This is a genomic window from Psychroserpens sp., from assembly GCF_045105015.1.
Classification (GTDB): domain Bacteria; phylum Bacteroidota; class Bacteroidia; order Flavobacteriales; family Flavobacteriaceae; genus Psychroserpens.
This window is the reverse complement of the sequence record NZ_JBGCCX010000048.1, coordinates 1-57,671: the sequence shown is the minus strand read 5'-3', so window position 1 is coordinate 57,671 and position 57,671 is coordinate 1. Positions and strand designations below refer to the sequence as shown.

Here is a 57,671-nt window from a genome sequence, read left to right as displayed (position 1 = left end):
TAACAATTAAATAATTTATTCCTCTTTAAATATGTGATTAACAATGTTACTTTAATTTAAGAAAACTAATTTTCTATGAAATTATTTATAACAGCTATCGTTTCGTTGCTTTTATTTGGATGCAATTCTAACGAAACTCAACTAAATAACACAATAATAAACGGAGAGACAGGACATTATTTAGATAGTATATTAACACCTTATGTTCAAGAGCTTCGAAAACTTACTGATAACTCTGCTGGATTAGCAATTGGAATAACTAAAGGAGAAGAAATTATTTATGCAAGAACTTTTGGTTATGCTGACATTGATCAAGGTCTAAAAGTTAATTTAAACTCACAATTTCATTTAGCATCTGTTTCTAAACCATTTAGTGCATTGGCAGTTGCCAAACTCATTCAGGAAAACAAAATAAATTTAGATGATTTATTAATTGATTACATACCTGAATTTAAAATGAAAGGAGAAGGATATAACAATATAACTATAAAACATATTCTCACTCATACATCTGGAATTCCACGCAATATAAAAACAGATGATTGGATTGATTCATCATACGGGAATAGTGCTTTAGATGAAAATATTAAGATTGTACAGAAGCTTGAATTAGATTTTGAACCAGGTACAAAATTTAGTTATAGTAATTCAGCTTTCGATATATTAGGAATTGTAATTAGTCGTGTAAGTGGCATGCCGTTTCATAAGTATTTAGAAAAAGTTATTTTTAAACCTGTTGGCATGCAACATACCTCAATGAAGAAACCAATAGATTCCTTGCCTTTAGATTGGGTTAATGCACATTCACATGGATTAGAAACCCAAACTATATCTCCTTATCCATATAATGAAAGAGTTTTTCCTAGTTCAGGAATTGTTACTAGTATACTTGATATGTGCAAATGGGGACAATTGCATATAAACCAAGGCAATATTGATGGTAAAACAATAATTGATGAAAAATATTTTAACATGGTAGTATCTCCAAAACAAAAAACACCTTGGGGAGATAATATTGGACTAGGCTGGTTTTTACAATCTTATTTGAATCGCCCAATAATAATGCATACTGGAAGTGATACAGGTTTTGAGGCAATGTCATATATATTTCCTGAAGATGAAATTTCAATATCTATTTTATCAAATAGAGATTTTTCAAGAACTGGAAGAATCGTAAATGCGGCATCTGAAGCTATATTTGGAGAACCACTGAAGAAGTATGAAGTTTCGGCTAAATATCAATTTACTGATGTTTATAAAAAACAAGGAATAGAAAAAGCTAAAGAATTTTGGAATGTTTTAAAAACAGATACTACTGATGTTTATTTTACAAACTCAGATGACATCTTAACAACTGGTGCGATAATTAATAACTCTAAACCATTTCAATCAAAAGAAATTTTAGAATTTTATAACACATTAAATCCGAAATCCACTTATTCCTGGAGATTACTAGGAAATGCAAACTTAAATCTTGGAGATACAATTACAGCTAAATTATGCTATTATAAATGTTTAGAAATCAACCCTGAATATGAAAAAGCTAAAATTGCACTATTGAACATCGAAAAATAAACTAAGGCTAACAACGTGTACAATTAATTGCTTCGCAAGTGCATAAGTAACCGAGTTAAACTCGTTTTTTGTATATTTAGTTCATCGGAAAATTGGCAAGTAAAAGCCTTGCTCCTTTTCCTCCAACGGATTTTTCGCCAGATAAAAACTGGCCCATCCTTGCTCGAAAGTGAGCTACGGCTGAAATCCCAAAAAAACCATACACGAACACGTTACACAACATTACAAAAAAAATCGAAAATGATAAGAGATTATTGGAATGAAGAATGGAAAGAGATTGAATTTGATACTAAAATTTCTGAAAACGAAAAATTTAAAATATCGAATTACGGGAGAATTATAAATTGCAAAACAAATAAAGAATTTCTTGTTAAAAAATATTACATAAACGGTTATCAAAATTTACCTCTCATACAAAAAGAAAACGGAAAACATACAAGTAGATATGTGCATAAACTTATTGCTGAACATTTTCTTGAAAAAAAAGATGGGATATGTGTAATACATTTGAATTATGACAAAACAGATAATCGTATTGAAAATTTAAAGTGGGCTACAAAAAGAGAGAAAGAAATTCACCAATTTAACAACCCAAATTGGGAAGGAATTGTAAAAAGAAGAAATAAAAATATCGGAAAATTAGACGAAGGAAAAGTAAAAATCATCAAAAGACAATTAAAGAATAATAGAACCAGAATTAAAATGATTGCAAAACGGTTTGGTGTATCTGATATGCAAATTCATAGAATAAAAACAGGTGAAAATTGGAGCTCTGTAACGGAATAAAAAACGTTGGGTAACAACCTGTATAATTCATACTAGCGCATGAACTTCAATTTAAATTACTAACTTTAAACAAACTAATGGTTCTATCGGAAAATTGGCAAGTCAAAGCCTTGTTATTTTCCTCCAACGGATTTTTCGCCATACAAAAACTGGCTCATCCTTGCTCAAAAGTGAGCTTCGACTGAAATCCCACAAACCATACAAAAACACGTCGTGCTTCATTATCAGAAACCGCTAACCAATGATAAAATTCTTTAGAAAAATTAGACAAAACTTGCTTTCAGAAGGTAAAACTGGAAAATATTTTAAATATGCAATCGGAGAAATTATTCTTGTAGTCATTGGAATTTTAATTGCTTTGAGTATCAATAATTGGAAAAATTATCAGGACGACAGAACTGAAGAACAAATACTACTTCAAAATCTACAACAAGAATTTACCAAAAATCTGAACGAATTAAATTCAGATCATAAAATAAATATTGAAATGCTAAATGCAACATATCATTTCCTAGAAACTGATATGCATAAAAAAAGCCCTAAACAAATTGACAGTTTAATGGGGAAATTAAGCACATTTGCAACCTTCGATCCGAGTATTGGATATATCAGTCAAGCCACAAGTTCAGGCAAACTGGATTTAATCCAAAGTGATTCACTTAAAATCCATCTTAGTCAGTGGTCAGGAGAGCTAAATGATTTAAAAGAAGATGTTGTCATAAGACGAGAGCATTGGTTGAATCACCTTCTACCCATTATTAGAAAACATATTCCTATTAGAAACTCAGATGCCACTCAGCATAGACCAGATTATCTAAGACAAAAGCAAATAACTCCTATGAGTGTTCCTGAGGAAAACTATAAGGAATTCATAACTTCACTTGAAGTAGATGGAGTTATTTTTGACCATTATATGAACCAATATTATGTTTTTATAAATGAAGAAAATATTAAATTATATATTCAACGTGTTTTGGATTTAATTGAAAAGGAATTAAAATAAAATAACGAAAGCACAACAACGTGCATAGTTCATTGCTTCATAATTTCTAACACATACGGAATTAAATAATTATTATAACTTTAAAGAAACTTCCAACCAATGATAAAATTCTTTCGTAAAATACGCTTTAACCTTATGAGCGAGAATAAAACAGGTAAATACCTCAAATATGCTTTTGGAGAAATTATTCTTGTAGTCATTGGTATTTTAATTGCTCTACAGATTAATAATTGGAATGAAAACAGAAAAAACAAGATTACTGAAGCAGATTATTACTGTAGAATTTTAGATGACTTTAAACTCAATGAGAAGTTAATTGATGACAATTATGAGCTGACAACAAACAGAATAAAACTAACCAAAGAGCTCATAAAAGATTTAAACAACATACCAAATGATAAGAGTATAATTCTGAACAAATTTACTGCTGCTTTAAGACACGATGTTTCTGTACCCAGTAACATAACTTTTGAAGATTTAACATCTTCGGGACAATTAAAACTGTTAACAGATATTAAATTAAAGAACAGACTTATTGAGTACAGTACGTTTTTGAACAATACTTTAAATCTACTAAAAGAAAATCGGAATGAAATTGTTAAAAGATATACGAATTTTGAACTAATAACTGAATTAGGGTATCAAGATATTGAATATGTGAAAAAAGAGCTTGATAAGGACCATATTGCTTTATTACCAAATATTAAGTGGTCCAACGACCCAAATCACCCATATTTCATAAAATTTCAAGACAATCTTGTTTTTATTTTAGGAATGCAAATTAGGCAGAGACAACATTTTTTTAATTTAAGACACGAATTACAAAAACCCATAGAACTATTAAAAGATAAAAAGTGTAAATAACTAAAGTACAACAACATTTATAATTAATACTAACCTAGTACTTCAATTAAAATTACTAACTTTAATCAAACTAATGGTTTTATATGGAAATTGGCAAGTCCGAGCCTCGCAACTTTTCCTCCATCAGATTTTTCGCCAGACAAAAAACTGGCTCATCCTTGTTTAAAAGTGAGCGTTGACTGAAATCCGCACAAACCATACATGAATACGCTGTAAGCAATTAAAACAAACTCTTGAAAAACAGAATACTTCTCTTATTAATTTTTTATTTGATAGCTAATTCTTGTGGAATATATAAAACGCATCATAAGAATAAACTGATAGATTTTAAAAACAATCAGATTCCGAAAAACACTTTGAAGTTAAATGGTTACTATTTTGCAGAATTAGAACGTGATGTAATTAAAGGTTTTGATAAGTTTGATGGAACAAAAATAAAATATTTAACAGCATTTTTTATTTACGAAGACGGGTTTATGGTTAATATTCGTGGAATTGAAGGAATCACAACCTATTCTTGTGCCGAAAAAGAATCTTACGAAAACACTTATGAAAGTGCACATAAAACAATTGAATCAATGCTCGACTTTCAAAATTCTGAAATTAAGAGAACTAAACGAATGTGTGGATTCAAACCAAATAACATTGAAAATAAAGGTTTGGTGAAAGTCAATGATAATAATATTAAAATTCAATTTTACAGTATTGAAATGCAAAACCCAAACAAGGATTCTTTCAATTCAGCTTATTTATATGAATTAAATGGGACAATAAAATCTGACACAAGTTTTGTAATTGCAAGTGAAACCCAATTTAGAACTAATAAGACAACAATTGAAAATACTCTATTTCAATTTAAACAAACTAAACAGAAACCAAATATTGAAAATTACTTTAATAAGAATGAAAATCGATTTAAATAACTGCTTCCAACAATGGGTATCGTAAATGCTATCACGCGAACTCCAATTAAAATTACTAACTTTATACAAACAAATGGTTTTGTTGGAAAATTGACAAGTCAGAGCCTCGCTCCTTTTCCTCCAACAGATTTTTAGCTATTAAAAAACTGGCTCATCCTTACTCAAAAATGAGGGTCGACTCAAATCCTTACAAAACACAAACGAAAACATTAGCAATGAGCTAAAATCAAAGAAAATGAAAATATTAATAATTGGAGGAAATGGAACAATTGGAAAAACTGTAGTTTCCTATTTCTCAGATAAAAACGAAGTTCTAATAGCGGGACGAACAAATGGAGATGTGACTGTTGATATTTCTGATATCGAATCTATAAAATCAATGTTTGAGAAAGTAGGAACATTAGATGCCATAATCTGTATTGCTGGAGAAGCCAAATGGGATGATTTTAACAAACTTTCAGAAGACGATTATTACATTGGACTAAGAAGTAAATTAATGGGACAAGTCAATCTCGTTCGAATTGGACAGAACTTTTTGAATTCTAATGGTTCAATAACTCTAACAACAGGAATCTTAGCAGATGATCCAGTTGTTAAAACAACAAGTGCTTCTATGGTGAATGGAGGCATACACAGTTTTGTGAAAGCTGTAGCCCTAGAAATTGAAAACGGAATTAGAGTCAATGTTGTTTCTTCTGGAATGGTAGAAGATGCCTATGAAAAATATAAAGATTACTTTCCTGGACACAATCCAATTCCTATGGAAAAAGTTATTAATGGTTATGTAAGAAGTGTAAAAGGAAAAGGAAATGGTGAAATAATTAGAATATACGACTAAAAAAAGCCAGTTAGAATCTGGCTCATTTTAGCTTAATATTGAGCTGCGGTAGAATTCTGCAGAAAAACACACATGTACATATTAATCACCATTTGAATGAAATATCAAAAAACCTTATTAGTTGCTAGTTTTATTATATTTTCAAGCTTTATTGTTAATGAATATGTTGCTACAAATGAAACTAATTATTACTCTGATGTAAGAGACGGCAATAGATACAAAATTGTTAAATTAAATAACCTTTTTTGGTTTCAGGAAAATTTAAGATATCGCACTAATTCTAAAAAGGACACATTAATTTCTGAAAATAATTGTGGTGTTTTCTATTTATATGAAGATATAAAAAAAGCTTGTCCAAATGGTTGGAGATTACCTACAGAAAAAGAAGTTAAAGATTTGATTAAAGCTGAAAAAAAAGGAAAAATCAATATTTTAGATACTTTAAATGTTCAACTTTGCGGAAGAATAGATTACGAGAAGCATTCAAAGATTGGAATTCAAAATACTTTTTGGCTAAATGAAGATTTAATTGATAACCATGTTAAGCATTGGCATGCATTCTCAACTGAGAATAAAACCCACTCACACAATGTCATTAATGCCAGAAGAAAGTTTCCAATTAGATGTGTTTGTGAGAAAAAATAAACGATAAATAAAAACTTGTATAATTCATTGCTGCGCAAGTTTATTAGTGGACGAATTGAAAGTAATTTAGTATATTTACTTCACAGAAATATAACATATCTGGCCTCGTAATTTTCCTCCAACGGGTTTTTCGTCAGTCAAAAACTGGCTCATCCTTGCTCAAAAGTGAGCTTCGACTGAAACACCTATAACTCATACACGAACACGTTGTATAGAAGCTAAAAATACGAGGCTCTAAAAACTTAAAATATGATTAAGAAGATTCAAATGTTAGTTGTTTTTACATGCTTTTTTCAAATAGGCTTGGGTCAAACAATATCAGAATCAATTTCAGTCCAGCTTAGCGCAACCATACAAACTGTCCCAACACCGCAAATAGTAATAAATTGGTTAAATGACGGCTCTGGATCATCTTACATACTTTTTAGAAGACAAAACATAACAGAAACTTGGATGTCTTTAGCTGTTCTAGAAGGTACAGAAACTACTTATGCTGATACTGATATTAATTTAGGGGTTTCCTACGAATATAAAGTAGTAAAAACTGGTGACACCGCTGCTTATGGATACATTAATACTGCAATTGAACTTCCTGAAGTTATAAATAAAGGGGTTTTAATTCTAGTTGTTGAAGACACCTATCTTGGAAACACAGGCTTTGATAATGCTATAAACCAAACAAAAAAAGATATTGAAAATGATGGCTGGATTGTAGAACAAATTAATGTAAATAGAAATGACTCAGTAACTTCTGTGAAATCTTCAATATTAGCTATCTACAATCAAAATCCAAGTGAAACTAAAGCCATTTATATTATTGGTCATGTTCCAGTTCCATATTCTGGCTTATTAAATCCTGATGGACATGCTAATCACTTAGGTGCTTGGCCAACAGACGTGTTTTATTCTGATGTAGATGGGATTTGGAATGATTCAAGTATTAATAATACAACAGCATCTCAATCAAGAAACCATAATGTTCCAGGAGATGGAAAATATGATGTATCTTATGTTTCATCTACTGAACTACAAATTGGAAGAGTTGATTTTGAAAGTTTACCAGCTTTTTCTCAAAGTGAAGAGCAACTTTTAATTTCATATTTAAACAAAGCTCACTCATACAAAAGCAAAGAATTTGAAGCCTTAGACAGAGGGTTAATTGATGATAATTTCACTTCTTTTTCTGAAGGTTTTGCTTCAAATGGATATCGTAATTTTTCAACAATGTTCACGCCTTCAAATATTAATAACACACTTGACCTAAGAACAGCAACTACAGCAGAAAGCTACATGTGGACTTATGGATGTGGAGGAGGTTCATACACAAGTTGCAATGGAATTGGTACAACTACAAATTTTGCATCAGACTCACTTAAAACAATATTTATGGCAATTTTTGGAAGCTATTTTGGTGATTGGGATAGTAATAACAATCTTTTAAGAGCTTCTATCGCTCAAGGTGAAACTCTTAATTCCTTTTGGGCAGGCAGACCACATTGGCAAGTACATCATATGGCGCTAGGAAATAACATTGGGTTTAGCAGTTTATTAACTCAAAATAACTCTTTTAATTATTCATATACTTCTAATAGTTCTGCAAGAGGTGTTCATATAGCATTGATGGGAGATCCGACAATGCGTATGCACTATATTTCTCCACCAAGTAATTTATTAATTAACGATACTAATGATAATATAGAATTATCTTGGATTGCAAGTACGGAAGATGTTCTTGGGTATAATATTTATAGATTAGATGAAAGTGCAAGCAGTTATTTGAAATTAAATTCAACTATTGTTACTAACACAAACTTTATTGACAATACTTTAATTACAAATGGTACATATAAATATATAGTTAAGGCTGTAAAATTAAAAACTACTGCTAGCGGCTCATATTTTAATCAAAGTTTAGGTATTGACAATTCAATCACTATTACTAATCTAAATGTTAGTGATTTTAGTTTGCCTGAATTATTAATTTATCCTAACCCAACTAATGGTCTTGTTTATGTCAAATTATCTGAAGTCACAAATAATCTAAAAGCCACATTAATTAATAGTTTAGGACAAACTTTATTTGAAAAGAATATAAAACAATCTCATCAATTTAATATTAATATAAATGCACCAATTGGAATTTATTTTTTAAAAATAGAATCATTTAACCATCAAACTATATTTAAAAAAATTGTCAAGAAATGATATTAAAACATAATTATGGAATTGAAGGTCTATAAACAACAATGTGTATAGTAAATGATGCTAACATAGCAACTTCAATTAAAATTCTTAACTTTAAACAAATAAATAGTTTTACAAGATTTTTCGTTAGATAAAAACTGATTATCCTAGCTAAAATGAGCTTAGGCTAAAATCGCATAAACCATACTCAAACACATTGGGTAACACTTAAAAAATAACCTTATGAAAATACTTAAATTAATATTAGCAATGTCATTGATTAGTGGAGTTCTTACTAGTTGTTCCTCTACAAAACAAACTACAAGTTTTAAAAAAGATTATCAATTTGATAAAGTCGTATTTGATATAAAAGACAATAATGTAAAACTATTATTAGAAAATCAAATAAATAAAACTAAGTTTAGAAAAGGTCAATCTTTAAATACGTCCACATTTATTAAAGAAAGAAAAAGAATTGTTAAATTAATTCGGAAAAATCATAATCCAGATTTCTCAGAAGATAAAATCAGCTTTGTAATTGACACAACTTTATCAAAAAATAGATTCTCTGTAACTACCATAGTCAAAAAATAATCAAACTATTTAGACATTAAAATTAAAACCTTGCGATACATTCGCCTCTAATAAGAATTTGAAGGTGTAATACGAAATAAAAAATATGTCCCAGATTTTGTAAAAAAATTACGGTCATAAAAAAAACTGTCCCTACAGACAGTTTTTTTTATATATCTTCTTTTTAAATACTGATGCTTGTTAATTGATTGGCTCCCATATAAAATCGAGATTTACAAACCCATCATCAAAAAGTAATTGTAAGTCATTACCATTAGCATCAATACTCCAAATATCACCACCTCTTTCAATAGCAATTCGATTCCCATTATCATAATAACCTAAATTATGTGCAGAACTACTTGTGTCTGCACCATCAGTAAATATTAAAAAAGGACTTCCTCCAGCGCGTTGAACTCTATATATACCTTCTGTAAATGAACTACTATTATTAGTGTATGCATCAATATAAAAAATAATATTATCTGAATCTGGTGACCAATCATATCCTCCTAATCGAAAGTTATCCCAATCAATTTCGAATAATAATTGTGCTGGACCTCCCTCACTTGGCATAATTGCCAAATGTGTTATTGAGCCAATAAAAGTACCATTAGTATTAAATTGAGGTTCGGCTTGTTCAAAAGCAATCCAATTACCATCTGGAGATACTTTTGGCGCTCCAGAAAACACACGTGTATCAGTAATAAAATCTTCTTGTCCAGTTTGCAAATCATATCTAACAATCTCTTTTGCACGTGGATCTTCTATTTGTTCAGGATAGTCAATCGTTTTACTGTAATACACATAAACTCCTTCTGGACCAAATGTTGGTAATTCAGTTTGCCCTCCATTAACAAGTAATGTACTTCCAACAGATGGATCACAGGATTCTAAATAAATTTCAATATTAGTAAAGTCATCGAGATTTTGTCTTAAATAAAGAGACCCATTAGGTGACATATCTGTAAAAGCGCTTACCGTTGTTGAGTTTATTACATTAGTTTCACCTGATTCAGTTCCAAACACAAAAACTCTAGTCCAATTCCCATCTCTTAAAAAAAGAACAGGTTCATTAAAACATCTTGCAACATCAATTGGCTCAACTATTTCGAATGATAAGCTGTCCTCTGCAAGTACTTCTCCTGAATCGGTATTAACAACTTCAACTTTTATAGTTTCTAACCCTGGATTATCTCCACGAACCTGAATAGAACTATCTAATGTTTGAATAGCATTTTCTACAATTTGACCATTTATTAAAAGTGTTCCTCTAAAAGTTTCCAAATACCATAAATAAGCTAAATTTTGACTTTCATCTATACCGTCAATAGTCGCATTGAAATTTGCAGTAGAATTTAAAGCCATGGTATTATCTATCGATAAATTAGATGATGATAATAAAACTACATCATTACTCATAGTATTATCATCATTAGATTCACAACCCATTGCAAAACATGTAATAACAATGATTAAAACCCATTTAAACTTTAATGGAATGATCTTTTTTTTCATAATATTTTAGAATTTGATTAATACAATTAAGAATCGTAAAAAAAATAAAATGTCATCAAAAAATTCACAAAATTCAAAAAGCTTACATTAATCAAAACATAAAAAAGGCTTTAAAAACTCCACCACAACAACACTAATAATCATTTCTAATTTGTATATACTCGGAAAATCTTACCGATTTTACTTTAATTCATTTTCTTTTTCTAACTTGGTACTAGCCTACTTAACAAACAATACACATTCACGTTGCTAAACATTAAAACTCACTCAAAACCATAAAACCTAAATGAATATCATTAAATATTATTTAATTGTAATTTTATTATTTTTCTTCACGAATTTAAGTGCTCAAAACGATTTTAAAATTGGAATTAATATTGGACTAAATTATCCAGATATTAGAGGAAATGAATTTGCTAAATTCAATAATTTTAAGGTTGGATATTTATTTGGGATTTCTTTAGATTATTATTTAAGAGAAAATCTATCTATAAAAGCAAATGTCAATTATGAAAGAAAAATCAAGAAAATAGAATTAACATTTTTTGATAATCAAGCTCTAGAAACTGGAACTGAAAATTATGATGAGGTATTTGAGTACATAAATATTCCCATTCTAATAAAATATGAATTCGGAAATTCGAAATTTTTTATAAATGGAGGTCCGTTTTTTAATTATTTACTGAATAATAAAATCGATGAAGATTACCCAAATAACGATAGTGGACTCGCTACAAAACAGAAAAAAATTGACTTTGGATTTTCGGCTGGAATTGGAACTAACATATCACTCAACCAAAAGAATGACTTAATAATTGAGATAAGAAATGATTTAGGAGTAATCGATACTGGTGGAGTTCCAAATCAAGTAAATGGAACAGTTAAAACAAATGCCATAAAATTAATATTAGGCTGGAATATAGGCATATAACATTCGCTAAAAATGTTTATATTCAATCAATGTTGGTTAAAGCAAGAGAATTTCATACTTTTAATTATATTTAAAACAAACACGGAAAAATTATAACTGTATAGCAGTTGCTCTTTTTTCACCTAGTGGGATTTTCAGCGTAAATTGCTCTTACAAGCACAAAAATATTCGGCTGAATTTTGTACAAAGCATATCTTACCCTTTATTAAAAGCTACTCAAATGAAAAACATACTTTTAATCATTGTAATCTTTGGATTTGTTTCATGTCAACAAAAAAAAGAATACACCAAAACAATCTCTGAAAAACCACTAATAGACAATATCGAACTTATTGAAATTTATAAAAATGATCAAGCCGATAGAAACGTAGATAATATCGATTGGAGCATTGTTTCAAAAAGAGATAGCCTTAGAGAAGTAAGAATTTATCAACTCTTAGATTCTAACAAAGTAAAAACTTCAAAAGACTATCATAATGCTGCTATGATTTTTCAACATGGTGGAGATTCTGTTGCTTATGGAATGGCAGTTAAATTAATGCGTAAATCTATTGAATTAGATTCTTCGGCCAGCAAATGGCTTCTTGCTGCTGCGATCGACCGATATTTATTAAGCAAAGATGAACCTCAAATTTATGGAACTCAATATCAAAAATATGGAAAAGACGAACCTTGGCAAATCGGAAAAATGGACACAACAAAGATTTCTGATGCCGAACGAATTGAATATGGAGTAGAGACTTTAGCTGAACAAAAAGTAAAAGTTAAGCGAATGAATCAAAAAAAATTATCTGAACTTTTAGATTTAGGAAAATCTACAGATGAAATTATAAAAATCATTAAATCTGAAAATAAAAATGATCCTGAATATGATATTTCAGAAAATGGAATTAATAGTTTTGGCTATAATTTAATGAGACAAGATAAAAACGAAGAGGCGTTAAAAATTTTTAAACTCAATACAGAATTATATCGCAATGGTTTTAATACTTGGGATAGTTTAGGTGAATGCCTTTTAGTTCTTGGAAAGAAAGAAGAAGGAATTATAGCATACAAAAAATCATTAGAACTAAATCCAGAAAATAAAAACGCTGAAACAATAATTGCGGAAAATAAATAAATAAATAAATAATCAGATTAACCATAATACAATGCATATTAAAAGATCATTTAGAACAATAATTTTAACTCTGACTTTATGCTTAATTACAACTTTTGGCCTATCTCAATCCAAAGAAATTAAAATTGAATTTTTGGGAAATTGCGGATTGTATTTAACTGATGGAAAAACTAACATATATACAGATTTTCCATATAAATCTGGAGCACATGGTTATATGGAATTCGACCAATCTGAATTAGAAAACATTAAAGAGAATTCAATTTTTATTTTTACTCACAAACACTCTGATCACTATTCTGATAAAAACATCAAAAAAGTCATTAATGAAAAAGGTGGCAAAAAATACGGTTCATGGAATATTGAAAAATTAAAAAATCTTGAAAAGATAATTCCAGATTTTAGTATTCAAGTATTTAAAACAAAACATAAATGGTCTTCTAAACACTATTCATATTTAATAACGTGGCACAATAAAAAAATCTATTTATCTGGAGATACAGAAAGTGCGAAAACTATCGGAACTATCAAAAATATTGATTGGGCTTTTGTTCCTTATTGGATTTTCTTAGATGCAAAAGAAAATGAAATAAAAATTGATACTAAAATGTTTGGTCTATATCATCTGGCGACTGTTCAAATTCCAAGTGCAAAAAAGAATTACGATGATATAGAAAATATCAAACCAATGGTAGTACAAGGAGAAAAAATCACTATTAAATTATAAACCAAATAAAAAAAAATAAATGAAAAAAAGCTCGCTAATGCTATTGTTTTTAACAAGTTTAATCACTAATATTTATTCTCAAAATAAGGATTGTAGCTGTGAAACTGACTTAATATTTTTAGACAGTAAAATAAAAAAAACACCAGCTTATAAGAGTAATAAAAAGGCTTATAATTCTTCATATTCAAAAAGCTTAAAAAAAGTAACTTCTATTACTACTATTTTCGAATGTCAATTATTACTAAATGAACTGTTAATTTCTTTAAACGATAATCATAGTAAAGTTTATGGCGTTAACATGGGAGCTACAGAGGAAATCATTTCAAATCCTGAAATGTTGAATCAGTTTAAAAAATCTCAACTTTATAACACCTATCCTAAACCAAATATTGACTTAGATAGTCTAAAAGCAATATTGAACACTAAAAACAAAATAGATATCGAAGGTATTTATAAAAGAGAAAATCATATGACAATAGGCGTCTACAGAAGTAAAGATAAAAGTCGATACAAAGCCATTATTCTCGATTCCGAATCTCCTGTTTGGCAAGTTGGAGAAATCATGTATAACTTAATACCATTTGGTAATGATTACCTATTAAATATTGGAGGAAGCATAGCATCTAAAAGGTTAATAGCATACACTGAAAGGGTGAAAAATGGATTCTTCTATTATATGGGCTTTCAAAAAGATATTACTCAAACAAATTATTCTACAAAAACATTATCAGAAGACACCTATTATCGTGAGGAACTTTCAGATAAAATCACATACCTAAGAATAGGAAGTTTTAATTCTTGGAATCCAACATTATCTGAAGCTGAAAAATTTTATAAATCTCTTGAAGGAAATTTAAATACCAGTAAGTTAATTATTGACCTAAGAAATAATGGTGGTGGTGGTGACCGAAACTCTAATATTCTATTTAAAATATTAAAAGACTATGCTAAAAAAAACAAGATTTATGTTTTAATTAATCATAGAACTGTAAGTAACGCAGAGCAGTTTACTTATAAACTGAGTAAGTTAGAAAACTGTAAAATATTTGGTTCTAAAACTAATGGAATGCTTGCCTATGAAATAAAGAATAGTAATTATACTTTTCCTTGTGGCAATTTTAAAGCCGTTCTTACTTCAAAAAAGCATTCAAGTTACCTTAAATTTGAATCCCAAGGAATTGAACCAGATGTAACTCTTAGTTTTGACAGTGATTGGATAATGCAATTAGATAATTACATATCAAAAAACAACTAGAATTAATAATTTGTAATTAACCAAATTCAAACACATCAGACTTTTTTAGATTAACCGATGATAAAATTATTCACAAAAATTTAGACAATATGAAACGAATTATTACTATTTTTATTATTGCAGGAATTTTGATGTCTTGTAATTCTTCAGACAAAACAAAAGATCATAATAAAAACTTCGCCACCACAGAAACTGTAACGGATAGTTCATCAAAAGTTGCTAACGAGCAATTAGTTGCTATTCAAACAAATGAAGCCTTAATTGCAACAGCGTTGATGGCTGCTCCTGAAGAAAGTAGAGCAAAATGTAAAGTTATAGGCTATAATATTGATGGTGAATTTGTGACACTCAGAGAAGGAGACAATGAATTCATTGTTCTAGCTGATGATCTAAATAAACCTGGATTTAGTGCAGCATGCTATCACAAGGACCTAGAGCCTTTTATGGCTAGAGGACGAGAGCTTAAAGCCGAAGGAAAAACTTCAAGAGAAATCTTTGATATCCGAGAAGTTGAGGTGAAATCAGGCAAGCTGCAAATGGGAAAACCTGGATCTACACTTCACATCTATTATGGAGCTGGTGAATTGTATAGCCCTAATACTTTTAATGTTGCTGGAGCACAATACCGTTACGTAGTCTATTTACCATTTGCAACTTCTCAATCTACTGGGCTTCCCGAGAAACCAATTGCTGTAAATCATCCATGGATTATGAATCCTGGAACACATAGGGCTCACATAATGATTTCACCACTGCCAGAAGATAGAGAATAATCTAATTGAGAAAATCATAAGCACAACAATAAGTATATTTCTAGCATTCATTTAAACTTAATTTAAAATTCATAACTTTAAACTAACAAAAAGTTTTGTCGGATTTTTTATCTATTGTAAACTGGCTCATAATTCCTCAAAAGTGAGCTTCGGCTTAAAATTAGTATGAACTATCCTCGAATAATTTAAGTGAAATTAAAAAACACAGAAACTAAGAATTGTCAAATTTTTATATCTTTAGCTTAAGCGCTAGACAAGTTCAAACATAAAATCCTTATTGGAATAACTTCAATTAAATAATATAGACTAAATCCTAAAACATGAATATTAAAGTAAAAGATCTGATGGTAAAATCTGTCATAACAACAATGCCTCATAAAACAATTGGACATGCGCAATCTATTATGACAAAAAACAAAATAAAATCAGTTCCAGTAATTGATAATGATATGGAAATTAAAGGTATTATTACTGCGACAGATTTATTAGATGATTTTTCTGAAGCCACACCAATTAGTAAAGTAATGACAACCAAAGTATATACTATTCCTGCCTATTCAAATGTAAATATTGCTGCTCGTATGATGCGTAATCACAATATTAATCACCTTGTAGTATCTGACGAACAAAAAATTGTTGGTGTACTGAGTGCTCATGATCTTTTAAAATTAGTTGAAGACCATCGTTTTGTTATGAAAAACCCACCAACACCCTCAAAAAAGGACAACACTAGGGATTAAATACAATACAAACTACATGTAACAACGTGCACACAACATTAGTCAATTTCTAAGTATATGGAAAATTCCAACTGATTTCCTTGTAACTAGTTTCTTTGTCTAGATTAGTTTTAAGTAAATAATAAGTGTATACGAACACAAAAAAGATGATAAAACACCTCTTATTACTTCTATTAGTAATTTCAATTACATCATGTAATACAGAAAACAAAGAACCAACTAATTTCAAAGTTGAATATAGTGGTGCATTAAAAAACATAATGCACAAAGGAGATATTTCTTCAAAAGTGGAATTAAAAAAATTTGAAACTATTGAACACTTTTATGCCCTTGGAGCGATTCAAAATTTAAAAGGTGAAATTCAAATTTTTGATAGTAAACCTTACAATACAATGATTGTTGACAGTTCAGTGACTTTTGATAATTCTTTTGACAAAAACGCAACGCTTTTAGTTTATGCTTCTATTAGTAAATGGAAAACATTTAAAATTCCTGAAAATATTATCACATATAAAGAATTAGAACTCTACATATATAAAACAGCTATAAATAATCAAATGAAAGTTGATGAACCGTTTCCTTTTTTACTCGAAGGAAAACCAAAGCATATAGATTGGCACGTAATCAATTGGAAAGATGGAGACACAGAACATTCTCATGAAAAACACATCAATTCAGGACTTAACGGAAGGCTAAAAAATAGGCAGGTTGAAATGTTAGGATTCTATTCTGATTCTCATCATGCAATCTTCACTCATCACACAACCAATATGCACATACACTTAAAAACAGTTGATAACCAATTAGCTGGACATGTTGATGGCTTAAAGCTTGAAAAAGGGATGATTCTAAAATTACCTAACATCCAAAAATAATGATTACCTGTTTATTACTTGCTTAACACAGGTTAAAAACAATAGAAAAAAACTATAGATTCCGTTCTGTCAGAGCTGACTTTTGTTGCTAGATACTCCACACTTAAACTCTAAAAAAAAATGTCTTTTTCGGAATTATATTCCTTTCGAATCTGACACTATATTTCTCCATTTCATGACTTCATAAATGATATTAAGGATGTATTCAAAAATTAATTAATAATCTCCTAAAACTGATGAGCGTCATTTTATAAAAGTGGATATACATTTACTTTTGTTTGTAAGAAAATAACACACACAAACACCATGTGTAATGAAAAATTCACTCGTATCTAAATTTCTATTTGAACTATTATTGACATTATGTATGCTAATAATCTCTCCCCTAGACTCTAATGCACAAATTTAAAAAAAACTAAAAAAGAAAGCTGAAACTAAAATTGAACGTGAAGTCAATGATGCAATTAATAATAAAACAAAACCTTTAAATCAACATATTATGAAAAAAAATCTATTTTATTTAGCGCTATTAAGTACCATGACTTTTTATTCACAAACTCAAATAGGTATTGATATTGATAGTGAAGCTGCAAGTGATTATTTCGGATACAGTGTAAGTTTTTCTGCGAATGGGAACGCGCTAGCCGTTGGAGCGCCTTTAAATGATGATAACGGTAATAATTCAGGTCACATCCGTATATATGGTAAAATGTATGGTGTTTGGACGCAAATAGGTGTAGACATAGATGGTGAAGTAGCAGATGATCGTTCAGGGCAAAGTGTAAGTTTATCAGCCGACGGAAGTACTGTAGCCATTGGAGCGCCTTTAAATGATGGTAATGGCATGAATTCAGGCCATGTACGCGTATACCAAAACATCTCAAGCGTTTGGACGCAAATAGGTAGTGATATTGACGGAGAAGCAGCAGATGATCGTTTTGGATCAAGTGTTAGCATTTCATCTGATGGCATCATCGTAGCTATTTGCGCACCATTAAATGACGAAAATGGCAGTAATTCTGGTCATGTTAGAGTTTATCAAAACATCTCTGGTGTATGGACACAAATAGGTACTGATATCAATGGTGAAGCGGCTAATGATAATTCAGGAAGTGTTGGAGAAGTGAGTTTATCATCAGATGGAAATGTTGTCGCAATTGGCGCACGTTTAAATCAAGGAAATGGCAGCCATTCAGGTCATGTTCGCGTTTATGAAAACATATCAGGTGTTTGGACACAAATAGGCGCTGATATTAATGGTGAAGCAGTAGGAGATTTATCAGGTTTTTCTGTAAGCTTATCCGCTGATGGAAATTTTGTAGCTATTGGAGCTGTTGAAAATAATGGCAATGGCAATAATTCTGGTCAAGTACGTATTTACGAAAATATCTCAGGTGTATGGACTCAAATAGGTGCAGATATTGATGGCGAATCAGCTTACGATCGTTTCGGATGGAGTGTCAGTATTTCTTCTGATGGAAGCGTTGTCGCTATAGGTTCTTATGAGAATGATGGAAATGGTACTGATTCTGGTCATGTGCGTGTCTTTGAAAATATTTCAGGTGTTTGGACTCAAATGGGAATTGATATAGATGGTGAAGCAGCTGGTGATGGGTTTGGATTAAGTGTGAGCTTATCTGCTGATGGAAGTTCGGTAGCTGTTGGTGCGCCTTATAATGGAGGAAATGGTACTGTTTCAGGACATGTACGTGTTTTTGATTTGTCTGCTTTATTAAGTTTAGAAGCTAACGAAATAAGCAAAAACTTTACCGCATATCCGAATCCAGTAAACAACCAGTTACAATTAGAATTGTCACCTTATTTAGAATTTAAAAAAGCAAATATTTATAATTATAGTGGGCAATTAGTACTACAAAGCAAAAAACCATATATAAACGTAAGTAGCTTGTCCTCAGGTATCTATTTTTTAGAAGTCGAAACCAATAAAGGAAAAGGTGTCAAAAAAATTATAAAAAATTAAAAAACAGAAACTTAACAACGACTTATTGATAAAGCATTAAATTTTAAGGTTTATCAGCCAAACTAAGTCCAGTGAATTTTGGATAACATTAAATGCCTTAACTAGTAAATTAATCTGATTTACTAACAACAAGTTTAATGTAACGCTATTTAAACAAATGTAATGGGCAATTAAAACGTGATAAAAGAAATGACGTTTTAGTTGCCCATTTTTATTTAGCTTATCGTTTTTTTTAATTCATTTGTTAGCTTAATTATCACTAAATTTAAAATCAGTAATAAAAAAATCAAACCTATTCTTGCCTCATGAATTATTTTAATGGGTTGTAGCAAGAATACTGAAACTGAAAATGATAATTCGATAAAATATTTAGTTGGTTTTTATATATTTAATCCAACAATTACAGATATACTAAATGGTAATTGTAAACAATAATATTTGGTAATATCAAATGAATCCTAATTCAAAACAACACATAATTAAACTTAGTAAGTCTAAAATATTTCTTTTGACACTTGGATCAATTGTATTTGTTTTTCTAGGAATTTGGATTGGAAAATCTGTTGGTTTTAAGATAACGTTTCATACAATTTTAGCACAAGTTATTAGTTTAATCACTATCGCTTTTTTTGGAATGACTGGTATCTTTGGTATAACTAAACTATTTGATTTCAAACCTGGATTAACAATTAATTCGATAGGGATTCTAGACAATTCAAGTGCTGTAAGTGGCCAACTAATTAAATGGAAAGATATCAAAGGATTTGATATTATTCAGGTGAATAGCACAAAATTCCTTTTAATCCATGTAAGAAATCCTAAAGATTATATCAATAGAGCAAATAGTTTTAAACGATTTTGGATGAAAATGAATGAGAAAAAATTCAAAACACCCTTAAGTATATCATCAAATTCATTGGAGTGCAATTTTGATGAATTAATTAAAGTTATTGAAATTAAATTAAATGAAAATGTCAACAATAATTAAAACTATCTTTTAAAAAGATGAATATAAATCAACATAATTTACGCATATCGTTATATGCAATATTTACTTTTATTGCACTTGTAATCTTAGTTGATTTTACTGTTCCGGGAAGAGTAATAAATGATGAAATCATCACTATAAAAAAGGAGCGTCAGGATTATTACAATGCTGCAAATAACTACCATTATTCATATAAAGTAATCACTAGTGAACATGAATTTTTAGTAACAGAAGATTTTGCAAATTTAGAACCAGTAAATAAAAACATTGAATACTCCATTTCACTAATATTTAAGGAAATTAACTGGTATAGATTACTTTCCTCTGAAAATAAATCTTTTTATTCATTGAGAATAGTATCAGGACTCATTCTTCCTTTACTAGCTATTATTTTGATTTTTGTGGCTTTTCGATATAAAAAGGAAATAGACATATTAGTTTTTATAATTCAGGTGCTGTTGATAGCAGATCTAATATTTTTAATAATATAAATTAAAACAGGTCTCTCCAGCCTGTGCAAACAATTACTTCTGAATTTTCTATAACATTATCTGCAAGTCAAAAAAGATATTGAATCAAAATTGTGATTTTTTGGACTAAAAGCATAATTGATTGATTATGAACTGTTTTAGTTTTGAAGTATTAATCATTAAAACCGTTTATTATGAAAACTCTCAAATTAGCTTTAGTTCTAATTGTCTTTACTTTCAATTTTTCACAAGCACAACAAAAAGAAAATCAACCAACAATTAAAAACAATGAACCTATGAAAACTTATGTAATTGAAAGAGTTATTCCAGGAGCTGGAGACTTAACATCAGAACAACTTAAAGGAATTTCACAAACGTCATGCTCAGTCCTTAAAGAAATGGGTTCAGTAATTGAATGGCAACATAGCTATGTTACTGGTGATAAAGTTTATTGTGTTTATAAAGCAAATAACAAACAACTAATCGAAGAACATGCTCAAAAAGGAAACTTCCCCGCAAATTCAATTAGTGAAGTCACAACTACTATTAGTCCTGCTACTGCAGAACAATAGAAAGTTAGTTGTATCTTAAATTATTATCTTACAAAAAAATAGATTATGCCAATATATATGGATTTTCATGATTTGCCTGATGGAGTAACAGCAGCACATGTTGCTGAAATGCATCAGGCAGATTTAAAAATTGAACATAAATACAATTGTCGTGGATTAACTTATTGGTGTGATGAAAGAAGACAAACAGCATTTTGCTTAATAGAAGCTCCCAACAAACAAGCAATTATAGATTTACATGAAAAAGCACACGGCGCTGTTCCTCAACGAATAATTGAAGTTAACGATACAATAGTAGAATCCTTTTTAGGCAGAATTGTAGACCCAGAAAAATCACAAAACACTAAACTTAATATTATTAATGATCCTGCTTTTAAGACTTTAATGGTTTTTAACATCAAAAAGAAAAGCTTAAGAAAAGATGGCTATGAAACTTTAAGTGCAGCTGTTCGAGGCTATAATAAATCAATTACTAATATAATTAGCAAACAAAAAGGACGCATTGTCAAAGAAAAATCAAACACCTACTTAATGTCCTTTGATTCAGTTACAAATGCAATAAAAAGTGCTATTGAAATTAAAGAAATACATAATTGTGTAATTACTCCAGATTTACAATTTCAAATTGGCATTAGCGCTGGTATACCTGTAACCAACAAAAAAAATATTTTCGAAGATACCATAAAAAATGCAAGTTATTTATCTCATATATCTAATGGAAAAGTTACTATAACAAAGGAAGTTAAAGACTTATATGAAAGTGAAAATCGTCAAATCGAAATAGATTCTAGCAATCAGTTTAATGTATTTAATTCTCAAGAGCAAGAATTTGTAATGCAATTAATAGAGTATACTGAAAAAGTATGGTCACATTCAAATATTAACGTTACTGATTTTTATAAAAATCTTGGATATAGTAAATCAAAACTATACAGAACTATGATGTCATTAATTGGTATGTCTCCAAATAGTTTTTTAAAAAATTATAGGCTAAACAAAGCAATTGAATTATTAGACAAACAAGAATCAAACATCTCTGAAATTGCATATCAAACTGGGTTTAGTAGTCCAACTTATTTTTCTAAATGCTTTCAAAATACTTATGGAATTTTACCGTCAAATTATATTAAATTGAAATTGGTATAACTTAAAATTATCAAAATTCAGAATTGTTGATTCATACAACTTGAATGAATAATACTCTTATCTTATAAATACATATTTGATAAACTGATTTCTTTTCACACTTTTAGCTCAAAGTTACAGAGTTTAAGAATGGTGAAGTTAGAAATGGTGGAGAAGAAAACGAAAAATTTGAACGAGGTGTTTTTTGTTCTGTTACAGAAGTATTAAAATTTGGAGAAGATTTAGCTATTATCAATGAACAAATGTCATCACCAATTTCTAAAAACAAAAAGTGGATGGAGAATTGTTCATGGACACCATTCTACTTTAAATAAAGCAGCTGTATAAAACCTATTACAAATCACATAAGTTATTACGCATCTTTTGTCACTATTAATTTCAAAATCAAACAAAAATTAAAGTAAATATTATATTTTTAACAAAACTATAAAAACAAAAGAATGGGGCTGTTTGACCAATTTATTAAAAAAACTAAAGACATCATTTATAAACCGCAATCAGATTTAGAAGCTTGGATTGGAATATTATATTCATGCATGTCATCTGATGGCAGAGTCAGCGATGTCGAAATTGATTCGCTTTCAAGAATGATTGTACATAAACAAAAATTTTCGGGAATAGACATCTCTCCTCTCTATGATTCAGTTTCGGAAGCGAAATTAAAAATTGGTGGTATTGGTTTGGTTGAAGCTTGTACTGAATTTGTTAACAAAGGGGATAAAGACACCTTATTTTCAATGGCAATTGAAATCGTATTAGCAGATGGTATTCTTGAAAAAGATGAAGAAAAAGTCATAGAATTAATAGCCGACAGAATGAGAATCGACAGCGAATTAGCTGAAAAAATAACACAGGTAATGCTAATTAGAAACAGAGGAAATGTGGTAATAGTTGATTAAAAAATCTAACTGCCAACTTAAACAAACATTTAAAACAATCAATATGAAAAAAAGTATCGTTCTACTAATCACCATATTCTCAATAAACATTGGTTTAGCTCAAAAAGACGTTGAAATTATTTATTCTCATGAAAAAGAAGTGTTTTTAAATGAGCAAAAACTTGATAAGGATACAAATTTAGAAACCATAAAATCAATCTTAGGAGAACCTGTTATCTATAAAGAACATGTCACTGGAAAAGTAAATTATCACTATCCAGATCTAGGGATATCCATACATTTTGTCAACAATAATCTATTGTTTATTGGCGCTAATTTTAATTGGGATGGCGATAAAAATTTTCCAGAAACAACATTTACAGGGAAATTCGAAATCGATAATGTAAAATTTGATAAAGACTCAAAAAACGCTATATTATCAGACATTAAAATAGTTGATATTAAATGTATTATGCCTGAAATTTGCATGACCAATCCTAAAAAAGAAAAAGACATCATTATTGTTGGATTTAAAGATGGGAATCTAACTCAAGTTGGCATCGAATTTCATTAAATAAAATGAAAACTAGATTTTTTAAATTAATAACCACTATTCTAGTTTTACTTTTAGGTATAGCACTCGCTATTTTTATTGCAAAAAATCAAAAATCCTGGTCTTTATTTAAAATACAAGATAGCAATTCTCAATGGAGTAAAGAATTTGAAATTGCAGAAATTAAATCAAGTAAAGATAATAGTATTCAGAAATCCTATGTCTATAAATCAAATTCAATTGAGAGAAAACCACTAGTTGTAAGTTTACATACTTGGAGTGGAGATTATAAACAGAAAGACGATCTAGCAGAACTTTGTAAATTGAAAGATCTAAATTATATCCATCCAAATTTTCGAGGTGCTAATAACACTGTAAATGCTTGTAGTAGCGAATTAGCTTTAACAGACATTGATGATGCAATTACATATGCGATTAACAACTTCAATGTGGACACAAACAATATATATGTTATTGGGAAAAGTGGTGGTGGTTATGCAACACTAAGCGCTTTTATGAAATCCAAGCATAACATAAAAAAATATTCCGCTTGGGCATCAATGACCGACTTAATTGCTTGGTATGAAGAAAATAAATTAAAAGATAATAAATACGCCAAAAACATACTTGATTGTCTAGGTTCTGAAACCACATTAGACATTGAAAAAGCAAAGCTGAAATCACCATTATACTGGCATACTCCAATAGAAAAATTAGAACATTCTAAACTAACAATTTATGCAGGTGTATATGATGGAATTCAAGGCAGTGTTCCCATTACACATTCAATAAATTTTTACAATAAGTTATTGAGAGATATGTCTTTAACAGATAGTTTAAAATATGTGTCAAATTCCGAAAAATCAAAACTTCTAGAAAAACGAGAGCCACTTGGAGAATACGGAAACATTGCAGGTAGAAAAATTTATTTAAAAAAGCAATTCAGAAATTTAAGCCTAATTATATTTGAAGGCAATCACGAAATGCTCACAGAATTTGCATTAGACAAACTACTTGAAGAATAAACTTCAATTAAAAATCTTACCTTTAAAAAAAACAAAAGGTGATGATAAGAATACATGCTTCTTTCCACAAATGTCTTACTATGTATTTCTTTAGAACAGCTAATACTGCACTAAATACATTATCCTTTTCAAGAAAAAAACAATACGAACATTTTGAGAGTATACAAGGGTTATTTTACAATACGATGAACCAATATTATCTTTGTTCAATTAATAATTTCGCACCAAATATTGAAAAAATAAATGGCGATTTCCGCTTGAGTAGATTTATTAGAGATCCTCGTGATCTTATTGTATCTGGCTATTTTTATCATAAAAGAGGTGCCGAACCTTGGTTTCGATTTAAAGATCCAACAGAACAATACTGGTCAGCAATTAATGGTCATGTGCCAACAAATATTCCTTCTGGAGATTCTTTTGCTGATTATTTAAATAAATTAAATGAATCAGATGGATTATTGATGGAAATGGAGTTCAGAAAATACCATTTAGAAAGTATGAGGCAATGGACAGATGATCCTCGAATAAAAACATTTAAATATGAAGATATCATTTCTAACCAAACTCATGCCTTTTTAGAGATTGTTGACCACCTGAAAATTGAAGGTCTTGAAAAAAGAAAACTCATGTATTTTGCTAAAAGAAATTCGTTACAGAACAAAACAAATGACAAACACATAAGAAACCCTAAAGCAAATCAATGGAGAACATATTTCACTCCAGAAATGAATAAAGAATTTATTAAAAAATATGGAGACATCCTTGATATGTATGGCTATCCGAAAGAATAAAACTCTAAAACTTATCGAATATTAACCACAAAATATAACTCAAAATGAAAATATCTGGAAAATCTATGCGACCATTTATTGGGTCAAAAGATTATACTATGTCACGCAATTTTTATTCAAGTTTAGGATTTAAAGAAATTATTATATCCAAAAAACTATCTTACTTTTTCATAGGAGAATTCGGATTCTATTTACAAGATGCTTACGTAAAAGACTGGATAGACAATACTATGATTTTCTTTGAAGTTGAACATCTAGAAGGTACTTTAAAACACATACAACAACTCAAACTGACTGAAAAATATGATAATGTACGATTATCAGAAATCGTATTTAATGAATGGGGTAATCAATTTTTCCTTCATGATCCTTGCGGAATATTATGGCATTTTGGAAGCTTTAAAGAAAGATGATTTTATGACGATTCTGAAAAACAAATTTTTGTTTGTCAATAAAACATTTATTAAATCAACAATGTTTGCTGTTTTAGTTAGATTCAACTAATTTCACATTAAATATCTCAATTTTGAAAACAATAATACATACGACAAAAGCTCCAGCTCCTATTGGTCCATACAATCAAGCTGTGTTATCAGGAAACACTTTATATACTTCAGGGCAAATTGCCTTAGATGCAGAAACTGGCGCGCTTATTATGGATACTATTCAAGCTGAAACAAAACAAGTTATGGAGAATTTAAAGGCTGTTTTAAATGCAGCAGAAATGACATTTGAAAATGTCATTAAAACATCGATATTTATAAGCGATATGCATAATTTTTCTCAAATAAATGATGTCTATTCACAATACTTTGAAGCTAGCTCTGCTCCTGCTCGTGAAACTGTTGAAGTTGCTAATCTTCCAAAGTTTGTAAATGTTGAAATTAGCATGATTGCCGTAAAGTAACTCGAATGCATTTTGACTAAACCCATAAAACTAAAAAAGAAAGAACTTAAAGAATTTTTAGATTCAAAAGTTGAACAATACAATCATCCACGATTTATTGAAAGCGATCCCATACAAATACCTCATCAATTTTCTAAAAAAGAAGACATTGAAATTGCTGGTTTTTTAACAGCAACAATTGCTTGGGGAAATCGTAAAAGCATCATTAACAATGCTCATAAAATGATGCATCTTTTAGACCAATCACCTTATGAGTTTATCTTAAACCATCAAGAATCAGATTTAGAAAAATTAAGCACTTTTGTTCATCGAACGTTTAATGGTTATGATTTTATTCAGTTTATCAAAAGTTTAAACCATATATACAGAAACCACAATGGTCTAGAAGCCGTATTTTTATCATCTATAAAAGAACAGTCGCTTCAGCATTCAATCCATCACTTTAAAAAACTGTTTTTTGAAATCGAACACCTTCCAAGAACGCAAAAGCACGTAAGTGATCCGTTAAAAAATTCAGCAGCAAAACGCATCAATATGTATTTACGTTGGATGGTTAGACAAGATCAAAATGGTGTTGATTTTGGAATATGGAAGCAAATTTCTCCCGCACTTCTTTCTTGTCCGCTAGATGTACATTCTGGGAATGTAGCTCGTAAACTGGGATTACTCAAACGAAAACAAAATGATGGGAAAGCTCTATCAGAACTTGACAAATCCCTTCGTCAACTAGATGTAAAAGACCCTGTCAAATATGATTTTGCTTTGTTTGGTTTAGGAGTTTTTGAGGGTTTCTAAATAAAAAAAACTGCTCAAAAATTCAAACAGCTTTTTTAATATATATATGTACTTAATTATGATTCACTTCGTGAATTTAACCAAGTTTTTCTCAAATTAATTTGAGCTGCAGATGCATTTTCATCTTCAGCAATTTCTGTCGTTGTTGTATAAGGTTGTGTTAATTTAGTTTCTAGAATAATTTCTTTACCATCACGCTCTAGAGTGATCGATATATTGTCATCAACTTTCCAACCATACATTTGTCCGATAACAGCCCTTGCATTTTGCATAGAAATAACTGTTCCATTAACAGACTTTATGATATCATTAGCTTGAACTCCATTGTCTGCCCAAAATGTATTATCGCTAACTGCTTCCGAAAAAAACAGTATTTCTTTTTCAGGATCTGCACCAAAAACCACACCTGAACCAGATTGTATAAAATTGGTTTCAACTTGAATATCTTTAATAATTAGTCCGACTTTTTCTAAAAACAAACCATAATCAATTGCCGTTTTACCAACCACATGAGTATTTAAAAATTCACCAATTGAAGGATATGTCATTTGAACAATTTCTTCAAAAAGCGATTCATCATCAAAAGGTTTATTAATTCCGTAGGTATTAGATAATTCTTTCATCAAACTCAACATACTTCTATTTCCGTTGCTTTCTTCTCTGAGTAAAATATCCATACACATTCCTATTAATGCGCCTTTTTGATAAACATTGGAATAATTTTCTTTGTATGGTGTTTCTAAAACATTTTCACTCATTTCAGTAAAACTCATAAGGTCATCGTAGTAGCGTTGAGAAATACGGATTTGCTTATTAATCTCTTTATAATAATCTTCTGCTGTAACTAATCCTTCATAAGCTTGAAAGTGTTGAGCAAAATACTCTGTAACTCCTTCATACATCCATAAATGCTTAGAAAACGTTGGCTCATTATAATCAAAATAATGCACATCTTCAGAATGTACTGTAAGAGGAGTTACAATATGAAAAAATTCATGAGCAATCACATCTGTAACAGATTTAGCTAATCGCTCTTTGCTACTGTTTTCAGATAAAACGGCAACAGTAGAAGTATGATGTTCTAAGGCTCCTAAACCTTTAGGCTGTCCTTCTCCTCTTGTAGTTAAATATAAATAAATATCATAACGTGAAGTTGTATTGATATCACCTAGATAAGATTTTTGTGCTTCCATCATTTTGAAAACAGTCTCTTTAAGAGTCGAAGCTTTGTGCTTGTTGTTGGGCGAATATACACTCAAAACAATTTTGATATCACCAACCATAAACTCTTCAACATCAAGCTTACCATACATCATTGGGTTATCTGTGATATCAAAATAACGAGGCGCAAAATAACTGGTTGTGATTTTAGTACCATCTGGACTCGATTTCATATTCGTGTTTTGTAATGCTGAAGAACGAATAAAATTTGCTGGAGCAGTCACATCCAATGTGTATTGAGCATTTTTAAGTGAATCAAAATAGCCGATAAAACCATGCAAATTTAAAACATAATTTTCTGAAGAAATATTCGTTCCTCCTGGAGAAAATGGAACTTCTTCTCCAATACCTCCTTGTTTTTCTAATTCAAAAGTATCATTAACATAATACTCCAACTTATCTAATTGCTTAGCATTATTAATTTGCCAAGTATTATCATCAATTTTTACAGTAGGTAAAAGATTACCATCATAATCATAAGCTTTTAAAGCATCTATGTACTTTCCAAAATCATTAACGGCATAACTACCTTGAATTATTCTTGGTAACCTGTAAATCGCTTGATCAATAGTAAAGCGACCAGGATTTATAATTACTGGAGCTTTATCATCTTTAACTTGAGTTAAATCAATCGCAGTAACGATAGGGTTTGCAGATGCTAAATCGTTAGTTTCATTTTTAGATGCTCCACATGCAAAAAGCAAAATACTTATTGCTGCAGCTGAAATAATATGTTTCATAATGAACTTTTCTTTTTAAAGTCGCACAAAATTACAATAGGTTACATGTAATTTAGTAAAGGTTTTGTTAAAATAGATGTTGTATTTTTACACCATGTCTAAAGCTTTGGTTAGCATTCTTACACCCTTTAAAAACACATCTGATTTTTTAGCAGAGTGTTTAGATTCTATTATTCAACAGACGCATAAAGATTGGGAATTATTAATCATAGATGATCATTCTTCTGACCATAGTTACACTATTGTCAACGACTATGCCCAAAAAGATACTCGGATTAAATTATTTAAAAATTCAGGTATTGGAATTATTAATGCTTTACGCTTGGCTTTTGAAAAAAGCTCAGGCAATTATATTACCAGAATGGATAGTGATGATATTATGCATCCTAATAAAATAGAATATATGCTGAAGGACTTACAGAAGTTCGGACCAAAACACATTGCGCTCGGACAAGTAAAATATTTCAGTGAAACTGGTATTGGTGATGGTTATGCAAAATATGAAGCGTGGTTAAACAAACTTACTTCTGAAGGCAAAAACTATTCTGAAATTTATAAAGAGTGTGTCATCCCCTCACCTTGTTGGATGTTACATCGAGACGATTTAATTGCTTCAGATGCATTTCAACCAAATCGATATCCAGAAGATTATGACTTAACATTTCGATTTTATAAGAATAATATCAAATGTATTCCTGGTAATCAGCTGTTGCATTATTGGAGAGATTATAGTTCAAGAGCATCGAGAACTGATAGCAATTATGCCGAAAATCATTTTCTAGACATTAAGCTGCATTATTTTTTAGATCTCAATTACGAACCTTCTAGACAACTTGTAGTTTGGGGAGCAGGAAGAAAAGGAAAAACCATAGCAAAACTATTACAAACAAAAGGAGTTGATTTTATCTGGATTTGCGACAATCCAAAAAAGATTGGCAAACATATTTACGATGTTGAGCTATTTAACTTTGAACATTTAGAAACACTTCAAAACCCACAAAGTATTATTACTGTTGCAAATTCGATTGAACAAAGCAACATTAAATCATATTTTGAATCAATCCATATGAAAGTTATGAAAGATTACTTCTTTTTTTGTTAATTAAAAGTAAGCTAATCATAATATAAAATCATAGAATTATTACTTAATTTGCATCCCACTTGAAAGCAATGAGATTTAATATTCTAATTCTTACAATTTTATATATTTTTTTGCCAATCAATCATATTGATGCAACAAATAATATAAAAACATATTGTCCTGCACCTATTGTTACTAATTTCACTCCCTCAACAGGACCAGAAAACACCTTAATAACAATTTCTGGATCAAATTTTTTAGATGTTGCTTTGGTACAAATGCAAGGTGAAGATTTAAGCTTCAATATCATAAGTGATACTGAACTAACCGTTTTCGCTCCTGATGGCTTGATAGGATCATCTACTCAAATAGCTCTAATTAGTTCTGGAGGTTGTTTTGGGATTTCTACACAAATGTTCACTCTAATAGAACCAGATTGTGATGCTTTTGGTAATAATGAAATCTACATTTCAGAGGTTTACGATTCTGACGGTGGAAGTTACGGTGTGTTTGAACTTTACAACCCTACCAATGTAATCGTAGATTTAAGTACTGTTTATGAAATTGAGCGCTATGGAAACATTGGAGATGCGACACCAAGTAATACAATTCCCTTGGCAGGTTTTATTGATCCATTTGACACATTTATAATAGAAATGGGTAGCACAGGAAATACGTGTAGTGGTTTACTCCCAAATATAACTCTAGCTGCTGGAATTAATGAAAATGACGAAATTAGACTACTTAAAAACGCAGTTGTTATTGATGTAATATACACAGATGATGAAATAGGATATACATTTATTAGAAATTCTGATGCTGTAGCACCTTCAACCACATTTGATATTAATGAATGGACACTCTTCGAAATTGAAGATTGTTCTGATTTAAGAATGCATACTGAAGACACAATTACTCCAAATATCACACAACCTGTTTCGCAAACGATTTGTGAAAATGGCAGTACTAGTTTTAATGTCTCTGTAGACACAGGAACATACACTTATCAATGGAAAACACTAGATGGAGCTGGGAATTGGATTAATATTTCAAACGATGCAAACTATTCAGGTGCTACAACTACGACTTTAACGATAAACAATGCACCTTTAAATTTTAACAACAATCAGTATTACTGTGAAATAACAGCTACAGGTTGTGATTTACTAAGTATTGCAATTCAATTACAGGTACTTTCTGCCGAAGTGGATACTATTACTAACCAAAACGTTTGCACAGATTTCACTTTACCTCCTTTAACAAATGGAAACTATTTCTCTGCCTCTGGCGGAAACGGAGCTTCGTTTAGTGCAGGTGATGTCATTTCAACAACACAGACCATATTTATTTATAATGAATTAGGGACTCCGCCTAATATCTGTTCTAGTGAAACAAGTTTTTTAATTACTGTTTCTGGAACACCCTTGGTCGATACGATTACTGATCAAGATGTATGTACTGATTTCACTTTGCCTACATTAACTAATGGAAGCTACTTCTCTGCTTCTGGAGGTAACGGATCCATGTTTAATGCTGGTGATGTCATTTCAACAACACAGACCATTTTTATATACAATGTAGTAGGAACTGCACCTGATACTTGTTCCAACGAAACTAGTTTTACTATCACTGTTTCTGGAACACCATTGGTAGATACCATTGCAGATCAAAATGTATGTACTGATTTCACTTTGCCTGCATTAACTAATGGAAGCTACTTCGCTGCTACTGGTGGTAACGGAACCATGTTTAATGTTGGCGATGTCATTTCTACAACACAAACCATTTTTATTTACAATGAAGTAGGAACTTCACCTGATATCTGTTCTAATGAATCCAGTTTTACAATAACAATTGTAGGAACACCTTTAGTCGATACCATTGCAGATCAAAATGTATGTACTGATTTCACTTTGCCTGCATTAACTAATGGAAGCTACTTCGCTGCTACTGGTGGTAACGGAACAACTTTTAGCGCTGGTGAGGTCATTACTTCTACTCAAACCATTTTCATCTACAATGAAGTAGGAATTGCTCCTAATAATTGTTCAAACGAATCTAGTTTTACAATTACTGTTTCTGGAGCTCCTTTAGTTGATACTATTCCTGATGAAAGTGTCTGCTCAGACTTCACATTACCGACTTTAACTAATGGAAGCTATTTTTCTAATTCTGGTGGTACTGGAACAACTTTTAATGCTGGTGATGTTATCACTTCAACTCAGACTATTTTTATATTTAATGAAATTGGGACTGCGCCTGATACCTGTTCTAATGAATCCAGTTTTACTATTACAGTTTCAACAACACCCTTAGTCGATACCGTCACAGATCAAAATGTGTGTGGAGATTTCACTTTACCTGCATTAACTAACGGGAACTATTTCTCTGCCTCTGGTGGAAACGGAACATCTTTTAATGCTGGTGATGTGATTTCAACAACGCAAACCATCTTTATCTATAATGAAGTTGGAACTGCGCCTGATACCTGTTCTAATGAAACAAGTTTTACAGTAACCGTTACAGGATTACCTCTAGTTGACACTATTTCTGACCAAAGTGTTTGTTCCGATTTCACTTTACCTGCATTGACTAATGGGAACTACTTTTCTGCCTCTGGTGGTAACGGAACGACATTTAATGCTGGTGATGTAATTTCTTCAACGCAAACAATTTTCATTTATAATGAAGTGGGATCTGCACCTAACAATTGTTCTAATGAAACAAGTTTTATCATTACGATTTCTACAATACCCTCAGTTGATATGATTGCTGATCAAAATGTGTGCAATGATTTTACTTTACCTACATTAACAAATGGAAGCTATTTTTCTGCTTCTGGAGGAAACGGAACTTCGTTTAATGCTGGTGATATCATTACAACTACACAAACTATTTTTATCTATAATGAAATAGGAACTGCTCCTGATATCTGCACTAATGAGTCTAGTTTTTCAATCATGATTTCAGGAACACCTTTAGTTGACACGATTGTTGATCAAACTGTATGCAATGAATTTATTCTCCCTACATTAACTAATGGAAATTACTTCTCTGCCTCTGGAGGAAATGGAACGACTTTTAATGCTGGAGATGTTATTTCTACAACACAAACGATCTTTATTTATAATGAGATTGCTCCAGATACGTGTTCAAATGAAACTAGCTTTACAATTTCAATTGGTACTTCAACAGATTTCTCCCTTTCAGAGTCAAATATCGACATCTTAAATGGAACACTTACAGTTAATATGACTGAAATACTAAATTTTGAATACGCACTAACCAATTTGAACTTTCAAACAAGTAATGTATTTTCTAATTTACCTGTAGGCTCATATATTTTGTATGTTAGAGAAATTGGAGGATGTATTACCAAACAAATCTCCTTTGTAATCAATGTAGATTTATTTATTCCACAGTATTTCACTCCAAATGGTGACACCTTCAAAGACACTTGGAAAATCATTGACAAAAATAATATTGTCAAAGACATCTTCATTTTTGACAGATATGGTAAACTACTTAAACATATCATTGGTAATTCCGTTTTTTGGGATGGAACATTTAATGGAAAAGCTCTTGGATCTAATGACTTTTGGTACCTGATTAACTTAAAAACTGGTAAACAACTGAAAGGTCATTTTACATTAAAACGATAGTTCTTTTTGCACCTAAGTTTTGTGTAACTTTGTAAAATGCGTTTCAAAGTACAATCCGAATTCAACCCAACAGGTGATCAACCTAGAGCCATTCAACAGCTTGTAGATGGCTTAAATACCAATGAAAAATATCAAACCTTACTTGGTGTTACAGGTTCTGGTAAAACATTTACTGTAGCAAATGTAATTCAAGAAGTGCAAAAGCCAACTTTGGTTTTAGCGCATAACAAAACTTTAGCGGCACAACTCTACTCAGAATTTAAACAGTTTTTTCCTGAAAATGCTGTCGAATATTTTGTATCCTATTATGATTACTACCAACCAGAAGCTTACATTCCTGTATCTGGTGTTTATATAGAAAAAGATTTATCTATTAATGAAGAGATTGAAAAGATGCGCTTGAGTACTACTTCATCTCTTTTATCTGGTCGACGTGATGTTATTGTTGTTGCATCAGTATCCTGTTTATATGGTATTGGAAATCCAGTGGAGTTTCAAAAGAATGTAATTTCATTAGAAGTTGATCAGGAAATTTCAAGAACAGATTTATTACACAGACTGGTCCAAAGTTTATATTCTAGAACTGAAGCCGATTTTAATCATGGAAACTTTAGAATAAAAGGAGATACTGTAGATGTATTTCCAAGTTACGCTGATGATGCCTTTCGAATTCACTTTTTTGGTGATGAAATAGAAGATATTGAGCAATTCAATATTCAAACCAATGAAGTTATAGAACATTACGACAGGCTGAATATTTATCCTGCAAATATGTTTGTAACTTCTCCAGACACACTCCAAGGAGCTATCCGAGAAATTCAAGATGATTTGGTTAAACAGCATGATTATTTTAAGGAAATTGGAAAACATCTAGAAGCCAAACGCTTAAAAGAACGCACTGAATTTGACTTAGAAATGATTCGTGAATTGGGATATTGTTCTGGTATTGAAAATTACTCAAGATACCTAGATGGCAGACAACCTGGAACACGACCTTTCTGTTTGTTAGATTATTTTCCAGAGGACTTTTTAATGGTTGTTGATGAAAGTCATGTCACAATTTCTCAAGTTCATGCCATGTATGGTGGTGACCGAAGTAGAAAGGAAAATCTGGTGGAATATGGTTTCAGGTTACCAGCTGCTATGGATAACAGGCCTTTAAAATTTGAAGAATTTGAAGCACTACAGAATCAGGTAATTTATGTAAGTGCAACTCCTGCAGATTACGAACTTCAAAAAACTGATGGTATTTATGTTGAGCAAGTAATTAGACCAACTGGACTTTTAGATCCTATTATTGAAGTTAGACCCAGCTTAAACCAAATCGATGATTTAATTGAAGAAATTCAACAGCGTGTTGAAAAAGACGAACGGACTCTGGTCACCACATTAACCAAAAGAATGGCCGAAGAGTTAACAAAATATCTCGATCGTATACAAATAAGATGTCGCTATATACATAGTGATGTTGACACACTCGAACGCGTAGAAATCATGCAAGATTTACGTAAAGGTTTATTTGATGTTTTGGTAGGAGTCAATCTATTACGTGAAGGTTTAGATTTACCTGAAGTGTCTTTAGTTGCTATAATTGATGCAGATAAAGAAGGGTTTCTGCGTTCAACGCGATCACTTACTCAAACAGTTGGTAGAGCTGCGCGAAACCTCAACGGAAGAGCAATTATGTATGCTGATAAAATCACAAAAAGCATGCAAAAAACAATTGATGAAACTGAATACAGACGCGAAAAGCAAATTGCATATAACACAAAACATAAAATTACTCCAAAAGCACTGAATAAAAGCTTGGATAATGCCCTGTCAAAAAACTCTGTTAGTACTTATAGCTATGAACTAGAAGCAGCTAAAGCTGCAGAACCTGAAAGCGAATATTTAACAAAAGCAGAATTAGAAAAGAAAATTAAAGAAAAACGTAAACTTATGGAACAAGCTGCTAAAGCTTTAGATTTTATTATCGCTGCGCAACTTCGTGATGAAATTAAAGGGTATCAGCAAAAATTAGAAAAAGTAAAAATGTCATAAATGAAAATCAGTGAACCACCAATTATAGTCGAGCAAAAATTTGATTTATCAATTGACGTTATTTGGAAATCCATTACTGATGTTCACGAAATGAAACAATGTATCTTTGATAACATCCCAGATTTTAAAGCCAAGGTTGTCTTGATGGTTGGAATTATTTTATAAAATTTAGCTTAGTTAATTATTTACAACAAAGTATATAAATACTACTTCAGTCTTTTTTAATTATACTGAACTTTAAAAATATCAATTAAGAAATCTGGTGGAACTACTTTATTAGGAAAGCTATCCATTAAATCAAGAACTCTATTAATAGATTCATGACTTAAACCCATCCTTAAACCAAAATTATGCAGCTTCACTAATTCCTTTGAAGAAATTTCGTGATCTAAATTCATTAATAAGACTAATCTATGAAACTGAACGATACGTTCACTATGAGATTTAAGATTAACATAAGTTACTGGATGCTCTATTAAGTAGTTAAAATCTTCTTTAGAAATGTCCAACTGTTTGGCGACACCAAAAAGGAATTTATATTCAATAGATTTTATATTTTCATCTTTTTGTGCGAAGGCAATCATTTCTGAAAGCAAGCTCAATTTTTCAACGCGATTTATCATGACGAGGGATTATGATTTTTAGTTTTTTAAAGTTAATAAGTTTATTTTGCTGTAAACCTTGTTATCATGTAGCTTATCGAAAAATAATCTGCTTTTCATCGGTTTTTTCCTACTTTCATATAATCTAAAATTGTAAACGCCTGTTTTTAAGCAACTTAAAACAATCATGCATTTCATCGATTTTTCATTTGTCAAAAATAATTATCGATGAAATACACATAGAGAATTCATGAAATTTTATGTACATTCGTTTTTAACTGATTTGAATTCAAAAAATGACCAATAACGATATATTTAAAAAATTAAGAGTCGCCCATAAACTACGCGATGATGATATTGTAAAAATTTTAGCTTTAGTAGATTTTAGAATAACCAAAAGTGAATTAAATGCTTTTTTTAGAAGGGAGGACCACCCAAATTATATGGAGTGTGGTGATCAAATTTTAAGAAACTTTCTTAATGGATTAATCATTCACTTGCGTGGTCCAATGCCAAAACCTCAAAAAAAGAAGTCTTAATTTATCATTCTCTCAAAAATTAAAGCCTTAACATTATCTTTAGATATAAGGCAGTAACTTGCATATTGATTAAAACATCAATATGTTAAATACGCGAAATATTATTAAGACCATTCCTAATATTTCTGAAGAAGAAATACAACTACTCAACAAGAAGTACAAACCGCTTTCAGCAAGAGAACGCATTAAACAATTATATATAGATTTTAATGTTTCTGATGTAATGCTGACCAGTTCATTTGCCGCTACCTCAGCGTTTTTACTAAAACTGTTTTCTGATACCAATCAAAAACAAGAAGTTTTCTTTATTGATACAGGTTATCACTTTGAAAGCACCATAAAATACAAAGAGCAACTAACTAAAAAATACGGACTTAAAGTGACTTCTATAAGTGCTTTAAAAGAAGAGCACGAGTTTACAACTAAAGATAAAACTTGGACTAAGAATCCTGATTTTTGTTGTAGTATTAATAAAGTAAACCCACTAAATAGCATTAAAAATAATTATAAAATTTGGGTGTCTGGATTAATGAAATGGCAAAGTGATCATCGCTCTTCGTTAGATATTTTTGAGTTACGTGGAGATATATTAAAATTCTATCCATTACTAGATATTACGAAAGCACAACGAGATGCATTTATAAAAGAACATGACTTACCATTCCATCCTTTGGTGTCAAAAGGTTACAATTCTATTGGTTGTAAACATTGTACTATTCCTGGAGGAGATGACCGAAGTGGTCGTTGGAATAACAATCCTAAAACAGAATGCGGACTACATTTATAAATAAAAAAGGCTCTCAATTTGAGAGCCTTTTTTATTATATAATGAATCGTATTAAGATAATACTTGCTGTACTTTATCAGCAGCTTCCTGAAATTCAGTAGCACTCATAACATCTAGTCCAGAATTATCAATTAATTCTTTTGCGATATCGGCATTAGTTCCTTGAAGACGAACTATAATTGGAACTTCAATATTACCCATGTTTTTGTAGGCATCAATAACTCCTTGAGCTACACGATCACAACGAACAATACCTCCAAAAATGTTAATCAATATTGCCTTAACAGCTGGATCTTTTAAAATAATTTGAAAAGCTGCTTCTACACGAGCTGCATCAGCAGTACCTCCAACGTCTAAGAAATTAGCTGGCTCTCCTCCTGCTTGTTTTATTAAATCCATCGTTGCCATTGCCAATCCTGCTCCATTAACCATACAACCAACATTCCCATCAAGATCAACATAATTTAATCCTAATTCTCCAGCTTCAACTTCAATAGGGTTTTCTTCACGCAAGTCACGTAATGCAGCTAAATCTTTATGTCTGAATAATGCATTATCATCTAAAGACACTTTAGCATCAACTGCCATAATTTTATCATCACTTGTTTTCAATACAGGATTGATTTCAAATAATGAAGAATCCGATTCAGAGTATGCTCTATATAATGAAGTTACAAATTTTGTCATTTCCTTAAACGCAACTCCAGATAATCCTAAATTGAAAGCTACTTTACGCGCTTGAAAAGGAAGTATTCCTGTTGCAGGGTCAATCTCTTCAGTAAAAATTAAATGTGGAGTTTCCTCAGCAACAGTCTCAATATCCATTCCACCTTCAGTAGAATACATAATCATATTACGACCATTTGAACGATTCAATAATACAGACATATAATATTCTTCTGGTTCAGAATCTCCAGGATAGTAAACATCCTCAGCAACTAAAACCTGATGAACACGCTTACCTTCAGCAGATGTTTGAGGCGTCACTAAATCCATTCCAATTATTTCACCAGCTATAGTTTTAACGTCATCTAAGCTTTTAGCTAATTTAACACCTCCACCTTTGCCACGTCCACCTGCGTGAACTTGAGCTTTTATAACATGCCAACCTGTTCCGGTATCTTCAGTTAATTTCTTAGCTGCTGCAACGGCTTCATCAGCATTTTGTGCAACGATACCACGTTGAATACGTACGCCAAAACTGTTTAATAATTCTTTTCCTTGATATTCGTGTAAATTCATTTGGTCTTGAAATTTATTGTTAGTCTTCGAATACGTTATCGAAGTAATTTTTACGACCACAAAAGTAAACATACTTAAGGTTTTTACCAATATTTTTTGAAAGGATTAAGGAGGATTCACTTAATAATATGTAAAGCTTTTATATCTTTGGAATAGCCACAAGTCTTTTAATTATCACATTGAAGGATTATGACAAAACCAACCATTAGCTTTTTAATTGCAGTCTTCCTGTGTTTTAGTAGTTATTCTCAAGACCCTAAAAATATTGAAGTCTTTGTTGATATGCCTTTAGATTCTTGTATCTCTTGGATGCATAATAATTTCAAGAATGTTGAAATCTATCATGAAGTCGGTCTTCAAACTTTGAAAAGAATTAACTCAAATACCCATGATTCAAATGCAATAAAAGTTCATGAAGAACTTTCAATTTGGCATGCCTATAATGGTTTGTTTTCTCCTGATTCGGCAGTTTATCATACTAAAAAAGCACTTGAATTACACAAAAAAAGATCTAATAAAAAGCAGATTGCAGATACCTATGAATTACTTTCCAGGCACTATGTAAAAGCACGACAACTAGATAAATCTCAGGATGTCTTGTTTAAATCAATTTCAATATATGAGGATCTAAAAGATGATGCTGGATTAGGAATGGCTTATCGAACACTTGGTGATTTGTATCGTGTCATGGAAGATTACGAAAAGTCTATTGAATATACCAACAAAGCTATTCCGCTTTTAGATAAAACAAAAAACTATGGTTTACTTGGTATGGCTCACTTTAATTTGATTATTAGTCATGGTAAACTTAATGAGTTTAAAAAAGCATATCTAGCTACTGAGAAATGTTTGAAAATTGTAGAAGAAAAAGTACCCGAAGAGGCTTTTATTCCTGTTAAAGCCTTGTCGTATCGTGGCGAAGTTTATGTAAAAGCACAAAATTATACTAATGCCTTAAAAGATTATATAAAATCTTGGGAATTATGTGTTGAAATTATTGGTGAGGAACGTTGTGCAACTTACAGAACAGAAATCGGACAGGTATATTTACTTCAGAAAGACTATGACGAGGCTTTAGAACATTTATTAGCTGGAGTTCAAGCCTATGAGAAACAAGGTAAAAACACCATCATTCAACAATACCAAAACTTATCAGAATGCTATGCGAATTTGAATGATTTTGAAAAAGCACTTTTATATAAAGATAAAGCCAACAAAAATGCAACAGGTGTTCTCAAAGATAAAATAGTCAACCTAGAATCTGAAATGGTCATCAAATATGAAACGGGAAAAAAAGATGAAGCATTAGCTGCTCAAGACGCACTACTAAAACAAAAAGACAGAGTAAAAACTTTATTTATTACCATTGCTAGTCTACTAGGCGTATTGTTATTTGTAATGGTTTACTTTTTCAATAAAAACAAGAAAAAAACTGCCGTTATTAAAGCAAAAAGTGAGGAGAATGAATTACTTCTAAAAGAGATTCATCATCGGGTTAAAAACAACTTAGAACTTGTAAAAAGTTTAATAGCTTTACAATCTGCAGACCTTGAAGACTCTGTCACTAAAGATGCAATGATAGCTAGTCAGAATCGAGTTCAATCTATGGGAATTATCCATCAAAAATTATATCAAGGCACCAACTTAGGTAGTGTAGATATGAAAGATTATTTCATTAACCTGAGTAGTGGAATTTTAGATACGTTTGATGCAGATGACAAAGTGAAAATTGAATGTGCTATGGATCAATTAGAATTAGATGTTGATACAGCTGTTCCAATAGGTTTGATTGTGAATGAATTACTTACAAATGCTTTAAAGTATGCCTTTCCAGATAATAATACTGGAAGAATTGAAATCTCAATGTCTAAAGTTGATAAAAAAACCATATCTCTAAAAGTAAGTGATAATGGTATTGGGAAATCTGTAAATACTACGTCAAAAGGGACAGGATTTGGAACACAATTAATTAACTTACTTACGCAACAACTGAATGGTATTATGGAAGAAACCTATAACAATGGAACTTCAGTTACTTTTCATTTTAAAACTTAAGTAAATTCTCACTAATCACTTCATTACTAGACAGATTCGTCTGTAAGAATTAATTTACTATCTTTAATGTTCCCTAAAGTCTTTATAATAGCTATTTAAAAGACTTATGACAAAAACACCAACCATACTATTCGTACTTTTTAGTACGTGCTTTTTATATGCTCAAAACTCAAAAAAAGACCAATTAGAATCTCATCTTAATTGGTTAAAAAAACACGTTTCAATTTCAAAAGATTCTACTAATCTAAAGGATACTGCATATCGAGCTATCATGCTTTCAAAAGCACTTAAAAATGATATTACTTTAGCAAAGTCCTATCGCTATTTAGCAGAGTATCACAAGGAATATGCATCTCTAGACTCCTCGCTATACTATTACAAACTTGCTAAAAACATATATATCGATAGTAATAATAATTTTGAGTTAGCAAACACACATTTTGAGTTAAAAAAATATTTCTCAGCAAAAGCCGATTATAATGAAGCGAAAGCAAATATTTATAAAGCTTTAGAACTCTATGAGTCCTTAAATAATAAACAAGGTATAGCACTTTGCTATGCTAATATTGGAGATTTATTGTATTACGAAAACAATTACAACGAAGCCATTCGATATTGTAACAAAGCAATCCCAATTCAAAAAGCAAGTGATGCCAAAAAAGATTTAGCACTAACCTATCAATTTAAAGCTAAAAGTGAGTTATTTACAGGTTTTAATTTGGAAGATGCCTTAGAGTCTATTAATGCTTCTATTGAACTATATAATGAATTAGGAGAAATTGGTATACCAATGATGGCCTCAATAAATTGGCGTGGAAACATCTACAAATACATGGAGCGTTATGATGATGCCATCTTAGATTATGAGAACAACTATGCAAATTCTAAAGCTATGGGATTAGAGCGTTACCTTATTCCATCATTAGGAAATTTAGGCCATGTTAATGTGATGCAAGGAAAATATGAAGAAGCATTACCCTATAATTTAAAAGCCATTGACCTCATAAAAAAAACTGGAAGAACACGTAATTTATGGGAAAACTATATGCATGTTGCAGAAATTTATGAATCCATTGGAGATCATAAAAAAGGGTTGTACTATCATCAATTATATGCTTCAGAACTAGAAGCTTTTAAGGATAATATTATCTTAAGTTTAGAACAGGAGGCACAAGCTAAATATGAAGTTGGAAAAAAGAATGCAACCATTCTATTTCAAGATGAAAAAATTAATCAACAAAAACGCACAAAAATATTATACATCATTCTAACGAGTTTATTAGTCATTATTGTATTCGGATTACTCTATTACTATGTAAAACGTAAAAAACGGAATCAACAATTACTTGCTTTAAATAATGCGTTAGATAAAAAAAATACTCAAAATGAATTATTACTGAAAGAAATACATCATCGCGTAAAAAACAACCTTGAATTAGTAAAGAGTTTAATTGCTTTACAATCTGCACAACTTGAAGATTCTGCAACAAAAGATGCTATGATTGCAAGTCAAAATAGAGTCCAATCGATGGGTATTATTCATCAAAAACTGTATCAAGGAGAGCATCTAGGAAGTATCGATATGAAGGACTATTTCATTAACTTAGGAGATGGTATTCTTGATACTTTTGATGCTGAAAACAAAGTGAGAATTGAATGTGCAATGGATCAACTTGAACTTGATGTAGACACGGCAGTTCCTATAGGACTTATCGTAAATGAACTACTAACAAATGCTTTGAAATATGCGTTTCCAGAAGATAGTAAAGGAAAAATTGAGATTAGTTTGATTCAATCAAATTCAGATACTTTAAAATTAAAAGTTATTGATAATGGTATTGGTAAAACCATAGGTGCTTCTCCAAAAGGAACAGGTTTTGGTTCACAACTTATTAAATTACTCACGCAACAACTCAATGGTAATATGCAAGAACAATATACTAACGGTACTTCTGTATATTTCGAGTTTAAAATTAAATCCGCAGCTTAATGAATAATCCAGTTAAAATATTAATCGTAGAAGATGAAATGGTTATTGGTGCTAATATTTCACTACAACTAACAGCTCTTGGTTATGAAGTTGTTGGAATTGTACCTCGTTCTGAAGAGGCTTTATCTTGTGTAAAACAGGAATGTCCAGACATCATATTAATGGACATCAACCTCAAAGGAGATATTGATGGTATAGAAACCGCGAAACTCATTCAAAACGATCATGATGTGGCCATAATTTATCTCACTGCAAATGCTGATGATGCCAATTTCAATCGTGCTAAAAGTACACATCCTTATGCATTTATTTCCAAACCATTTAAAAAGTTAGACCTCCAACGTGCCATTGAATTAACAATTGAACGATTAATACAAGAATCGACTGAGAGCACGTCTGAAAACAACCCCTCTTCAGAAGATACCAAACCGGTTATTTTAAGTAATTGCATTTTCGTAAGGCACCATGAAAAAATGGTTAAGGTAAATATTCAAGATATCTTATATATTGAAGCCGAACGTAATTATTGTCGCATCTATTCTAAAGACAAAGAATATCTTTTGGTAATGACACTAAAGGATATGGATGAAAAATTACCAAATAATCACTTCCTACGTGTTCATCGGTCTTTTATTGTAAATCTCTCTCAAATACAAGAAATAGCAACCAGTCATATCATTATTGGTAAAAAAGCTATTCCTGTTAGTAAATCACTAAAAGAGGAATTACTAAAGCGTTTACAGACCATATAAATATTAACAGAAAGACATCTTATTATTTCCGATAAGTAAAAACAATCCTTCGGACAAGAATTAGTGTCATTCGTCCTTAACCAGTTTCTTAATTAAATAGTTATCACGTATTTAGACTTGAATTAAAAAATTAATCAACCATTTAAAACTATTATTATGAAAATTTCAAAAAAATTTCACCAACACCTAATCAATATGAGTGACATGAGTAAAACTTTAAAAACAATTTTATGTATCGTATGCTTCATATTTATGCTTCCAACTACAACTCAAGCACAAGAAGAAGATAATGATTTCATGCTCAATTTAACAGAATTCACTGTGAAATTTGGTCAAGATTCCAACTTTACGGATGGCGTAAAAAAATGGAATAAATGCTACAAAGACAATGGTGGAAAAAACACTTGGAACGTTTGGAATCGTCTTCAAGGAGAAGGTAATGTTTATGTGATGGCTTCTAGAATGAACACTTGGGCAGAAATGGATGAGAGCGATCCAGCATCTAGAGCTTGTAGTGGTATAGCATACAGTTCAATAATACCACATATTGAAAGTTCAAGCTTCTCTACAACTAAATTCATGCCTGAAATGAGCAATACCGAAGCCTTAGGAGATAATACTGTAGTTTGGGTTTACAACTTTAAAGTAAAAAACTCTCTAGCATTTAAAGAAGTTGTAAAAGATGTAACAAGTACAGTAAAACAAAAAGAAGGTAATAATAGAGGCTATTGGTATGCAGTAATGGGTGGCGAAGGTGCTGATTATTTTGTCTCTACACCGCTTAAAAACTTTGCAGCATTAGATACTGAAAGAGATAGTGTATGGAAAGTTTATGAAAGTGTACATGGTGCAGCGAAAACGAAAGCTACTAGAGAAAAATTTAGTGCATCTTTAAGTGATGCTTGGGATTATACTTATACATTGAGCAAAGACTTAAGCATGCAATAGGATAAACCCTAAATACATTTCATAACAGGCAGTTTTGATTTTTGTGGAGAGAGTCAAAGTAATAATAAGGATCACATTATGTGTTAACATTTAGTAAGTCAACCAACCTTAATTACAAACTGCCTGTTTTTTTTATTCAATCAAATTACAATCAGTAATAATACAAATGAAAAAAGCAAGTGTCATAGGAGGTTCTGGGTTTATTGACAGTGAAATTATAGCATTGCTGCTTCATCAGCAATTTGACATAAAAGTTTCTACTGAAGATATTTCTAAAAAGGAAAACTATCAGCATCTTATGGAGTTAGAGCATTCTGAACATCTTCATGTCTGCGAAATGACTTTTTCAACCCAATCTGATCTCCAAATGTTTACTAAAGATTGTGACTTTGTAGTCTTCATAAACCCTTCAGATATTAAACTTTAAATAATAATGAATATCAAACCAAATTTTAGTCGAAGTCTTACTGAGAGTCCATTATCTCGATATTTTTCATTTTCAGCATTATATATTGCTCAAGGAATTCCTGAAGGTATTTTATTTTTTGCATTACCAGCTTGGTTGGCAATGAATGGTAAAGATGCTACGGAAATTGCTGCATTTATAGGTATTATTTTAATTCCTTGGAGCTTTAAGTTACTCATCGCACCATTAATGGACAGGTTTACAATTCTATCGATGGGACGAAAACGCCCTTGGGTTATTTTTGGACAATTAGGATTAATACTGAGTTTTTTGAGTATCGGTTTTGTTCCCGATCCACTAAATAATAATTTAGGATTAATGGTTGTTGGATTTATGATTAGCTTTTTTGGAGCATTTCAAGATGTGGCTACTGATGGTATGGCAGTTGATGTTATTCCAGATGATGAAAAAGCTAGAGCTAACGGCTTAATGTGGGGAACAAAAATTATCGGAACATCACTGTCTTTATTAGCCGGAACCGCCTTAATCAATAGTTTGGGCTTCACTTTAGCAATCTCATTATTATCAATAGCTGTTGCTATTATCATGATTGTTCCTATTTATTTTACAGAACGTCCAGGTGAAAAAACTATGCCTTGGACGCAAGGACAAGTTAATTCAGAGTCTGAAGAAAGTCAGTTAAGAAGTTGGTCAGACATCCTTAAAAGTTTATTTAGAGTCACAAAATTACGATCAAGTTTAATCTTCATTGTTATTTCTTTTATTAGTGGTATTCTGTTTGGATTAGTCGATACCCTCTTCCCTATTTTTACTATTCAAGAACTAGGTTGGAGTGATACGTATTTTTCTCAACTTTTTTCAATAATAAATGTCACTGCAGGATTCTTAGGAATGTTTATTGGAGGTTATTTAGTAGATCACTTTGGTAAAATGAAAATGCTTACTATTTATTTAGGCTTAATCACTATAATTATGGCCGCATTCGCATTCACTACAGGGTTTTGGACTAATACCATTTTTATTTGTGGTTTTATCTTTACCTATTATGTACTATACATTTTTTTAAGCATTGCTGTATTTGCTTCAGGAATGCATTTGTGCTGGAAAACAGTTGCAGCTACTCAATTTACACTATACATGGCTGTATCAAATATGGGACGTGCAACAGGTTCTGGTTTATTAGGAACATTACAAGCTAACTTTAGTTGGGACTACGTGTTTTTAATCATTGCTACTACACCTTTAATAATGGGAATTTTAATACAATTCATTAATTTTAAAAAACATAGAGAAGTCGTCGACAAATTCGTAATTTTAAAGCACACATTTGTCGCACCTCATGTGATTGAAGATTAAAGTAAATTACGTATTATGCTCACTCGATTCGGAGAAAAATTTACCGTTTTGTTTCAAAAATATATGCCAGACGCATTTGTTTTTGCTTTAATTCTTACTTTAATAACGGCATTATCAGCTTATATATGGCTGGATGCAACTCCTCTTAAAATTATTCAATCTTGGTACGATGGCTTTTGGTCGCTTCTTGAATTTGGGATGCAAATTGTTTTAATCATTATCACAGGTTTTGCTATAGCTTTATCGCCTATTATAAATAAAAGTATCGATAAGTTAGCAACTTATATAAAAACACCTAAACAAGTTTACTTTTTTGTTACGTTAATTGGTGTATTATTATCTTTTGTGAGCTTTGGATGGATTGTCATTGTTTGTGTCCTAGCACGAGAATTAGCTCTTAGAATAAAAGGTATCAACTACCCTTTCTTGATCGCTTGTGTGTATTTTAGTAATGGTGCATGGGTTTCAGGTTTATCTAGTTCTATTCCTTTGCTTCTAGGCACAAAAGACAATTATCTTATTGAAGCTGGAGTCCTTCAAGATACAATAGCTACCTCATATACATTAGGATCGACATTGAATATCGTAATCATGATTTTATACTTAGTCTTCGCGCCTGTCCTGATGCTCTTAATTATTCCTAAAATTAAAAACTTTAAAGAGCTAAAAGACATGTCTGATGGCAGTGATTCAGAAAGCAAATCTTCAGTTAAAGAAGAAGCCTTGAGTCAAAACTTAGATTACGCTTCAATTTCAGATAAATTAAACAACAGTATTATTCTTCAAGCAATAATTGTTTTAATGGGATTAAGTTATATCGTATATCATTTTTATACCAAAGGATTTGAATTGAATTTCAACATTATGATATTCATCTTTCTCATTATTGGTTTGGCGTTACATAAAACTCCTATGCGATATGTTATAGCCATGAAACGATCAAGTAGTAATGTGTCAGGAATTTTATATCAATATCCATTTTACGCAGGTATTATGGGTATCATGATTTATACAGGTCTTGGAGAAGAATTGTCAAATATGATTGCATCTATAGCTACAAAAGATTCTTATCCATTTTTCTCCTATATTACTGGAGGTTTAATCAATTTTGCGATTCCTTCCGCTGGTGGAGAATTTGCAGTTGTTGGTCCGAGTATAATCAACGCTGTTTCAGAAATTGGTAATGGCTTACCAGCAAATGACGTAACAGCAATGATTGCAAGAGCATCTCTTTCGATAGCGTATGGTGAAAGTTTAACTAATTTATTGCAACCTTTTTTCTTGTTATTAATATTTCCAATTATGGGTAAAGGAATAAAAATTCAAGCGAGAGATATAATGGGTTATTTTGTGATTCCATTTGTTATATTTTTTATAATTCAATCACTATTAATAACTTACATTCCTTTATAGAACAAACACTTCAATCAACCAACAACATAAACATGACATCAAAAGAAAACCATTGGACCAAACTAGAATTACAGATTTACATTTTACTACTTTGTGCAAATGCAGATTCAGAAGAAACGGAACTAGAGATTGAAATGATAAAATCGAAAGTAGATTCTGAAACATTTAATAAGATTTATAAAGAATTTAAAAATGATTCTGAAGATGAACAATTTGAAAAAATAGGTGACACTATTCATCAGCACGAATACAACAATATGGAGCTATCTAAATTTCGTCAAGAAGTCCATGAAATCTTTTTTAGTGATGAAAAATTCATGATGATGGAACAAAACTTAAACCGTATTTTGGATAATATCCTATATTAATAATGATTAAGTTCTTTAGGCATCTTAGACAATCCATGATTATGAAAAATCAAACTGGTAAATATTTAAAATACGCTATTGGCGAAATACTGCTCGTTGTTGTTGGAATCCTTATCGCTGTTCAGATTAATAGTTTTGTGAATTCAAGACAACTTAAAACAGATAATCAAGTATTCCTTAAAAAAATGATAACTGATTTAGAACTCAATAAAAAACGATTGAATCGACTTATGTTTGGAGATAAAAGTACGAGATATATCAGTCTTCAAAAAGCCATTAGGAATGATTCGATTGCTTTAAGAATGACATACAACGGACTTAAAGCCTCTGATTTAGATTACTTTTTAAACAATAATCTAGGTGCAGGTGGTTCTTATTTAAATCTTCATAAAAGCACCTATGAAGAACTCTTGAATACAGGTAAATTATATACACTAGGTTCTGAAGAACTTATTACTGCCATTAAAAATTATAATAAACGTTGTGAACGAGAAGATTTGTATAATAAAGCAAATACGAAAGGTATGAACGATGGTTATTTAAAACTTGAAAAAGGATTGAATAAAATTTCAATGGATTATTACATGGATTCAGAAAATTTCAATATTAATAATTACCCTTGGTATTTTGATAAACAGTCTGAGCTTTATCAAAACATGCAATTAGGGCTTGCCGATATGCATGGCGGACAAGCAAATAATTTTTATAAAATGGGTGAACTTATAAAATACTCAGATTCGTTGATTGTAATTATTAATAAAGAATTAGATAAATAATTATGATAAAACTCTTTCGGAAAATCTGTAAAAACTCAATTAAGAAAAAAATGTCATTCCGACCGAAGTGGAGGAATCTATTTTAATATAGCTGAGATTTCTCGACAAGCTCGAAATGACAAGAATAATTAAGTTGTATAATTTTAAAAAAAAGAATCAAAAGAAATAGATAAACACAATGATAAAACTCTTTAGGCATATTAGACAAAACTTAATTATGGAAAACAAAACCTCTAAATACTTTAAATATGCTATTGGTGAAATACTGTTAGTTGTTATTGGAATTTTAATTGCTGTACAAATCAATTCTTGGAATGAACATAGAAAATCAAAATCTAATGAGATAAAAACATTAACACAACTAAATATAGATCTTAAGTCTAACTACGATGAGATCGTTGAAATGACAGAATTTTTATCTCAACGTAATCAAGATGGTGAAAAAATTCTTAAACATTTAAGCAGCAATAATCAAGTCTCAGATTCTTTAAAATATTGGGTTGAATCTTTTAGTAGCGGAAATATATTCAACAATGCAAATACGACCTATAAAAACCTTGAAAACAGTAATGAGAATTTGATTTCAAATGATTCAATTCGATTAAAAATCACCTTAATATATGAAGGTGATTTTGCAAATATTCATCGTCGTGAGAAAATGGTATATGAAGAATATTTCCCAAACTATAAAAGAGAGTTATTAAAAAATTTCAAGACATCTCCTGTGATGGACAAATGGCTAGAAAACCAAACCTTAGAGGTGAATACACCAATTAATTTAGACGATTTAAAACAAAATGAAGCTTATAAAAATGTAGCTGTAGAGCTCCTTAACTTTAGACTATTACGTTTACGATGGTTAAACCAAACTATTGAACGGCTTGAAGCATTAATTAAAACTATTGATGAAGAAATTGAACATTTAAATCAGTAATTCATGTTAAACCTAAATAGAATCTACGCTTTTAAAATATTTATCGTTCTTGCTTTGCTTTTATTCAATTGCAATAAGAAACAACAACTTCCTGATCCTTTAGAAGCTGGCTGGAATAATCAAATGGTTTGTGAAGTTCTCGAAGACAATGAAAACCTTCGTACACTAAAATGCACTTTCCCTCCTAACGTTGGTCATGAACGCCATTATCACGATACACATTTTGGTTATACTTTAAAAGGTGGTACTTTCAGAATAACGGATACTACAGGAACTAGAGAAGTAACTATCCCAACTGGGTATTCATTTTACAACGAACGTGTCGAGTGGCATGAAGTCTTAAATATTGGAGATAGTACAGCTGTTTTTTTAATTATGGAGCCTAAATAATACAAATGAGTTATTTGTATTACTCACAATTCTTGTTAAAATTATAATTAGCTGACACCAATGTTATACATTTATAATTGTATTCAATATTGATGTTATGAATGGATTTGATATTGTAATGGTTATTGCCATTATTCTTTTTGCAAGGCTAGGCATTCGCTTAGTAACAAACTACATCAAAATGCGAAAAGAATCTGATGACAAAAACGATACGACAGACTAATACGCTACAGACTACAATAAAAAACCAAACCATTCCCATAAAGATCATAAAACCCAAATTCACGTGTTTTCCAAGGTGTATTATTTAATGCAGTATTTTCATGAAACACACCTTTGGTTTTATAGTCTTCGAACAAAGCGTCTGTGTTATCTACATAAATCCTCAACAAAGGCCTATCTATACCATTTTCCCATTCTATTGAATCATGCCACTGTAAATGAATTTCAATTCCGTCACGCCCAACACCTCCATACTTAGGATCATCACCAACATCTTTAAAATACAATTCAAAGCCCAGTTTTTGAGTGTAGTAATTAATAGCTTCAGTTACATTTTTAACAGGAGGCACTGGATGAATTTGTTTAAATACCCTTTCATTTCTTTTTTTATCTTTATAAATGTAACATTTTAATTACAGTGTCATCAAATAGTATATGAAACAATTTCTTTTAATAATAAGCTTACTGCTTACATTTCAAATTGCAGATGCACAAAAATTAAAACGTTCAAAATTGATTAAAAATGATTCGGTGTATTTAGGACTTATCAATCCGTATATAGCTCCAATTGAAATTCGACTATCAGCATTAGATTCTGTAAAATCATATATAAAAGTTAACCCTTATGGCCTACTAAAAGAAGGTGACACATTAAAACAAGCACTAGTCATTCCTTTAAATAAACTTAAGGATACGGCAGTCATAGATTTTAGAAATTATTTAAAATTCAGTGCCAAATTTGGTGATCCAAATGAAGATTACGATACAGGTTTTGAATATGAATTGCCTTTTCAAAAGGAAAAAACATATAGAGTGATTCAATCTTTTGGCGGCAAATTCTCTCATAACAAGACACATTCAAAATATGCGATCGATATAGGCTTACCTGTTGGAGATACGATTACTGCTGCAAGAAGAGGGAAAGTCTATTTTGTAAAAGAAGACTCAAAAGAACACTGCCGAACTCGAAAATGTGTTGATATGGCAAATAAAATTTACATCATTCATGACGATGGAACGATGGCACATTATGTACATTTAGATTTTGAAGGTGCTCTCTAGTAGCTATTGGAGATACTGTTAAAGCAAATCAACCTATTGGCATTTCTGGAATGACTGGGTTTACAACGATACCTCATCTTCATTTTGTATTGTACAAATCGAGAAGTATTTCTATTCCGTTTAAGTTTAGAGGCATTAGACAAAAGAAGCTTAAAACAATGAAGACGATTAGTAATTAATCTTTATTTGTTTAGAAACTAGCACATTGTCATTGACAACCCCTTCAATAAATAAAGTCATGTTGCTGTTTGTGTTTAATACTTTTAAAGAGATATCGCCATTGGCATCCACATTAGCATTTGGCAACCAATCAATAGTACCATATTCTCTAAAAAACTTACTCTCTGTAGATTTATATTTAGGAATATAAAATCGCTTGGGAGCTTCAAATGTTAATGGTATTTTGTATTCAGTAAACACTTTTTGTGGTTCAAATTCAAATCTTTTATTTGGATCTGTATATATTCTAATAACTCCAGCACCTCCTTTAAGACCTTCACCAATACCACCTTTATTTACTTCAATATAATCGACAGTTTTTAAACTAAAATTATTGAGTATATTCAAATCTACCAGGAAAGTATCATCTAAATATATAATAGGTTCATTGGAAGCATTAACAGAAGATCGCACATAAGCAAATATTCTAAACGTTGAATATTCATTAGTGATAGGGTCAACTTGTGGTGTTTCATCGACATTAAATCCTCTAGCACTTATGAATTGACCAAATGTTCTATAATTTCTTCGTTCCGCTTCTCCAAAATCAGTGATTGTGCCTAAGGATCTATTCTTAAGCTTTTCTATTCTTGTGTATTCCTTTTTAACGAGCAACTTAACCTCATCTAAAACTTCAATGTCACCAAACTTAAAATCTCCAACATCATTAATTGCATATTGATTAGCTGTTAACACGCTTTGAGGTTTATACTTGGTGTCAAATGTTTCAATTTTTGAAGGAGAAAATTGCAATACAACATTAGAAGGTCTCAATCCGCTATTTGAATTGATTTCTCCTATTCTCAATTTTTCATCATCTAATGGAAAAAACCCTCGTTTTTCAAACGATTTTTGGTTTTCATCTAAGGTCAGTAATTCTGACTTACTATTAACATTCGGATAGATTAATAAGTTCTTAGACTTACTATTATTTACGTTTATTATGTAGTTAACACCTACTTCAAAATCATAAATAGGTTCAGGTGGAGAATTAAAAATCTTCGTCCAATCATAAGCACTCCAACCTTGAGTGAGGAGTAAATTATCTAATTCATATTTCTTTTTATCTGATATGTCAGTGAAATAATATGACGCTTGTTCTACTGCACTTTTTAAATATGGCTGAAGGTAAATAGCCGAAATAATATTTTGGTGATGCTCGTAGCTCTTTGTTTCAGTAGGCAATACAGAAACACTTAAATTTTGAAGTTTTTGAATGTCAACAGATGGAATTGACAATTTTACATCAATACTATCATTTATCGTTACGGTAGTATTTATTTCAGATTTTAAATCAAATGGAAGTCCGTTGTAATGAAAATAAAGTCGTTCTGCAATTGGTCTATCTTGATCATCAAATAAAGTAAATATATTAACTCCTGGATACAAGTATTTTGAATCGATGGTTGTAACAGATTCTTTAGAGCCATTAAAACTCATCGTAGCTTCGGAGGCATTAGAGCCATTATGAATAACCAGTTTGTAATTTCTATTTCCAAAAAGTTCTAAGCCTTTGTCATTTGTTTTTAAAGCCAAGGCTATACCATTTTGAGCTTTAGTTTCTTTTAACGACAGTATCACTCCTAAATCTTCAGCTTTAGGTATGGTATAGGTTAATGTCTTGTCATCATACAAATACTCAATTTTATAAACGTCTCCTTTAGAAGGATTTAACAAAAACTTACCCATACCAAACTGGTTAAGTTTAACCGAACTTAGTATATCGCCATTAGTGTTTAAAATATTTAAATCTAAATTAGAAATCCCTAAACCCAATTGATTTTTCACAATAACACCAACTACATTTAAAGTTTCAGAAAGTAGATGTCCGCTTTCTGGAAGGACTTGAATATCTAGATCCTTTGATATAGATTCTGATTTATCATCAAGTTTATCATCAGGATTAATAACACTAAATGTTTCTAAAAAATAATTGTGCTCGTGACTGAAATTTCTACTCCAATTGGTATATGCTTTAAGTTTATATTCTCCACTAGAAAAAGTACTATCAATCATAAAATCACCACGAGACAATCCTTGATTCACCATCAAAAATTTTTCGGATTTCACAATATCATTCTCATCTAATATTTGACAATATAAATTACTCGTATTTGTAGATAGCTCTTTAATATCTTTAAGGAAAACATATGCACTAAAACCCATCATTTCACCTGTGATATAAGTAGATTTATTTAAATGCAGATAAATTTGTTCTCGAGATAAATCAGCGTAATCTTCATATGCATCAACTATTTCGCTAGATTCTTGAGTATAAGCAAATCCAAAAACTAGTACTGAAAGAATCAGAATGGTATGTCTCATAATTGATTAGATTTTAAAGGTGTATTCATCCAATAAGTCTTAGCAATCTCTAGATCATTCACCTTGGATTCTGATAAAGGTTTATACCTTAAAATAAATTCTAAATTGTTAGACTTTTGTTTATCCTCAAATATATCCTGTGCAAAAAACTCTCTATATTGAGAAGCCATGATTTTTGGAGACTTTGAGACTTTACGCTTAGTGATATCAAGAATGTTTTTTATTCTAAAATCAAATTTTGCCATATCGGTGTTTTCATCTACTTTTTTGGGTAAACTCCAATCAGCAATAGCAACTTTCACTGTTCTACCATCTATAATTTCAACATCTTCTACTAAGAGTTTTCTTTTTTCATATTTGAATTTAAAATCTTTTCTATCTACCGAAGTCGTGTCTAACTCATTATTAAATTTGACATAAAATGCTTGCTCATAGATATTGAAATCAACACTTTCAGTATCAAAGACAAATTGATCACTAACAACAAATCGATTATTAAAAGTGATATAATTCAAGTACATTAAATCACCTTTAGGCTTGTATTCAATTTCTACTTCAAAAAGTGGATTAGCATTATTCACCTCAAGTACTTGATATTCAAGTTTGTGTATTGCAAAATTATCCTTTGCAACAAAAATCTTACCTGAAGCAAGATGACTACTTCCACCCAAAAAGCTTTTAGCATCAAATCTTATTTCATAAATCACAGTATCATTAAGATATACTTTTCTATAAATCTTGAATATATGATTTTCTAAAAACTTCTCTTTAAAAACATATACAAAAGAAAAACTAAGTTGTTCAAAATTACGAATTGGATTATGCACATTTAAAATTCCAAGTTCGTTTCCACCTTGACCTGATAAGGTTGTGTTTTTTATATATTTTGAACTTCCGTCATAAGCAACCAACAAGGTTGAGTCTCTAGGAAAATCATTATTTTCTTTATAACTGAGTAATGCACTATCATTATAATCATCCATCATAATATCTGTATCGAAACCAGCATCAAATGATTCTATAATAGCCTCATTTAAATTATAATATTGTCCGTTAACCATTTGATAATCTCTGTAATATCCTATTGAAGAATGATTTTCTTTAGGATAGTTAAAAGGAATATTTGCAATTGCTTTTTTTACCAAACCGTAAGCTTCTAGTTCTTTTGTAGCTTTTGTTTTTCCTTTTAATACAACTTGATTTAGTAATTCAATTTTTGGTTTTAAAGTGATGATATTGGTTTTGTAATCTAATAAAGTAACAGCAGGAATAGTTTTTGTTTCAAAACCTAAACATGAAATGATTAAAGTATCTTTCAATCTTTTGAATTGATACGGAATTCTAAAATCTCCATCAACATTAGTAACAACTCCTTTACCATTATTCTTAAATTGAATTGTCGCATAAGGCACTGGATATTTAGTATCTGTTTCAATAATTTTACAGAAAATCTCTTCTACACTTTGGCCTTGAGAAAAACCTAAAGTAGTAATACAAATAATTATTATGGTAGTAATTTTCTGTTTCAAAATACTAAGTTTTATAACAAAGAAAAGCCCTGCTAATCCTTTACTGTTCCTGTAAAATGACTAATTTTTGAATTAATAGGATTTCCAGAAGTTCTTCTAAAAGAAGCGATTTGACCACAATGCCAAATTGCATCTGCTATTGGTCCATTAATTTGATTCCAGAATGGAAACTCGCGCTCGCCGAAAATGATCTTATACTGGGAAATATCTTCACTTTCTCTCAAAATATCAGCAGCTGTTTTTAAGTTTATTAATGCTTGACTTCTTTTGTGCTCATATGTCATTTGAGACTTTTCGACAGATCCGTTAGGCTTATGTAAAGTAGAATTAACAATAATATAAGATAAATCTAAAACATGATCTATAGTATCTTCAGCTGAACGAACATCGTCATTTGGTTTGTATTCTAAATCTTTATCTGATAAGTCTTCTGTAGCCCAATAAAATCGGAATCCTAGTCCATCAATCATTCTAGCTGCAACTGTTCCTGCTGTATAGGTTTCTGAATATTCAGGGATTTCATAATACGGCAGTTTTTGCTTTTCTTCAGTTTGGGCTTGACTAGAAACAGTAAATATCAAAGCCATAATGTATGTGATTTGTTTCATCTTATTTTGGTTCTAAGGTCATGGACATATAATGCAGTCTTTAATCCTTAAGTTTAACATCAGTGTTTATAGTATCTGTACCATATTTATCTATCAAATAAATTAAGGAAGTCATTGAAGCAGCACCTAATTCTAATTCACGTTTATTAACATGTTCGAATGTATCGTTTGCTGCGTGATGGTGATCAAAATAGCGTTGCGAATCAGGACGAAGGCCAGCCAAAACGATATTATCATTTTTGAGCGGTCCAATATCTGCTCCACTATAGCCTTCTTCAAAATAATGAATTAAATAAGGCTTAAACAAAGATCGCCAACTTTGAACTTTAGTTAAAAATGCTTCACTAGACTGGAAACTAAATCCTCTAGGTGTGAAACCACCAGAATCACTTTCTAAAGCAAAAATGTGGTTCTCACCTTTTTGTTTAGCAACTTCAGCATACTTTTTACCACCACGTAATCCATTTTCTTCATTCATAAACAATACTGCTCTGATTGTTCTTTTTGGACGAATCCCACTTTCTTTTAGTAAACGTAGAACATCCATAGATTGAACTACACCAGCACCATCATCGTGTGAACCATCACCTAAATCCCAAGAATCTAGATGACCTCCAACTACAATAATCTCATTAGGATATTCACTTCCAGTTATTTCGCCAATCACATTATAAGATTGAACATCTGGCAGCTTTTTGCAATGTTGACTAAAGTAAAATTTTATGTCTTTATTAAGTGCTAGCATTCCACTTAATAACTCTGCATCATTTGTACTAATCGCTGCAGAAGGAATACGTTGTGAATTTGGTAAATCGCCATAACCCATACTTCCTGTATGAGGATAATCATCTAATCGTAAATTCAGAGAACGAACAATAGTCCCAACAGCTCCATATTTCGCAGCTTCAGCAGCACCTCTGTAACGCTCAGAAGAACAACCGCCA

General features: G+C 30.8%; 57 protein-coding genes. 48 read left to right on the top strand and 9 right to left on the bottom strand.

Features of this window, described 5'->3' with window-relative positions:
- Positions 1-75: 75 nt before the first annotated feature.
- The 9 genes from AB8B90_RS03980 (at position 76) to AB8B90_RS03940 (ending at position 9,412) form a co-directional block, all read left to right on the top strand.
- Complete coding sequence (locus AB8B90_RS03980) at positions 76-1,575, top strand: serine hydrolase (RefSeq protein WP_405333866.1); 1,500 nt, start codon at positions 76-78, stop codon at positions 1,573-1,575.
- 240 nt (positions 1,576-1,815) lie between these two features.
- Positions 1,816-2,361, top strand: coding sequence for an HNH endonuclease (locus AB8B90_RS03975; protein ID WP_405333863.1), 546 nt, complete (start codon positions 1,816-1,818; stop codon positions 2,359-2,361).
- Between the two features lie 241 nt (positions 2,362-2,602).
- The gene (locus tag AB8B90_RS03970; RefSeq protein ID WP_405333860.1) at positions 2,603-3,364 is read left to right on the top strand and encodes a DUF6090 family protein; all 762 of its coding nucleotides are present in this window, start codon (positions 2,603-2,605) and stop codon (positions 3,362-3,364) included.
- A 135-nt stretch (positions 3,365-3,499) separates the two neighbouring features.
- On the top strand, positions 3,500-4,228 hold the full coding sequence (locus AB8B90_RS03965; RefSeq protein WP_405333858.1) for a DUF6090 family protein: 729 nt from the start codon (positions 3,500-3,502) through the stop codon (positions 4,226-4,228).
- A 233-nt stretch (positions 4,229-4,461) separates the two neighbouring features.
- The gene (locus AB8B90_RS03960; RefSeq protein ID WP_405333856.1) at positions 4,462-5,151 is read left to right on the top strand and encodes a hypothetical protein; all 690 of its coding nucleotides are present in this window, start codon (positions 4,462-4,464) and stop codon (positions 5,149-5,151) included.
- A 235-nt stretch (positions 5,152-5,386) separates the two neighbouring features.
- Positions 5,387-5,989: a short chain dehydrogenase gene (locus tag AB8B90_RS03955; protein ID WP_405333854.1), complete on the top strand. Its 603-nt coding sequence runs from the start codon at positions 5,387-5,389 to the stop codon at positions 5,987-5,989.
- A gap of 96 nt (positions 5,990-6,085) precedes the next feature.
- Complete coding sequence (locus AB8B90_RS03950) at positions 6,086-6,634, top strand: FISUMP domain-containing protein (protein WP_405333853.1); 549 nt, start codon at positions 6,086-6,088, stop codon at positions 6,632-6,634.
- A 249-nt stretch (positions 6,635-6,883) separates the two neighbouring features.
- Positions 6,884-8,839, top strand: a complete 1,956-nt coding sequence (locus AB8B90_RS03945) for a T9SS type A sorting domain-containing protein (RefSeq protein ID WP_405333851.1) — start codon at positions 6,884-6,886, stop codon at positions 8,837-8,839.
- Positions 8,840-9,061: 222 nt separating this feature from the next.
- The gene (locus AB8B90_RS03940; RefSeq protein WP_405333849.1) at positions 9,062-9,412 is read left to right on the top strand and encodes a hypothetical protein; all 351 of its coding nucleotides are present in this window, start codon (positions 9,062-9,064) and stop codon (positions 9,410-9,412) included.
- A gap of 180 nt (positions 9,413-9,592) precedes the next feature.
- On the opposite strand, the gene AB8B90_RS03935 is transcribed toward AB8B90_RS03940, so the two are convergent.
- Positions 9,593-10,909, bottom strand: coding sequence for a TolB family protein (locus AB8B90_RS03935; RefSeq protein WP_405333847.1), 1,317 nt, complete (start codon positions 10,907-10,909; stop codon positions 9,593-9,595).
- 286 nt (positions 10,910-11,195) lie between these two features.
- Between AB8B90_RS03935 and AB8B90_RS03930 the strand changes: the two genes are divergently transcribed.
- The 19 genes from AB8B90_RS03930 to AB8B90_RS03840 all read left to right on the top strand — a co-directional run bounded on the left by AB8B90_RS03930 (position 11,196) and on the right by AB8B90_RS03840 (position 27,436).
- Entirely contained in the window at positions 11,196-11,840 is a 645-nt protein-coding gene (locus AB8B90_RS03930; protein ID WP_405333845.1) for a porin family protein, read from the top strand.
- Positions 11,841-12,060: 220 nt separating this feature from the next.
- Positions 12,061-12,960 carry a tetratricopeptide repeat protein gene (locus AB8B90_RS03925; RefSeq protein WP_405333843.1) on the top strand — a complete coding sequence of 300 codons (900 nt, stop codon included), beginning with the start codon at positions 12,061-12,063 and terminating at the stop codon, positions 12,958-12,960.
- A gap of 31 nt (positions 12,961-12,991) precedes the next feature.
- Complete coding sequence (locus AB8B90_RS03920) at positions 12,992-13,687, top strand: MBL fold metallo-hydrolase (protein WP_405333841.1); 696 nt, start codon at positions 12,992-12,994, stop codon at positions 13,685-13,687.
- Between the two features lie 19 nt (positions 13,688-13,706).
- Entirely contained in the window at positions 13,707-14,942 is a 1,236-nt protein-coding gene (locus tag AB8B90_RS03915; protein ID WP_405333839.1) for a S41 family peptidase, read from the top strand.
- An 89-nt stretch (positions 14,943-15,031) separates the two neighbouring features.
- Positions 15,032-15,715, top strand: coding sequence for a hypothetical protein (locus AB8B90_RS03910; protein WP_405333837.1), 684 nt, complete (start codon positions 15,032-15,034; stop codon positions 15,713-15,715).
- A gap of 320 nt (positions 15,716-16,035) precedes the next feature.
- Entirely contained in the window at positions 16,036-16,455 is a 420-nt protein-coding gene (locus tag AB8B90_RS03905; RefSeq protein WP_405333835.1) for a cyclic nucleotide-binding/CBS domain-containing protein, read from the top strand.
- A 146-nt stretch (positions 16,456-16,601) separates the two neighbouring features.
- Entirely contained in the window at positions 16,602-17,330 is a 729-nt protein-coding gene (locus AB8B90_RS03900) for an acetolactate decarboxylase (protein WP_405333833.1), read from the top strand.
- A gap of 499 nt (positions 17,331-17,829) precedes the next feature.
- A complete protein-coding gene (locus AB8B90_RS03895) occupies positions 17,830-19,311 on the top strand; it encodes a T9SS type A sorting domain-containing protein (protein WP_405333830.1) in 1,482 nt (493 codons plus the stop codon).
- 451 nt (positions 19,312-19,762) lie between these two features.
- Complete coding sequence (locus AB8B90_RS03890) at positions 19,763-20,299, top strand: STM3941 family protein (protein ID WP_405333827.1); 537 nt, start codon at positions 19,763-19,765, stop codon at positions 20,297-20,299.
- 17 nt (positions 20,300-20,316) lie between these two features.
- The gene (locus AB8B90_RS03885; RefSeq protein ID WP_405333825.1) at positions 20,317-20,790 is read left to right on the top strand and encodes a hypothetical protein; all 474 of its coding nucleotides are present in this window, start codon (positions 20,317-20,319) and stop codon (positions 20,788-20,790) included.
- Positions 20,791-20,963: 173 nt separating this feature from the next.
- Complete coding sequence (locus AB8B90_RS03880) at positions 20,964-21,341, top strand: DUF4242 domain-containing protein (protein WP_405333824.1); 378 nt, start codon at positions 20,964-20,966, stop codon at positions 21,339-21,341.
- 45 nt (positions 21,342-21,386) lie between these two features.
- Positions 21,387-22,487, top strand: coding sequence for a nickel-binding protein (locus tag AB8B90_RS03875; protein ID WP_405333822.1), 1,101 nt, complete (start codon positions 21,387-21,389; stop codon positions 22,485-22,487).
- A 440-nt stretch (positions 22,488-22,927) separates the two neighbouring features.
- A complete protein-coding gene (locus AB8B90_RS03870) occupies positions 22,928-23,386 on the top strand; it encodes a TerB family tellurite resistance protein (protein ID WP_405333820.1) in 459 nt (152 codons plus the stop codon).
- A gap of 43 nt (positions 23,387-23,429) precedes the next feature.
- Positions 23,430-23,939, top strand: coding sequence for a hypothetical protein (locus tag AB8B90_RS03865; RefSeq protein WP_405333818.1), 510 nt, complete (start codon positions 23,430-23,432; stop codon positions 23,937-23,939).
- Positions 23,940-23,944: 5 nt separating this feature from the next.
- Positions 23,945-24,943, top strand: a complete 999-nt coding sequence (locus tag AB8B90_RS03860; RefSeq protein WP_405333816.1) for an alpha/beta hydrolase family protein — start codon at positions 23,945-23,947, stop codon at positions 24,941-24,943.
- 41 nt (positions 24,944-24,984) lie between these two features.
- On the top strand, positions 24,985-25,734 hold the full coding sequence (locus AB8B90_RS03855; protein ID WP_405333814.1) for a sulfotransferase domain-containing protein: 750 nt from the start codon (positions 24,985-24,987) through the stop codon (positions 25,732-25,734).
- Positions 25,735-25,778: 44 nt separating this feature from the next.
- A complete protein-coding gene (locus AB8B90_RS03850; protein ID WP_405333812.1) occupies positions 25,779-26,147 on the top strand; it encodes a glyoxalase in 369 nt (122 codons plus the stop codon).
- 113 nt (positions 26,148-26,260) lie between these two features.
- On the top strand, positions 26,261-26,641 hold the full coding sequence (locus AB8B90_RS03845) for a Rid family detoxifying hydrolase (protein WP_405333810.1): 381 nt from the start codon (positions 26,261-26,263) through the stop codon (positions 26,639-26,641).
- A gap of 12 nt (positions 26,642-26,653) precedes the next feature.
- The gene (locus AB8B90_RS03840) at positions 26,654-27,436 is read left to right on the top strand and encodes a TIGR02757 family protein (protein ID WP_405333808.1); all 783 of its coding nucleotides are present in this window, start codon (positions 26,654-26,656) and stop codon (positions 27,434-27,436) included.
- 56 nt (positions 27,437-27,492) lie between these two features.
- On the opposite strand, the gene AB8B90_RS03835 is transcribed toward AB8B90_RS03840, so the two are convergent.
- Positions 27,493-29,397, bottom strand: a complete 1,905-nt coding sequence (locus AB8B90_RS03835) for a peptidase M61 (protein WP_405333806.1) — start codon at positions 29,395-29,397, stop codon at positions 27,493-27,495.
- A 94-nt stretch (positions 29,398-29,491) separates the two neighbouring features.
- On the opposite strand from AB8B90_RS03835, the gene AB8B90_RS03830 reads away from it, so the two are divergent.
- From AB8B90_RS03830 to AB8B90_RS03815, 4 genes are all read left to right on the top strand, one after another.
- Positions 29,492-30,499 (top strand): glycosyltransferase family 2 protein, encoded by a 1,008-nt coding sequence (locus tag AB8B90_RS03830; protein ID WP_405333804.1) that lies wholly within the window; start codon positions 29,492-29,494, stop codon positions 30,497-30,499.
- Positions 30,500-30,567: 68 nt separating this feature from the next.
- The gene (locus AB8B90_RS03825) at positions 30,568-34,140 is read left to right on the top strand and encodes a T9SS type B sorting domain-containing protein (protein WP_405333802.1); all 3,573 of its coding nucleotides are present in this window, start codon (positions 30,568-30,570) and stop codon (positions 34,138-34,140) included.
- 36 nt (positions 34,141-34,176) lie between these two features.
- Complete coding sequence (gene uvrB, locus AB8B90_RS03820; protein ID WP_405333801.1) at positions 34,177-36,183, top strand: excinuclease ABC subunit UvrB; 2,007 nt, start codon at positions 34,177-34,179, stop codon at positions 36,181-36,183.
- Entirely contained in the window at positions 36,184-36,348 is a 165-nt protein-coding gene (locus AB8B90_RS03815) for a hypothetical protein (protein WP_405333798.1), read from the top strand. It begins immediately after the preceding gene.
- Positions 36,349-36,404: 56 nt separating this feature from the next.
- Here AB8B90_RS03815 and AB8B90_RS03810 read toward each other — a convergent pair whose 3' ends face one another.
- Entirely contained in the window at positions 36,405-36,806 is a 402-nt protein-coding gene (locus AB8B90_RS03810; protein WP_405333795.1) for a TerB family tellurite resistance protein, read from the bottom strand.
- Between the two features lie 275 nt (positions 36,807-37,081).
- Here AB8B90_RS03810 and AB8B90_RS03805 point away from each other — a divergent pair, with 275 nt between their 5' ends.
- Positions 37,082-37,324 carry a DUF1456 family protein gene (locus AB8B90_RS03805; RefSeq protein WP_405333792.1) on the top strand — a complete coding sequence of 81 codons (243 nt, stop codon included), beginning with the start codon at positions 37,082-37,084 and terminating at the stop codon, positions 37,322-37,324.
- 82 nt (positions 37,325-37,406) lie between these two features.
- Positions 37,407-38,111, top strand: a complete 705-nt coding sequence (locus tag AB8B90_RS03800) for a phosphoadenylyl-sulfate reductase (RefSeq protein ID WP_405333790.1) — start codon at positions 37,407-37,409, stop codon at positions 38,109-38,111.
- Positions 38,112-38,162: 51 nt separating this feature from the next.
- Here AB8B90_RS03800 and sucC read toward each other — a convergent pair whose 3' ends face one another.
- A complete protein-coding gene (gene sucC / locus AB8B90_RS03795; protein ID WP_405333788.1) occupies positions 38,163-39,353 on the bottom strand; it encodes an ADP-forming succinate--CoA ligase subunit beta in 1,191 nt (396 codons plus the stop codon).
- A 189-nt stretch (positions 39,354-39,542) separates the two neighbouring features.
- Here sucC and AB8B90_RS03790 point away from each other — a divergent pair, with 189 nt between their 5' ends.
- From AB8B90_RS03790 to AB8B90_RS03735, 12 genes are all read left to right on the top strand, one after another.
- Positions 39,543-41,408 (top strand): histidine kinase dimerization/phosphoacceptor domain -containing protein, encoded by a 1,866-nt coding sequence (locus AB8B90_RS03790; RefSeq protein WP_405333786.1) that lies wholly within the window; start codon positions 39,543-39,545, stop codon positions 41,406-41,408.
- Between the two features lie 106 nt (positions 41,409-41,514).
- Positions 41,515-43,398 carry a histidine kinase dimerization/phosphoacceptor domain -containing protein gene (locus AB8B90_RS03785; RefSeq protein ID WP_405333784.1) on the top strand — a complete coding sequence of 628 codons (1,884 nt, stop codon included), beginning with the start codon at positions 41,515-41,517 and terminating at the stop codon, positions 43,396-43,398.
- The gene (locus tag AB8B90_RS03780; protein ID WP_405333783.1) at positions 43,398-44,150 is read left to right on the top strand and encodes a LytR/AlgR family response regulator transcription factor; all 753 of its coding nucleotides are present in this window, start codon (positions 43,398-43,400) and stop codon (positions 44,148-44,150) included. Before AB8B90_RS03785 ends, AB8B90_RS03780 begins: the two co-directional genes overlap by 1 nt.
- 156 nt (positions 44,151-44,306) lie before the next feature.
- A complete protein-coding gene (locus AB8B90_RS03775; protein ID WP_405333781.1) occupies positions 44,307-45,098 on the top strand; it encodes a hypothetical protein in 792 nt (263 codons plus the stop codon).
- Positions 45,099-45,264: 166 nt separating this feature from the next.
- Positions 45,265-45,525, top strand: a complete 261-nt coding sequence (locus AB8B90_RS03770) for a hypothetical protein (protein ID WP_405333780.1) — start codon at positions 45,265-45,267, stop codon at positions 45,523-45,525.
- A 6-nt stretch (positions 45,526-45,531) separates the two neighbouring features.
- Positions 45,532-46,881: an MFS transporter gene (locus AB8B90_RS03765; RefSeq protein ID WP_405333778.1), complete on the top strand. Its 1,350-nt coding sequence runs from the start codon at positions 45,532-45,534 to the stop codon at positions 46,879-46,881.
- A 15-nt stretch (positions 46,882-46,896) separates the two neighbouring features.
- On the top strand, positions 46,897-48,294 hold the full coding sequence (locus AB8B90_RS03760) for a short-chain fatty acid transporter (RefSeq protein ID WP_405333776.1): 1,398 nt from the start codon (positions 46,897-46,899) through the stop codon (positions 48,292-48,294).
- A 32-nt stretch (positions 48,295-48,326) separates the two neighbouring features.
- Complete coding sequence (locus AB8B90_RS03755; RefSeq protein ID WP_405333774.1) at positions 48,327-48,662, top strand: hypothetical protein; 336 nt, start codon at positions 48,327-48,329, stop codon at positions 48,660-48,662.
- 41 nt (positions 48,663-48,703) lie between these two features.
- Complete coding sequence (locus AB8B90_RS03750; protein ID WP_405333772.1) at positions 48,704-49,438, top strand: hypothetical protein; 735 nt, start codon at positions 48,704-48,706, stop codon at positions 49,436-49,438.
- 217 nt (positions 49,439-49,655) lie between these two features.
- On the top strand, positions 49,656-50,372 hold the full coding sequence (locus AB8B90_RS03745) for a DUF6090 family protein (RefSeq protein WP_405333771.1): 717 nt from the start codon (positions 49,656-49,658) through the stop codon (positions 50,370-50,372).
- Positions 50,373-50,375: 3 nt separating this feature from the next.
- Entirely contained in the window at positions 50,376-50,762 is a 387-nt protein-coding gene (locus AB8B90_RS03740) for a cupin domain-containing protein (protein ID WP_405333769.1), read from the top strand.
- A 97-nt stretch (positions 50,763-50,859) separates the two neighbouring features.
- Positions 50,860-50,985 (top strand): hypothetical protein, encoded by a 126-nt coding sequence (locus tag AB8B90_RS03735; protein ID WP_405333767.1) that lies wholly within the window; start codon positions 50,860-50,862, stop codon positions 50,983-50,985.
- Between the two features lie 4 nt (positions 50,986-50,989).
- Here AB8B90_RS03735 and AB8B90_RS03730 read toward each other — a convergent pair whose 3' ends face one another.
- Positions 50,990-51,334, bottom strand: a complete 345-nt coding sequence (locus AB8B90_RS03730) for a VOC family protein (protein ID WP_405333765.1) — start codon at positions 51,332-51,334, stop codon at positions 50,990-50,992.
- Positions 51,335-51,419: 85 nt separating this feature from the next.
- Between AB8B90_RS03730 and AB8B90_RS03725 the strand changes: the two genes are divergently transcribed.
- Both AB8B90_RS03725 and AB8B90_RS03720 read left to right on the top strand, forming a co-directional pair.
- Positions 51,420-52,046, top strand: a complete 627-nt coding sequence (locus tag AB8B90_RS03725) for a M23 family metallopeptidase (protein ID WP_405333763.1) — start codon at positions 51,420-51,422, stop codon at positions 52,044-52,046.
- Between the two features lie 5 nt (positions 52,047-52,051).
- Positions 52,052-52,225, top strand: coding sequence for a M23 family metallopeptidase (locus AB8B90_RS03720; protein ID WP_405333872.1), 174 nt, complete (start codon positions 52,052-52,054; stop codon positions 52,223-52,225).
- On the opposite strand, the gene AB8B90_RS03715 is transcribed toward AB8B90_RS03720, so the two are convergent.
- The 4 genes from AB8B90_RS03715 to AB8B90_RS03700 form a co-directional block, all read right to left on the bottom strand.
- Positions 52,215-54,590, bottom strand: a complete 2,376-nt coding sequence (locus tag AB8B90_RS03715) for a hypothetical protein (protein ID WP_405333761.1) — start codon at positions 54,588-54,590, stop codon at positions 52,215-52,217. The genes AB8B90_RS03720 and AB8B90_RS03715 overlap by 11 nt on opposite strands.
- Complete coding sequence (locus AB8B90_RS03710; protein WP_405333759.1) at positions 54,587-56,119, bottom strand: carboxypeptidase-like regulatory domain-containing protein; 1,533 nt, start codon at positions 56,117-56,119, stop codon at positions 54,587-54,589. The genes AB8B90_RS03715 and AB8B90_RS03710 overlap by 4 nt, the downstream gene beginning before the upstream one ends.
- Before the next feature lie 32 nt (positions 56,120-56,151).
- Positions 56,152-56,727 carry a hypothetical protein gene (locus AB8B90_RS03705; protein ID WP_405333757.1) on the bottom strand — a complete coding sequence of 192 codons (576 nt, stop codon included), beginning with the start codon at positions 56,725-56,727 and terminating at the stop codon, positions 56,152-56,154.
- A 40-nt stretch (positions 56,728-56,767) separates the two neighbouring features.
- The coding region (locus AB8B90_RS03700) for a M20/M25/M40 family metallo-hydrolase (protein WP_405333755.1) at positions 56,768-57,671 on the bottom strand (904 nt) is incomplete at its 5' end.

Excerpts from the sequence above, each read along its gene's own strand:
- AB8B90_RS03955 (WP_405333854.1), top strand. The coding sequence starts at position 5,387 with ATGAAAATATTAATAATTGGAGGAAATGGAACAATTGGAAAAACTGTA.
- AB8B90_RS03915 (WP_405333839.1), top strand. The coding sequence starts at position 13,707 with ATGAAAAAAAGCTCGCTAATGCTATTGTTTTTAACAAGTTTAATCACT.
- AB8B90_RS03860 (WP_405333816.1), top strand. The coding sequence starts at position 23,945 with ATGAAAACTAGATTTTTTAAATTAATAACCACTATTCTAGTTTTACTT.
- AB8B90_RS03900 (WP_405333833.1), top strand. The coding sequence starts at position 16,602 with ATGATAAAACACCTCTTATTACTTCTATTAGTAATTTCAATTACATCA.
- AB8B90_RS03865 (WP_405333818.1), top strand. The coding sequence starts at position 23,430 with ATGAAAAAAAGTATCGTTCTACTAATCACCATATTCTCAATAAACATT.
- AB8B90_RS03890 (WP_405333827.1), top strand. The coding sequence starts at position 19,763 with ATGAATCCTAATTCAAAACAACACATAATTAAACTTAGTAAGTCTAAA.
- AB8B90_RS03880 (WP_405333824.1), top strand. The coding sequence starts at position 20,964 with ATGAAAACTCTCAAATTAGCTTTAGTTCTAATTGTCTTTACTTTCAAT.
- AB8B90_RS03745 (WP_405333771.1), top strand. The coding sequence starts at position 49,656 with ATGGAAAACAAAACCTCTAAATACTTTAAATATGCTATTGGTGAAATA.
- AB8B90_RS03940 (WP_405333849.1), top strand. The coding sequence starts at position 9,062 with ATGAAAATACTTAAATTAATATTAGCAATGTCATTGATTAGTGGAGTT.
- AB8B90_RS03945 (WP_405333851.1), top strand. The coding sequence starts at position 6,884 with ATGATTAAGAAGATTCAAATGTTAGTTGTTTTTACATGCTTTTTTCAA.
- AB8B90_RS03830 (WP_405333804.1), top strand. The coding sequence starts at position 29,492 with ATGTCTAAAGCTTTGGTTAGCATTCTTACACCCTTTAAAAACACATCT.
- sucC (WP_405333788.1), bottom strand. The coding sequence starts at position 39,353 with ATGAATTTACACGAATATCAAGGAAAAGAATTATTAAACAGTTTTGGC.
- AB8B90_RS03705 (WP_405333757.1), bottom strand. The coding sequence starts at position 56,727 with ATGAAACAAATCACATACATTATGGCTTTGATATTTACTGTTTCTAGT.
- AB8B90_RS03815 (WP_405333798.1), top strand. The coding sequence starts at position 36,184 with ATGAAAATCAGTGAACCACCAATTATAGTCGAGCAAAAATTTGATTTA.
- AB8B90_RS03870 (WP_405333820.1), top strand. The coding sequence starts at position 22,928 with ATGGGGCTGTTTGACCAATTTATTAAAAAAACTAAAGACATCATTTAT.
- AB8B90_RS03765 (WP_405333778.1), top strand. The coding sequence starts at position 45,532 with ATGAATATCAAACCAAATTTTAGTCGAAGTCTTACTGAGAGTCCATTA.
- AB8B90_RS03935 (WP_405333847.1), bottom strand. The coding sequence starts at position 10,909 with ATGAAAAAAAAGATCATTCCATTAAAGTTTAAATGGGTTTTAATCATT.
- AB8B90_RS03885 (WP_405333825.1), top strand. The coding sequence starts at position 20,317 with ATGAATATAAATCAACATAATTTACGCATATCGTTATATGCAATATTT.
- AB8B90_RS03970 (WP_405333860.1), top strand. The coding sequence starts at position 2,603 with ATGATAAAATTCTTTAGAAAAATTAGACAAAACTTGCTTTCAGAAGGT.
- AB8B90_RS03980 (WP_405333866.1), top strand. The coding sequence starts at position 76 with ATGAAATTATTTATAACAGCTATCGTTTCGTTGCTTTTATTTGGATGC.
- AB8B90_RS03725 (WP_405333763.1), top strand. The coding sequence starts at position 51,420 with ATGAAACAATTTCTTTTAATAATAAGCTTACTGCTTACATTTCAAATT.
- AB8B90_RS03895 (WP_405333830.1), top strand. The coding sequence starts at position 17,830 with ATGAAAAAAAATCTATTTTATTTAGCGCTATTAAGTACCATGACTTTT.
- AB8B90_RS03785 (WP_405333784.1), top strand. The coding sequence starts at position 41,515 with ATGACAAAAACACCAACCATACTATTCGTACTTTTTAGTACGTGCTTT.
- AB8B90_RS03735 (WP_405333767.1), top strand. The coding sequence starts at position 50,860 with ATGAATGGATTTGATATTGTAATGGTTATTGCCATTATTCTTTTTGCA.
- AB8B90_RS03775 (WP_405333781.1), top strand. The coding sequence starts at position 44,307 with ATGAAAATTTCAAAAAAATTTCACCAACACCTAATCAATATGAGTGAC.
- AB8B90_RS03920 (WP_405333841.1), top strand. The coding sequence starts at position 12,992 with ATGCATATTAAAAGATCATTTAGAACAATAATTTTAACTCTGACTTTA.
- AB8B90_RS03780 (WP_405333783.1), top strand. The coding sequence starts at position 43,398 with ATGAATAATCCAGTTAAAATATTAATCGTAGAAGATGAAATGGTTATT.
- AB8B90_RS03825 (WP_405333802.1), top strand. The coding sequence starts at position 30,568 with ATGAGATTTAATATTCTAATTCTTACAATTTTATATATTTTTTTGCCA.
- AB8B90_RS03850 (WP_405333812.1), top strand. The coding sequence starts at position 25,779 with ATGAAAATATCTGGAAAATCTATGCGACCATTTATTGGGTCAAAAGAT.
- AB8B90_RS03905 (WP_405333835.1), top strand. The coding sequence starts at position 16,036 with ATGAATATTAAAGTAAAAGATCTGATGGTAAAATCTGTCATAACAACA.
- AB8B90_RS03950 (WP_405333853.1), top strand. The coding sequence starts at position 6,086 with ATGAAATATCAAAAAACCTTATTAGTTGCTAGTTTTATTATATTTTCA.
- AB8B90_RS03755 (WP_405333774.1), top strand. The coding sequence starts at position 48,327 with ATGACATCAAAAGAAAACCATTGGACCAAACTAGAATTACAGATTTAC.
- AB8B90_RS03740 (WP_405333769.1), top strand. The coding sequence starts at position 50,376 with ATGTTAAACCTAAATAGAATCTACGCTTTTAAAATATTTATCGTTCTT.
- AB8B90_RS03770 (WP_405333780.1), top strand. The coding sequence starts at position 45,265 with ATGAAAAAAGCAAGTGTCATAGGAGGTTCTGGGTTTATTGACAGTGAA.
- AB8B90_RS03805 (WP_405333792.1), top strand. The coding sequence starts at position 37,082 with ATGACCAATAACGATATATTTAAAAAATTAAGAGTCGCCCATAAACTA.
- AB8B90_RS03965 (WP_405333858.1), top strand. The coding sequence starts at position 3,500 with ATGAGCGAGAATAAAACAGGTAAATACCTCAAATATGCTTTTGGAGAA.
- AB8B90_RS03925 (WP_405333843.1), top strand. The coding sequence starts at position 12,061 with ATGAAAAACATACTTTTAATCATTGTAATCTTTGGATTTGTTTCATGT.
- AB8B90_RS03750 (WP_405333772.1), top strand. The coding sequence starts at position 48,704 with ATGAAAAATCAAACTGGTAAATATTTAAAATACGCTATTGGCGAAATA.
- AB8B90_RS03715 (WP_405333761.1), bottom strand. The coding sequence starts at position 54,590 with ATGAGACATACCATTCTGATTCTTTCAGTACTAGTTTTTGGATTTGCT.
- AB8B90_RS03835 (WP_405333806.1), bottom strand. The coding sequence starts at position 29,397 with ATGAAACATATTATTTCAGCTGCAGCAATAAGTATTTTGCTTTTTGCA.
- AB8B90_RS03800 (WP_405333790.1), top strand. The coding sequence starts at position 37,407 with ATGTTAAATACGCGAAATATTATTAAGACCATTCCTAATATTTCTGAA.
- AB8B90_RS03930 (WP_405333845.1), top strand. The coding sequence starts at position 11,196 with ATGAATATCATTAAATATTATTTAATTGTAATTTTATTATTTTTCTTC.
- AB8B90_RS03875 (WP_405333822.1), top strand. The coding sequence starts at position 21,387 with ATGCCAATATATATGGATTTTCATGATTTGCCTGATGGAGTAACAGCA.
- uvrB (WP_405333801.1), top strand. The coding sequence starts at position 34,177 with ATGCGTTTCAAAGTACAATCCGAATTCAACCCAACAGGTGATCAACCT.
- AB8B90_RS03855 (WP_405333814.1), top strand. The coding sequence starts at position 24,985 with ATGATAAGAATACATGCTTCTTTCCACAAATGTCTTACTATGTATTTC.
- AB8B90_RS03910 (WP_405333837.1), top strand. The coding sequence starts at position 15,032 with ATGAAACGAATTATTACTATTTTTATTATTGCAGGAATTTTGATGTCT.
- AB8B90_RS03790 (WP_405333786.1), top strand. The coding sequence starts at position 39,543 with ATGACAAAACCAACCATTAGCTTTTTAATTGCAGTCTTCCTGTGTTTT.
- AB8B90_RS03810 (WP_405333795.1), bottom strand. The coding sequence starts at position 36,806 with ATGATAAATCGCGTTGAAAAATTGAGCTTGCTTTCAGAAATGATTGCC.
- AB8B90_RS03975 (WP_405333863.1), top strand. The coding sequence starts at position 1,816 with ATGATAAGAGATTATTGGAATGAAGAATGGAAAGAGATTGAATTTGAT.
- AB8B90_RS03760 (WP_405333776.1), top strand. The coding sequence starts at position 46,897 with ATGCTCACTCGATTCGGAGAAAAATTTACCGTTTTGTTTCAAAAATAT.